Raw genomic sequence first — 56,923 nt, 5'->3', positions numbered from 1 at the left:
GACGGTGTATTCGGCGATACGGCCGTGGTAAATCAGTGGCTGAAGACCAACGGCGATTTAGCGCCGGTCGGCGAGCACGTCACCGATAAGGCTTACTTCGGCACCGGTCTGGGCATCGCGGTGCGTAAAGGCAACGACGCGCTGCGCGACAGGCTAAACGCCGCGCTGACGACGCTGAAGAGCAACGGTGTGCTTCAGGAGCTCAATCAGAAATGGTTCCCTGAGTAAGACGCGACTATGGGCTGGCGGACGGGCGTCCGATCGGTTCTGCATCGTTCCTGGCTCAGAGGCTCAGGACGCTGGCCCACCCTCTTCCGCGCGACGGCGCGTCAGCAGGCAGAGCACTTCAAAGTGCGCGGTATGCGGAAACATGTCGAACAGCTGCACGCGCGTCACGCGATAATCCGCCAGCCGCGCGATATCCTGCGCCATGCTCTCTGGATTGCAGCTTGAGTAGAGAATGTTATCCGGCGCCATGCGGCTGAGATAATCGCACAGCGCGGCGCCGATACCGCGCCGCGGCGGGTTGACCAGCACCAGATCGGGCACCGCGTCGCGCCCGGTGGCAAAGGCGGTCGAATCCAGCGCGGCAAAACTCACCTTTTTCAGCCCCAGCATCTCGGCCGACCGCTGCGCGCAGGCGATCGCCTCGGCGCTGATCTCAATACCTGTCAGCTGCATCTGCGGCGTGGCGCAGTGCAGGCCGAAGCCGCCGACGCCGCAGAAAAGGTCCCACATGCTGCTGATGCGCAGCTCGCCGACCCAGTCCCGTGCGGCGGCGTAGAGCGCGGCGGCGACCTGCGGGTTGGTCTGGAAAAAGCTTTGCGGACGGATCCAGAGCGGCACCTGATTGAAGTTTTCCGCCAGCGACTGCGACGGCGTTAGCGCAATCTCCTCCTCCCCTTCCAGAATCGCCATGTGCACCGGCTGTATATTCGCGGAGATGACCTTGAGCTGCGGCAGCTGCTGCTGCAGCCAGGGCAGCGCGGCGCGCAGCTGATCCAGCTTCTCGTGCGAGCGCAGCACAAAGCGCAGCATCATGCCACCCTGGGTGCTTTCGGTCAGCAGCAGGAACTTCAGCTCGCCGCGCCTGCGCGCCACGTTATAGGGGGTTAAGCCCGCGCGGGCGATAAAGGGCTTCAGCGCGGCGAAAACCGGCGCGAAGCTGTCTGGATAGAGCGGGCAGGCGCAGAGATCCACCGCGCTGCCGTCGCGCTGCACCATGCCCAGCACCGGGCGCTCTACGCTGCCGCTGACCACCATCTTCGCCTTATTGCGAAACGCCTGCTGCGCCGAAGTGACCGGCGGCAGCCACTGCGCTACCGGCTGCTGCGCCAGCAGCGACTTCAGCCGCGACGCTTTGTCGCTGAGCTGCTGCGAATAGGGTTTTTCCAGCCACTGGCATGAGCGGCAGCGGTGGGCGTCATAGAGCGCGCATTGCATGGGGTAAGGCCTGTGTTGATCATAGGAAGGTCGGGCGGAGTGCGATTGTATCACCGCCTGCGGAAAAATGCGCGGCTGCCGGCCGGGAAATGATCGACAAGGAATAACTTATTACCAACATATTAAAAACAACCGTTTCTAATACGCAATACTTATTTATCTGCAGAGCAATTTTCGCAATTACCCCGCGTGTTAAAATCCGTTTTTTATTAGCCTTCCTTCATCAGGAAGAGCAGCACAACTCAAACAGGATAACAAGGACGCCTTATGATCTTTGCGCAGGGGTTTAGAAGAGTAATTAATAAAATAAGAGCGCTAAACAGGCAAAGAAATTATTTCCTGAAAGGAATAAAAATTAAATTAAGGTTAGCACTAGCAAAAATCCTCTGGGACAGAAGAAAAAAAGCATCGTGGAATCCTGACAAAGTACAAAAAATACTCATCATCAGAAACGAAGGAACGATAGGTGATGTTATTGTCTATTCATCCTTTATTGAGGCACTGAGTAAGAGAGGTTATTGCATTGACATTCTTTTAACCGAAGCCAATAAGACGGTCATAGAATATAACCCTTACATCAGAAAGGCCTACGTTTGTGAAAACGCCACGACTGAAGTTTTTCTCAAGTCTTTTACACCTTTAATTAGTAGAGAGATTGTCTCAACGCTCCGGGAAAACCATTACGACCTGGTGATTGATCCTTGCCTTGAAACGCCTGTTCACAGAGTTAAGCTTTTGCATGATATTGACGCCAAAATGGCTATTGGCTTCAATAAATGGCACTGTATTAATCACTATAGTAAATCGCTCGATTTCGCCTCAAAGGATCAACACATCACGCAGTCTGTTGCTCAACTCGCCGCCGCGCTGAAAATTGAAAATATAAAAAGCATACCCTATAAACTACATATCCCAGAAAATGTTCAAAGTGACGTGGTGAACTTTCTGCATCATATGGGAAAGCAGCGTGTCGTATTGATCAATATTTTTGCAGGCAATAAGGAGAGATGTCTTTCACAGGAGCAACTGGCTAACATTATTAATAAACTGCTAAATAGCTATTGCAACGTGAAGATAATAATTCTTGACCACTTAAATAAAATTGATAAATACATGAGTGATTTTGCGGTGATTAATCCCTTTAAGACGTTACATCACGCTATGGCGTTGATTGCCTCCGCTGATTTGATCATCACTCCAGACACATCGATAGTCCATATTTCAGCCGCATGGGAAAAACCGCTCATTTCAATCTATAAGGACATCGACGATAACAATATGCTATGGGCGCCAGGCTACTCGAATGCCAGCCAGATTATATTTCATCGCCGACAATTATCCCAGGTGGCGAAAATTGAAGAGGCTATTGCAGTGGAAATCGACAAAAGGTCGTTATTAGAAAAAGCCTGAACGATACCTCACAAGCGGAGCGCAATAGTCTCACCGCTTGCGGAAAAATGCGCGGCTGCTGGCTGGAAGAAACAGCAGCCCCAGCACCAGCAGATCGGGCAGCTTTTGCATCAGCGTATGGTGAACGATCTGCGCGTTATTCGCACCGCTGATGCTGAAAATTTCCGGATAGATGCCGCCGGTGGAAGCCGTCAGCATGTAGAGCAGCACCACCAGCTGTGTTGCCGCAAAGCCCCAGCGGCTCTGATTGCTGCCGCGCAGCAGCATAAAGGCGCAGCGCAGCTCGTAGAAAAAGATCAGCTGGCTGGCGATAAAGATAAGGGTGGAGTCCCACGCTTGTGCGCTACGGTGAACAAAGTTGACCATCTCTTCGAAACCCAGCTCATTCGCCAGCATCAGCACGCTCAGGCAGCGTGTCGCAATAATCGCGATGCCCGCAACCGTCACCGGTACGGGCGCGAGAGAGATAAAATCACTTTTTTTCAGGATTTCCGACATGGCTGACTCCGTAACCGTACCTGTGCGAGGCGGAAAAAATCCGCCCGCATCTATAGTGGCAAAGGTTAAGGATTTCAGCCACGTCTCGCCTTCTGAATATCACGAATACGCTGCTTTTCTTCGTGCGCCATCCAGCGCCAGGCGATAAAGCCCACCAGTCCAACCACAAAGAGGATTAGCGACGCCAGCGCGTTAATCTCCGGGTTTACGCCGCGCCGCACCGTGGCAAAGATCGCCATCGGTAAGGTGGTCGCGCCCGGCCCGGTGACGAAGCTGGCGATCACCAGATCGTCCAGCGACAGCGTAAAGGCGAGCAGCCAGCCGGTGACGATCGCCGGGGCGATCATCGGCACGGTAATCACAAAAAACACCTTGAGCGGCGTCGCCCCCAGGTCCATCGCCGCCTCTTCAATCGAGCGATCCAGCTCGCGCAGGCGCGAGTTGATTACCACCGCCACATAGGCGGTACAGAAGGTGACGTGCGCCAGCCAGATGGTCAGCATGCCGCGGTCGCTCGGCCAGCCGAAGGCGTTGCCCATCGCGACAAACAGCAGCAGCAGCGACAGGCCGGTGATCACGTCGGGCATCACCAGCGGCGCGGTCAGCATAAAGGCGAAGCCGGTATGGCCGTGGAAGCGGCCAAAGCGCACCACCACCACCGCCGCCAGGGTGCCGAGCACCACCGCCATGGTCGCGCTCAGCGCGGCGATGGTCAGGCTGAGTCCAACCGCGTCCAGCATGGCGCTGTCCTGAAACAGCACGCGATACCAGTGAAACGAGAAACTCTCCCACACCGTCACCAGCTGCGAGCTGTTAAAGGAGTAGACCACCAGCAGCAGCATCGGCGCATAGAGAAACAGGAAGCCGCAGATCAGGATGGCGGTGCGCCACGGCGAGCGGATCGCAGGCAGCTGATTCATTCCTTCTCTCCCATTTCACGGTTTTGATGCTTGTGGAACCAGACGATCGGCAGGATCAAAATTAGCAGGATAATCACCGCCAGCGCCGAGGCGACCGGCCAGTCGCGGTTGTTAAAGAACTCCTGCCACAGGATGCGGCCAATCATAATGCTGTCCGGGCCGCCCAGCAGCTCCGGGATCACGTACTCGCCCACTGCCGGAATAAACACCAGCATTGAACCGGCGATAATGCCCCCTTTAGTCAGCGGCACGATAACGCTGAAAAAGGTCTTCAGCGGCTTCGCGCCAAGATCGAGCGAGGCCTCCACCAGCGAGTAGTCGATGCGCGTCAGCGCGGTATAGATCGGCAGCACCATAAAGGGCAGATAGCAGTAAACGATGCCGATATAGACCGCCGTATTGGTATAGAGGATCACCAGCGGATGATCGATCACCCCCAGCCACATCAGGAAACGGTTCAGGATACCGTTGTTGTTGAGCAGTCCCATCCAGGCGTAGACGCGCACCAGGAATGAGGTCCACGACGGCAGGATCACCAGCAGCAGCAGGATGGTACGCATCGAAGGTTTGCTGTGCGCCACCGCCCAGGCGAGCGGGTAGCCGACCAGCAGGCAGATCAGCGTCGAAATCGCCGCTACCTTCAGCGACTGCAGATAGGCGTCCACATAGAGGGGATCCTCGGTGAGCGTCAGGTAGTTACCAAAATTCAGCACCACGTTGAGCTGATCGTCGGCCCAGCTAATCAGCTCGGTATAGGGCGGGATCGCGCGCGCAATATCGGCGAAGCTGATCTTCAGCACGATTAAAAATGGCAGCAGGAAAAAGAGCACCAGCCAGATGTAGGGCAGCGCGATCGCCAGCTTGCGGCCGTGGCGCATTTTCATGCGCGTCGCCCAGCGCTGCAGCGGCGTACCGGCCAGCCTGGCGCGCGCCGGTTTGCTGGAGTGAAAAAGTTGGCTCATCGCATCTCCTCAGGCAGTCAGCACGACGCAGCTGTCAACATCCCAGCAGAGGCGCACTTCGTCGCCCCAGGTCGGCAATCCTTTGCGGAAGCGGTGGGCGTTCTGCAGCTGGGCGCTGATCATCTGCCCGCTTTTCAGGCGCACGTGAAAGATAGAGAGATCGCCGAGATAGGCGATGTGCACCACTTCCCCCACGGCAAAGTTGTAGCCGTCCGCCGGCACCTCGTCGCACAGCATCACTTTCTCCGGGCGGAGCGCGACGTGTACCGGCACGTTGTCCAGCACCGACACATCGGAGTCGACCTTCAGCGGATGCATCAGCCCAGGGCTGTCGATCACCAGACCATCCTCCTGACGTTCGCGCAGCAGTCCGCTGAAGACGTTCACCGAGCCGATAAACTCGGCGCTGTAAACGGTGGTGGGATGCTCATAAATCTCTTCCGGCTCGCCGATCTGCACAAACTTGCCGCGGTTCATAATGGCGATGCGCCCCGCCATGGTCATCGCCTCTTCCTGATCGTGCGTCACCATGACGCAGGTGGCGCCGACGCGCTCCAGGATATCCACCACTTCCAGCTGCATGCGGTCGCGCAGTTTTTTATCGAGCGCGCCCATCGGCTCGTCGAGCAGCAGCAGCTTGGGACGCTTCGCCAGGCTGCGCGCCAGCGCCACGCGCTGCCGCTGGCCGCCGGAGAGCTGATGCGGCTTGCGCTTCGCGTACTCCTGCATATGTACCAGCGCCAGCATCTCCTGCACCCGCGCCGTAATTTCACCCTTAGGCAGTTTGTCCTGCTTTAGGCCAAAGGCGATATTCTGCTCTACCGTCATGTGCGGAAAGAGCGCGTAGGACTGGAACATCATGTTTACCGGACGCTGGTAAGGCGGCACGTGAGAGAGATCCTGACCGTCCAGCACAATCTGGCCGCTGGTCGGCGGCTCGAAGCCCGCCAGCATGCGCAGCAGCGTCGATTTGCCACAGCCCGAGGCGCCAAGCAGCGCAAAAATTTCGCCTTTGTAAATGGTCAGGCTGACGTCGTCCACGGCGTGCTGTCCGTCGAACGATTTGGTCAGATTGCGGATCTCCAGCAAGGGCGTAAGCGCCTTTGCGGTTTTAGGTTGGGGACGAGGGATCGCGTCATTCACTAACAGTTTACTCCGGTCTACGCGGAACGGCTAAGCCAGCCGCTAAAAAAGAGAAAACAGAGGCCAGCGCAGCGCCTCTGTTCCAGGTTGTAAGTTGGCGAACAGGCAAAAAGCCGCTTATTTCCCGCTTTTCACGCGCGTCCATGCACGGGTGCGTGCGCGATCCAGCTTCGGATCCTGCACCTTCAGCACGAACAGCTTCGACATCGCCTCCGGCGTCGGGAAAATGCCCGGATTGTTGCGGATATCAGCGTTGATCAGCGGCAGCGACGCCTTGTTACCGTTAGCGTAGGACATTTTGTTGGAAACGTCGGCAATCACTTTCGGATCCATGATGTAGTTCAGCCATTGATAGGCCGCGTCGAGGTTCTTCGCGTCTTTCGGGATCGCCATCATGTCGAAGAAGGCGAGCGCCCCCTCTTTCGGCACGCTGTAGGCAAGGTGCACGCCGTTTTTCGCCTGTTCAGCGCGGTTTTTCGCCTGCAGAATATCGCCTGACCAGCCGATAGCGACGCAGGTGTTGCCGTTCGCCAGATCGTTGATGTACTGCGATGAGTGGAAGTAGCGAATGCTGGGGCGCAGCTTCAGCAGCAGATCGGTCGCCGCGCCAGAATAATCTTTCGCGTCTGAGCTGTTGGGATCTTTACCAAGGTAGTTCAGCACGGTGGCGAAGATCTCTTCCGGAGCGTCAAGGAAAGAGACGCCGCAGCTTTTCAGCTTCTCGAGGTTTTCCGGCTTCAGCACCAGATCCCAGCTGTTGACCGGCGCGTCAGCGCCCAGCGCCGCCTTCACCTTATCGACGTTATAGCCGATGCCGGTCGTGCCCCAGAGATAAGGAATGGCGTATTTGTTATCGGGATCGTGCTGCGCCACTTTCTTCATCAGCTCAGGATCGAGATTCTTGTAGTTCGGCAGTTTGCTCTTATCCAGCGGCTGGAATACGCCGGACTGCAGCTGGCGCGCCAGGAAGCTGGAGGATGGCACCACCACGTCGTAGCCGGTGCTGCCCGCCATCAGTTTGCCTTCCAGCACTTCGTTGGAGTCGAAGACGTCGTAGACCACCTTAATGCCGGAGGCTTTCTCAAAATTCGGCACCGTGTCCGCCGAGATATAATCTGACCAGTTATAAACGTGCAGCGTTTTATCTTCCGCCATCGATCCTGCAGAGGCGACCATCAGTACGCCGGTAACCGCAGCTGATAACCATTTTTTTTGATTAAACATCTTTTTATTTCCTCCTGAGCGGATCGTCACAGCCTGGCAAAGCCTGAGGCCAGTGCTGCGAGCTGTACGTCAATTCACAGACACAATGAATCAATATTCATTGAGAGTTTAATAGTAAAAACTGATACCTGCGCTGCGAATCCACGTCTCATGCAGCCCCGCAAGAATAGCCTCGCTCCCCTGCGGCTACCATACCCCAGCGTAAAAAACGCCTTTTAGCGACAGGTTATGCATGTTTGTGCTATGTGGTCTGGCAGGAACGGCACAAACCACGAGAAATATCTGGCAGTAAAGGGCAAAGTGCAGAATAAAAAATGGTGGGCTTGAAATGAAAACTGCCGCATTACGCGGCAGTAAAATCAGGGCGGAAAAAGGCGGGACTAATGCAGCAGCGAGTGGCTAAAGCTCACTGGCGCGCGCTCTTCTTCTTCGCCCATCATCAGCAGATTGTTGGCAAAGGCTTCCATAATGACCATGGACACCTGCTCTTCGCTCTGCTTCATAAAGCTGGCGAACTGGCCGAAGGTCAAACCGGCGCTGGTCGCCAGGGACTGGCAGACAATCAGCTTCGGCAGGTTGTCGTCCTGAATGTCGACAAAGGCTTTCACCGTCAGCGAGCTGGCGTTGATCTGTGACAGATCGCCGACCAGCGGGATCAGCGCCGTCGGCTTCACTTCCGCCAGCGCGGAGAAGAGAATGACGTTGTCGACCAGATCGATTTTGGCGTCGAACACCCCATCGAAATTTTGCATGTGCGGCAGATGAAGTGCCTGACAGGCATCACATTCGAACCAGGTGATATTTTGCTGATCCAGCCAGCGACGCAACAGGTCGATATCCGGAACGACAAGAGAATCCATCGTAGTGTCCCAAGGGGTGAATAAACAGGCGACTAAGCTTACGGAAAAAAAGCGCATGACGCTACGAAAACCGCTGAAAAGCGCGCGTCAGCCGCCGGTTTTAAGAGTGAAACCGGGCAGAGCGTTGCGCTCAGTCCAGCCGATCATCAGGCCGGCGATATCGATGCCGGTGCTGGTTTCGATCCCCTCCAGGCCAGGGGAAGCATTTACCTCCATTACCAGAGGCCCGCGATGCGCACGCAAAATATCGACGCCCGCGACGTCCAGCCCCAGCGTCGCGGCCGCTTTTATCGCGATGGCGCGCTCCTGCGGCGTAATCTCTACCGGATGCGCTTTGCCGCCGCGATGCAGGTTGGAGCGGAAATCGCCCTCTTTCGCCTCGCGTTCAATCGCCGCCACCACTTCGCCGCCAATCACCAGGCAGCGCACGTCACGTCCCTGCGCCTCCTGAATAAACTCCTGCACCAGAATATGGGCGTTAAGACCGCGAAAGGCGTCGATGACGCTCTCCGCCGCCTGCCGCGTCTCCGCCAGCACCACGCCGATGCCCTGCGTGCCCTCTACCAGCTTTACCACCAGCGGCGCGCCGCCGACCATGGCGATAAGATCCTGGGTATCGTCGGGCGACGAGGCGAAACCGGTCACCGGCATATCGATGCCCTGACGCGCCAGCAGCTGCAGCGAACGCAGCTTGTCGCGCGCGCGGGCGATCGCCAGCGACTCGTTAAGCGGATAGCTGCCGCACATCTCGAACTGGCGCAGCACCGCCGTACCGTAAAAGGTGGCGGCGGAGCCGATGCGCGGAATAACGGCGTCGAAATGGCCGAGCGGCTCGCCGCGATAGTGCACCGCTGGCGACGCCGGATTAATGTTCATATAGCAGGCGAGCGGATCGATGATTTGAATCTCATGCCCGCGCTGCTCGGCAACGTCGCGCAAGCGGCGGCTGGAGTAAAGTTGCCCGTCGCGCGACAGGATAGCGATTTTCATCATCGACCCTCTTCAGGATTAACGCGTCGCCCAGCCCTGCTGGTGCAGGTAGTCGAGCATAAAGGGGCGGGTCTCTTTGACGATCAGCCGCTGAATCAGCTCGCTCCAGGTTTCGCTGCGCTGATTGCTGTCGCGCTGCTCGTAGTAGATCGCCGTGCGGCTATCGTAGTCGGCCAGCACCTGCGGATCGACAGGCTGATAACGGTTTTCATGCACCAGCATCGCCTGCGGCATGCGCGGCTTCTGGTCTGGCACGGCGGAGGGATAACCGATACAGAAGCCGAACAGCGGCAGCACGAATTTCGGCAGGCCGAGCAGTTCGGTGACCTGCGCGATGTTATTGCGGATACCGCCGATAAAAACGCCGCCAAGGCCAAGGGATTCGGCAGCGACCATGGCGTTTTGCGCCATCAGCGCGGTATCGACGCAGCCGAGCAGCAGCTGCTCGGCGCGGCCCAGCTGCGCATCGGGACAAATCTGCAGGTGGCGGTTGAAGTCGGCGCAAAATACCCAAAACTCCGCCGCGTCCGCCACCCACTGCTGACCGCCGGTCAGGGTGACCAGCTGCTGGCGCAGCGCGCGATCGGTGATGCGAATAATGGAAGAGCACTGAAGAAAGCTGGAGGTGGACGCCGATTGCGCTGCGGCGATAATCGCCTCACGCTGTTCCGCGCCGATCGCCTGGTCGGTAAAGGCGCGAATGGAACGGTGGCTGCACAATAGATCGATGGTCGGTGTCATTAAGGTCTCCGGCGAGTCTCATTTTTAGTGTTGGTGCGGCCAAAAAGCTGCGGCGCCATCGCTTGCGCGGTGCGCCATATCATCAGCCAGGCGGCGGGCAGCATCAGCAGAATGCCAATAACCAGCAGCGCGGTCGCCAGCGTCTTGCCATCAGCCTGCGCGGGCAACGGCAGCCAGCGGTTGGCCAGCAGCAGGGCGCACAGCGTCAGCAGGCCGCCGAGCGCCTCCATGATCAGCAGAACTTTAGGTAAACGCGCCAGATTCGGCATAGCATTCTCCTGGGTCGCACCGGGTTCAGGCCGTCAATTATGGTCAAGGTTTACAGACTTGCATAGACGACGCGCATCAGACTAACAGGCATTTCCTGCTTTCTTTAAGCGGTTTGAGCGGGCATCATGTTGACCATCTACCTTGAGCTTGTGTGACATGGGTCACATTAAATAGCCTGAATTAAGGAGCTTTTCATGGTTACTGTCATTTTTGGTCGTCCTGGCTGCCCCTATTGCGTACGTGCGAAAGAGCTGGCCGACAAGCTCAGCGCCGAGCGCGACGACTTTAGCTACCAGTATGTGGATATCCAGGCGGAAGGCATTACCAAAGCGGATCTGGAGAAAAGCGCGGGCAAACCGGTCAGCACCGTTCCACAGATTTTCATCGACGAGCAGCATATCGGCGGCTACACCGATTTCGCCGCCTGGACCAAAGAAAACCTGAGCGCGTAAGCTTTTTCGCCAGCGCAACGGGCCATCGCGGCCCGTTTTTCGTTTCTGGCGTCAGCGCCAGACGATGCGCGCCAGGCGCACCAGCAGCGCGCCGCTGCCCGCCCAGAAGAGAGCGCTCAGGCTCCAGACCAGCAGAGTGAGCCAGGTGGTGTGTGCCAGCAACGTGCTGTTCAGCAGCACAATGCCAAGCAGCGTGCCCCAAAATGCCATCAACAGCGTGCTTTTTAGCGGGCTCTCTGCATGCAGCAGCGCCATAACCGCGCCCGGTAATAAAAAAAGCAACAGTTCAGGCTGCCCGCCCAGCGGCGCATTGCCCACTAGCCAGTAACGATGCGCATAAATAAACACCAGACCGTAGAGCGCAACGCCAAGCATCGCACTGGTCCAGCGTAGGGAACGCTGTGGCATATCACCCCACTTATTGAAAATCATCACAATGACAACAACCTGCCGCGATCTCTGGTGGAAATTAAATGAAACAGGCCGTTAGCGATATGAAAATTAAAGCTAATGGCTGAGGGTGATTTTTATGATTAGAATAGCTGCCGTTTAAGAGTGAGCGGTTTAAATCAACCAGCAGGCTCACTGCGCGGCTTGCACAAGATAGCGAAAAACAGGCCTTCCATCAACAGGTTACAAGTAAACAAGAAGTTAAACAGTGAACATAAACGTCGCAAATTTGTTAAGCGGAAATGACATTCTGTTATTATTTGTCGTTTTGGCACTGGGTCTTTGCCTGGGTAAATTGCGCCTGGGTTCAGTGCAGCTGGGAAATTCCATTGGCGTATTAGTTGTTTCTTTATTACTCGGCCAGCAACACTTTGCGATAAATACCGCCGCATTGAGTCTCGGCTTTATGCTGTTTATTTTTTGTGTCGGTGTGGAAGCGGGCCCCAACTTTTTTTCTATTTTCTTCCGCGACGGTAAAAACTATTTTCTGCTGGCCATCGTGATGGTGCTCAGCGCTCTGCTGCTGGCGCTCGGCTTTGGCAAACTTTTCGGCTGGGATATCGGCATGACAGCCGGGATGCTGGCGGGTTCAATGACCTCGACGCCGGTGCTGGTCGGCGCGGGCGATACGCTGCGGCAGAGCATCAGCGACGCCAGCCAGCTGGCACTGATGCAGGATCACCTCTCTCTTGGCTACGCCCTCACCTATCTGATAGGGCTGGTGAGCCTGATTTTCGGTGCCCGCTATCTGCCACGCCTGCAGCATCAGGATCTGCCCACCTGCGCTCAGCAAATCGCGCGCGAGCGCGGCCTGGATGCCGACAGCCAGCGTAAAGTCTTTCTGCCGGTGATCCGCGCCTACCGCGTTGGCCCAGAGCTGGTGGCGTGGAGCGGCGGCAAGAATCTGCGCGAGCTGGGTATCTATCGCCAGACCGGCTGCTATATCGAACGTATTCGCCGCAACGGCATTCTCGCCAGTCCGGACGGCGACGCGGTGCTTCAGCTCGGCGACGACATTTCGCTGGTAGGTTATCCAGACGCTCACGCGCGGCTCGACGCCAGCTTCCGCAACGGTAAAGAGGTATTTGACCGCGATCTGCTCGATATGCGCATCGTGACTGAGGAAATTGTGGTGAAGAACCACAATGCGGTGAATAAGCGTCTCAGCAAACTCAACCTCACGGATCACGGCTGCTTCCTGAACCGCGTCATCCGCAGTCAGATCGAAATGCCAATCGACGACAGCATTATGCTGCACAAAGGCGATATCCTGCAGGTCAGCGGCGAAGCAAAACGCGTCAAAAGCGTGGCGGATCGCATCGGCTTTATTGCGATTCACAGCCAGATGACCGATCTGCTGGCGTTCTGCGCCTTCTTTATCGTCGGGCTGATGATCGGGCTGATCACCTTTCAGTTCAGCAACTTCAGCTTCGGCATCGGCAACGCCGCCGGACTGCTGTTTGCTGGCATTATGCTCGGCTTTTTGCGCGCCAACCATCCCACCTTCGGCTATATCCCGCAGGGCGCCCTGACCATGGTGAAAGAGTTCGGGCTGATGGTGTTTATGGCGGGCGTCGGGCTGAGCGCTGGCAGCGGCATCAACCAGGGCCTCGGCAGCGAAGGCGCGTTGATGCTGCTGTGCGGTCTGCTGGTGAGCCTGCTGCCGGTCGTAATCTGCTATCTGTTCGGCGCCTACGTGCTGCGCATGAACCGCGCGCTGCTGTTCGGCGCGATTATGGGCGCGCGCACCTGCGCGCCGGCGATGGAAATTATCTGCGACACGGCGCGCAGCAATATTCCGGCGCTGGGCTATGCGGGCACCTACGCCATCGCCAACGTGCTGCTGACGCTGGCGGGCACGCTGATTGTGATTATCTGGCCGATTTTGCCCTTATAAAATTTTTTCGGCTCCGTCCAGAACTTTTTTATTCAGGGTGAGTCTGAATAAGTGCCACTGCTTTTCTTTGAAATCCCCAAATTGTGGAGCCCGCCAGCTTTTTGCTGACGGGTTTTTTTATGCCTGCGGTTTGCCCGACCGCCAAAGGCAGAGCGGACAAGGGGCGCGCACCTCGTCACTGAACTTAAACCGTTCTGAAACCTGCGCGTCATTTAGGAACCGGCGCTATATCTCCCGACGCACCGCATCGCCAGAATAGGTCGCTTCATTGACATTTTGTGCGCAACGGCGAACGGGCGCAGACCTACGACGAGGATTTCTTACCCTATGGAAGCGTTGAACCACTCTCTGTTTTTAGCTATTAACGCCACGCCCGATTCGCCCGGCTGGCTGCTGGCGCTGGCGACCTTTATCGCCAAAGATTTGATCGCCATCGTGCCGCTGCTGATTGTCGCGCTCTGGCTCTGGGGGCCGCGTGACCAGGTGAAATCGCAGCGCGTGCTGGTGCTCAAAACCGGTATGGCGCTGATCTACGCCCTTGCTATCTCCTGGTGCGTTGGCCAGCTTTTCCCCCATCCGCGGCCCTTTGCTATCGGGCTTGGCTATCAGTTTCTGCATCATGCGCCTGACGACTCCTACCCGAGCGACCACGGCACCACTATTTTCACCTTTGCGCTGGCGTTTATCTTCTGGCATCGCCTCTGGTCAGGTGTGATCCTGATGGCGCCTGGCACCGCCATCGCCTGGTCGCGCGTCTATCTCGGCGTGCACTGGCCGATGGATATGCTGGGCGGATTTCTGGTTGGGCTGCTCGGCTGTCTGGCGTCGCACCTCGCCTGGCAGGGATATGGCGTGCGCATGCTGGCGATCTTTAACGCCGCCTACCGCGCGCTGTTCGCCCTGCCGATACGCAAGGGCTGGATCCAGGATTAAGCAAGCTGGCAGCGCGCTGGCCTCTAAGCTGATGGCGCTGACAGGCAATCCCTTGGTCTGAAAGCGGATGGCATAGTGCTGTCGCGAGTAGCAGGGCCCGATCGCAAAGTCGCTCAAGGCATCCCTGCGCGCTCGGCCCGCGGCATCCCTGCCGCGGGCCGCTTTGCTCTTCGAGCCCTGCTACCCGCTCCCTACACTCGGCAGCCGTTTGCCTGAAAAGACTAACGGCCGGCATTACTTAACTAAACCATTTGCCGAATAGTGAGTGGAACTGCATCAGCACGAAATCGACGATGCGGCTGAAGAAATTGCCCTCCGGCACCTCCTCCATCACCACCAGCGGCCGCTGCTCAATGGTTTTGCCGTCAAGCTGGAAGTCGATGGTACCCACCACCTGATTTTTCTTTAAGGGCGCCTCAAGCTGCGGCGTGGTAAGGGTATAGCTCGCCTTCAGGTTCTTCATTTGCCCTTTCGGCAGCGTCAGCGCGGCATCCTTCTCGACGCCGAGGTTGACCTCTTTACGATCGCCGAACCAGACGCGCTGCTGGGCGAAGGGTTTATCCGCCTTAATCGGCGTCACGGTTTCATAAAAGCGGAATCCCCAGGTCAGCAGCTTCTCGCTCTCGCGGAAGCGCGCGGCGTCGGTGGCGGTGCCGAGCACCACGGAGATCAGCCGCATACCGTTCTCGGTGGCGGAGGCCACCAGGTTATTACCGGCGCCCGAGGTATGGCCGGTTTTGATACCGTCGACCTGCAGGTTGGTGCTCCAGAGCAGCCGGTTACGGTTCATCTGGCGAATACGGTTGAAGGTGAACTCTTTCTCTTTATTCAGCGCATACTCTTCCGGCACGTCGCGGATCAGCGCCTGGCCAATCAGCGCCATATCGCGCGCCGTACTGTACTGCCCTTCCGCATCCAGCCCGTGCACCGTCATAAAGTGAGTATTCTTCAGCCCAAACGCCTTAACGTAGTTGTTCATCAGCCCGATAAAGGCGTCCTGGCTGCCGGCGACATAGTCCGCCAGCGCGATGCAGGCGTCGTTGCCGGACTGAATGACGATGCCTTTATTCAGCTCCGACACCGGAATGCGGTCGCCGGGCTTGAGGAACATCAGCGACGAGCCTTTCAGTTTGGGATTGCCGGTGGCCCAGGCATCCTGCCCGATGGTCACCATATCGTCGCGCTTGATTTTGCCCGACTTCAGCGCCTGGCCGACCACATAGCTGGTCATCATCTTGGTCAGGCTGGCGGGATCGAGCCGGTCGTCCGCATTGCCTTCCGCCAGCACCTTGCCGCTGGCGTAATCCATTAATATCCAGGCTTTGGCTTCGACCTGAGGGGGCGCAGGGGCATCCACGGCAAAAGCAGCAGGGGCGATAAACAGCAGTAGCGAGGCGGCGGCGTGCCGCAGGCGGCATGAGGAACGAATAGTGGTCATGTGCGAGGAAATTCCATGTTAAATCGCGGTTTTAAGGCAAAAATCGACAGAGTAAAACGCTACTCTCTGCAGAGCATGAAAAAAACCGCTCAACCGTAAAGTTTTATAGAGTTTAGTAGAGTAACCCTGGCATCGGCCGGGCGCGCTGACCAGTGTCGCGCCCGGCGAGCGTCTGGAAAAGCCGGTGAAATTCCGATTTTTCGCAGAAGGGTTAAGAGTGTCACAAAATTCTGCCAGGCTGATGGGAGTCTATAGAGGAGACCCACCATGGACTTAGCCGTATTCGATCTCGACGAAACCGTTATCTGCGAAGACAGCACCGGCCTCTGGCTGCGCTGGCTGGTTTCGCAGGGCTTTGCCCGTGAAGCGCTGCTGGCTGAAGAGCAGGCGCTGATGGCGCACTACTACGCGGGCACGCTGGCGATGGAAGATTATATGGCGCTAACGCTCTCGCCGCTGGCCGGTCTGGCGGCGCCGACCGTCGCGGGCTGGGTACGCCGCTGGATACAGCGCGACATTCTGCCGCGCGTCTATCCTGAAGCGCGCGACCGCATCAGCTGGCACCAGCAGCGCGGTGACAAAGTGGTGATCTGCTCCGCCAGCGGCGAACATCTGGTGACGCCGATTGCCGAACGGCTGGGCGCGCACGGCGCGCTGGCGATTGGCGTCGAGGTCGTGGATGACCGCTACAGCGGACAAACCTACGGCACCATGACCTATAAAGAGGGAAAAGTTACGCGGCTGACCGACTGGCGCGCCCTGCAGCAGGAGCAGAACTTCGCCCACACCTGGGCCTATAGCGACTCGATGAACGACCTGCCGCTGCTGGCGCAGGCCGATCATGCGCTCGTGATTAACCCGGATGCGCTGCTGCATCAGGAGGCGCTGAACCGCGGCTGGCAAGTCTGCCGCTGGGCGCGCTGACTAGCCGCGTGACGCGCCGGCTGTCTCGACCAGCCCCACCTTCAGCAGCTTGCCGTTGTCGCTGTCGGTAAGCACGTAGAGATAGCCGTCCGGCCCCTGACGCACGTCGCGGATACGCTCGTCGCGATCCTTAAGCAGACGCTGCGTCTCGACGACCTTTTCGCCGTTGACGCTGAGCCGTATCAGGCTCTTATCCTTAAGCGCGCCGATAAACAGCGAATTCTTCCACTGCGGAAAGCGCGCGCTGTTATAAAAAGCCATGCCGCTCACCGCAGGCGACTGTTTCCAGTAGAATAGTGGCTGCTCAGTGCCCTCAGCGTACGATCCTTTCGATTCCGGCACCTTGCTGCCGTTGTAATCAATTCCCCAGGTGGCCAGCGGCCAGCCGTAATTTTTGCCTTTCTGCGGAATATTCACCTCATCCCCACCGCGCGGGCCGTGCTCGCTTTCCCATATCTGCTGCGTCCAGGGATTCAGCGCCAGCCCCTGCGGATTGCGCAGGCCGTAGGCCCAGATCTCGGGACGCGCGCCGCTGCGGCCGACGAAAGGATTATCTTTCGGCACGCTGCCGTCCTGGTTTAGCCGCAGCATTTTGCCGGTCAGCTTATCGAGATCCTGCGCGCTGCTGCTGTGAAAGTTATCGCCAAAAACGATGTAGAGATAGCCGTCACGATCGAAGGCCAGGCGCGTGCCGAGGTTATTGCCCGCCGAAAGCGCTGGCGTCTGACGGATCACCGGCCTGAAGCCGGTCAGCCGCCGGTTGTCTGCGCTGAGCTGGCCATAACCCACCACCGCGCCCAGTTCACCGCCGCTGCTGGCTTGGGTATAGCTGAGCCACACGCGGCGGCTCTGCGCAAAGTCCGGCGCCAGCACCACGTCAAGCAGCCCCGCCTGTCGGCGCACCGCCGCTTTCGGCACCCCCTCGATCGGCGGCGACAGGCCGCTGTCGGGCCGCCAGCTACGCAGCTCTCCGCTGCGTTCAGTCAGCAGCAGCGTCTGATTATCGGGCAGAAACGCCACCGACCAGGGATGATTCAGCTTGTCCTGCAAAACCTGAACCTGCACTTCCTCCGCCAGCGCGGGGAGAGTAAACAGCGCGCCGCCGAGTAGCAGCGCGGCAGTCAGTCGGGCCATAGTGTGCTCCAGTCGTCAGGGGATGAGCTTAAGCGTAGCCAGCACGACCAAATAATGTTCAGGCTTTACAAAAGATTAAAGAAGAGAGGTCGCTTTCAGCGAGGCGCGTAGTCGCTGCGGATACCGCTCAGCGCAGATAAAGGAAGTCGAAGGTGAATCGCACAGGCAGCCCGTCGGGAACCCGCCAGGGAGGAACAGAAAGGAAACGCCCGCTGCGCGTGCAGCGGGCGGGAAGCTTACTCGAAGCAGGTTTCCGGGTTATCGGAGAGGGAGATAAAGCCCTTGCCCCCTTCGGTCAGGGCGATAATTTTGCCTGACTCGATATCGTAGACCCAGCCGTGCAGGCGTACTTTGCCTTTACGCAGCGCCAGTGCCACGGACGGATGTGTCTTGATATTGTTCAACTGGGCGATGACGTTCTCTTTGACCATCTCGTTCAGCTTCGCTTCTGGCGTCTCATACTGACGCTCTTCTACCACGGTTTTCGCCGCATCCGCGTAGTGCAGCCAGTGATCGACTGCCGGCATATTATCCATGCACTGACAGGAGGCGATAGCGTTCATCGCGCCGCAGTTGGAGTGACCGCAAATAATAATTTCGCTAACGCCCAGCACCATGACGGCATATTCAATGGTGGCGGATACGCCGCCCGGCTCCGGCCCGAACGGCGGCACGATATTACCCGCGTTGCGGATCACGAAGAGCTGGCCCGGCTCCTGCTGGGTCACCAGCTCCGGTACTAAACGGCTGTCGGAACAGGAGATAAACAGCGCTTTCGGATTTTGGTTCGACGCCAGGCTTTTGAAAAGATCCTTCCTTTCAGGAAACACATTCTGTTGAAAACTCAGAAATCCGTTAACGATCTCTTTCATCATTGCGCTCTCACATTATCCACTTAGTCGACTGCGGCGACAGGTGTCCGCAGCTGCCTTGTTAACTGCTTATTGTTGAATTCACAGCAAATTTGAATTCAGGATTTAAGCACCAGGCCGCGCTAAACTCAACCCTGTTCTGATTATTGACAAAAAGTACGCCTTTAGCGGCCAGAAATTTTCGCTGAAATTCCCGTGGGTTAGCCTCTGACCCGCAGGCCGCCACGTTTGCACTTATTTACGTAATACAGGGGAGAAATCGCCGCCCTTTACCAGACAGAATCGTCGCTTATCTCACTGAAAAGACGCCATAATCTCCCTACAAAAAGCGCGGCAATGTCAGCGTGACATGGCGAAACCCGCGCAGGCGTCAGCGCGGCGAACAGGCCAGCGTCCGGTAAGATGGGGAGCGACGTGCAGGTTGCTTTAGCCGTACAGCTTCTGATGCGCCTGCTTGCGCGTCAGATAGTCTTCATCTTCGCGCAGGCGATCCCAGTAGGCCTTGAAAACGGCCGCCGCAGCGGCCTTCTCTTCGTCGACGCCGCGCGGCAGCTCGTTGCCGTCGGCGTCATACTTACGTCCGCCCTTATGATTGCTGTAGCGGCGCGCGCGGGTATAGCCCATCTGAATGAACTTGCGCGCCATATCCATACCGACAAAATCATCCTGCGCGCGGTAGGCTTCAAACAGCGCCATGATCTTCGCCGCTGACGCTTCGGCGATCGGCACGGTGCGGAAGCGCCAGTGCGGCAAGATCTCGCTTTTATAAGGCTCCACCATCAGCACGCCCTGCTCGCCGCGCCCGACCTGATAACGTTCAGGGTGTTTGCGGAAGTCGATAGTTTTAAAGTCCTGCTCGTAATCGAATTTTTTCATGTCTTGAGTTTAGGATCGAGCGCGTCACGTAGCCCGTCGCCAAGCAAATTAAATGCTAAAACCGTGAGAAAAATCGCGAGACTGGGAAAAATTGCCACGTGCGGCGCCAGTACCATATCGGCGCGCGCCTCGTTGAGCATCGCGCCCCACTCCGGCGTCGGCGGCTGCGCGCCCAGGCCAAGAAACGACAGGCTGGCAGCGGTAATAATCGAGGTGCCGATGCGCATAGTGAAGTAGACCACGATAGACGACACCGTGCCGGGCAGAATATGGCGCAGCAGAATGGTGGCGTCCGAGGCGCCGATGCTGCGCGCCGACTCAATATAGGTCTGATGCTTCAGCACCAGCGTATTGCCGCGCACCAGGCGGGCGAACGCCGGGATGCTGAAAATCGCCACCGCAATAATCACGTTGCTCATGCCGCTGCCCATAATCGCCACCACCGCAATCGCCAGCAGAATGCCGGGAAAGGCGAACAGCACGTCGCAAATGCGCATAGTAATGCGATCCCAGGCGCCCTCGTAGTAGCCCGCCAGCAGGCCGAAGAAGGTGCCGATGGCCGCGCCGATCGCCACCGAAAAGAAGCCAGCAATCAGCGAAATACGGGTGCCAACCAGCACGCGGCTGAAGATATCGCGCCCCAGCGCATCGACGCCGAACCAGTGCATCAGCGAAGGCCCCTCGTTGAGCCGGTCATAGTCGAAATAGTTCTCAGCGTCGAACGGCGCAATCAGCGGCGCGATAAACGCCAGCACGATCAGCAGCAGCACGAACAGCCCGGCGGTCATCGCCACCGGCTGGCGGCGAAAGCGTCGCCAGAACTCGCTCCAGGGCGTTCGAACCCGATTTTCCGTCGTCAGCGGCAGGCTTTTCAGCACCGCTTCGCGTCGCCAGTTTTTCATTGCGACTCCTTACCTGTAGCGAATAGCGGGATTGATTGCCGCATAGAGCAGGTCGACAATCAGGTTGATCAGGATGAACTCCAGCGAAAAGAGCAGCACTTCGGCCTGGATCACCGGGTAGTCGCGCATCTCCACCGAATCCACCAGCAGGCGACCGAGGCCAGGCCAGTTGAAGACCACCTCCACCACGATGGAGCCGCCAAGCAGAAAGCCGAACTGCAGGCCCATCATAGTGACCACCGGGATCATGGCGTTGCGCAGGCCATGTTTAACCACCACCAGCGACTCGCGCACCCCTTTGGCGCGCGCGGTGCGCATATAGTCTTCCTGCATCACCTCAACGAACGAGGCGCGGGTAAAGCGCGCCATCACTGCCGCCACGGCGGCGCCCAGCGTAATCGACGGCAGAATATAGTGCCGCCAGCTGTCAGCGCCGACGGTCGGCAGCCAGCCCAGCTCCACCGAAAAAACCTGCATCAGCAGCATGCCGAGCGCAAAGGCGGGAAAAGAGATGCCCGAAACCGCCAGCGTCATGCCGAGGCGATCGGGCCAGCGGTTGCGCCACACGGCGGAGACGATGCCGATCGTCATGCCGAAAATCACCGCCCAGATCATGCTGGCCAGCGTCAGCCACAGCGTCGGCATAAAGCGGGTGGCGATTTCCTCGGCGACCGGCCGCTTCGACACCAGCGAATGACCGAAGTCGCCCTGCAGCGCATTCAGCATAAAGTGCCAGAACTGCTGCGGCAGCGGCTGATCCAGCCCCAGCTCCTGGCGCACCAGCGCCACCACCGTGGCGTCGGCGTCCTGACCGGCGATCAGGCGCGCCGGATCGCCCGGCAGCAGGTGCACAAACAGGAACACCAGCACCGCGACAATCAGCAGCGTCGGGATGAGCCCGAGCAGACGTTTAATAAAATAGTTAAGCATGCGAAATCCTGCGCAGCGGCGGCCAGCCCGCGCGGGCTGGCCGGTCGGGTTACTTCAGGTCGGCCTCGTCAAAGCTGAATGAGGTATCGGGCATCACGTAGAACCCGGTCAGCGACGCGGTGTTGGCGGAAACCAGCTGCTCCACCACCAGCGGGATCCACGGATGGTCGTTCCAGATTTTATCCTGCGCGTCTTTATAGAGGCTGGCTTTGCGATCGCGATCGGTGGTCTTCAGCGCATCGGCCAGGTCTTTATCCACCTGCGGATTGCTGTAGAAGGCGGTGTTAAAGATGGCGGGCGGCCAGGAGGTGGTGGCGAACAGCGGCGTCAGCGCCCAGTCGGCTTCGCCGGTAGAGGCGGACCAGCCGGTGTAGAACATTCGGACGCCGCTCTCTTTCTGGCCTTTACTCTCCACCTCGGCGGCGCGCTGGCCAGCGTCCATCGCCGTGACTTTCACCTTCACGCCCACCTGCGCCAGCTGCTGCTGGGTAAACTGCAGCACTTTTTGCGCAGTGCTGTGGTTATGCGACGACCAGAGCGTGGTTTCAAAGCCGTTGGGGTAGCCCGCTTCCTTCAGCAGCTCGCGCGCTTTGGCCGGGTTATATTGAATCGCCGGGTAGCGCTGCGCAAAGTCGATTGACGGCGGGACGATGCCGGTCGCCGGCGTTGCATAACCGGCGAAGGCGACTTTGGTCAGCGCCTCGCGGTTGATGGCGTACTCAAGCGCCTCACGCACCTTCGGGTTGTCGAACGGCTTCTGGGTAACGTTCAGGCTGATATAGCGCTGCATGATCGACGGCGAGGTCACCACCTTCAGCTTCGCGTTCTTCTCCAGCAGTTTGGCCTGCTCGAAGGGGATCGGGAACGCGAAGTTCGCTTCGCCGGTCTGCAGCATCGCCGCGCGGGTGTTGTTATCCACCACCGGACGCCAGGTGATGCTGTCGAGTTTCGGATAGCCCTTCTTCCAGTAGCCGTCCCACTTTTTCACCTTCACATAGTCGGTCTGGTTCCAGGTCACCAGCTCATATGGGCCGGTGCCGACGGGGTGAAAGCCGATCTCTTTGCCATATTTTTTCAGCGCGGTGGGCGAAATCATCGCGGCGGCCGGGTGCGCCAGGTTGTTGATAAAGGCCGAAAACGGCTGCTTCAGGGTGATCTTGACCGTGGTGGGATCGACGGCCTCGGTGGTGGCGATATATTTAAACAGGTTATAGCGCTTGAGGTGGTTATCCGGATTGCTGGCGCGCTCCAGGTTGACCTTGACCGCTTCGGCGTTAAAGTCAGTGCCGTCCTGGAACTTGATTCCCGGACGCAGCTTAATGGTGTAGGTCAGGCCGTCCGGGCTTGCCTGATAGCTTTCCGCCAGCACGTTAGTCAGCTTCATCTCTTTATCAAAGCCGAACAGCCCCTGATAGAAGGATTTCGCCACCGCCTGCGACAGCGTGTCGTTGGCGTCGTAAGGATCGAGCGTGGTGAAGTTGGAGCCGACGGCGATAACCGCGTCTTTTGCCGCCCAGGCGGGCAGCGCCGCCATGGCGCTCATGACGCCCGCAGCCAGTAACCCTTTACGCATTGCGTTGTGCATCGTGTTCTCCTGTATCCCTGCTTAGTGTGATTGTGATGTCAGGTGCTGCTGATAGCGTGACGCGCGACGAAATGGCCCGGTGCCACCTCCATCAGCGGCGCGACTTCAGGCTCGTCGCCCAGCGCGCGCACGGCGCTGGGTATTTCATCCACCATCAATGCGCGTTCGCGTCGACGGTGCGCCGGATCCGCCACCGGCACGGCAGCCATCAGCTTGCGGGTGTAGGGGTGCCTCGGCTGCTCGAACACCGCCTGGCGCGGCCCCATTTCAACGATCTGTCCCAGATACATAACCGCCACGCGATGGCTGATGCGCTCGACAACGGCCATATCGTGCGAAATAAACAGGAAGGCGATACCGAATTCGCGCTGCAGATCGAGCATCAGATTGACGATCTGCGCCTGAATCGACACGTCGAGCGCCGACACCGACTCATCGGCGATAACCACTTTGGGATTGAGCGCCAGCGCGCGCGCGATGCAGATGCGCTGGCGCTGGCCGCCGGAAAACTCATGAGGATAGCGCTGCGCGTGCTCCGGCAGCAGCCCCACTTTTTCCAGCAGCCAGGCGACGCGCTGCTCCGCCTCGCGACGCGGCATCACCTTATGCACCAGCAGCGGCTCCATAATAGAGAAGCCCACCGTCAGGCGCGGATCGAGCGAGGCGTAGGGATCCTGAAAGATAAACTGGATATCGCGCCGCAGATGCGCCAGCGCCGCGCCGGCGAGCCTGTCGATGCGCTGGCCGTTGAAGGTAATGGTGCCGCCCTGGCTCGCCACCAGCCGCAGCAGCGACCGCCCGGTGGTCGATTTGCCGCAGCCCGATTCACCCACCAGCGCCAGCGTCTCACCGGCGTAGAGATCGAAACTCACCTTCTCTACCGCATGCACGCGACGCCTGACGCGGTTAAGCAGGCCGCCGCGAATATCGAAGCGCGTCACCAGATCGCGCACCTGCAAAATCGGGTCGAGATCGCGACGCGCGGTGTCCTGCGGCGTCTCCGGCTCCGCCTGACCGCCAGCGCGCAGCAGAGGAAAACGTGCGGGCAGCGGCTGACCGCTCATTGCGCCAAGCTTCGGCACCGCCGCCAGCAGCGCCTGAGTATAGGGCTGCTGCGGCGCGTCAAAGAGCTGCTGCACCGGCGCGCTCTCCACCACATCACCGCGATACATCACCTGTACGCGGTCCGCCATTTCGGCCACCACGCCCATATCGTGGGTGATAAAAATCACCCCCATCTGCATCTCTTTTTGCAGCACGCGGATCAGCTGCAGGATTTGCGCCTGAATGGTGACGTCGAGCGCCGTGGTCGGCTCATCGGCGATCAGCAGCGCGGGACGGCAGGAGAGCGCCATGGCGATCACCACGCGCTGGCGCATGCCGCCAGAGAGCTGATGCGGATAGCGCGCCAGCACGCTCTGCGCCTCGGGAATGCGCACCAGATCGAGCATGCGCCGCGCTTCCGCCAGCGCCTGCTGATGGCCTTTGCCCTGATGCAGCCGAATCGACTCGGCAATCTGCTCACCAACGGTAAAAACCGGGTTGAGCGAGGTCATCGGCTCCTGAAAAATCATCGCCATGTCGGCGCCGCGCACGCGACGCATTACGCCTGGCGCTGCGCGCATCACGTCCAGCAGTTCGCCGCTGCGGCGGCGCAGCAAAATATCGCCGCTGACCTCGCCGCCCGCCTGCTCGATCAGCCGCATCAGCGCCAGCGAGGTGACCGATTTACCGGAGCCGGACTCGCCGACGATTGCCAGGGTTTCGCCGCGCTGCACCTCGAGCGAGAGGTCGCGCACCGCGTGCGTCACGCGCCCTTCATGGCTGAAGCGTACGTTGAGATTGCGTACCGCCAGAACCTGATCCGGCGCCATTTGCTGCGTCATGCCTGCTCCTTAGCCTTCGCGATAGATGCCGACCTCAATCTCTTCGCCCACGCGCGCCACGCCGCGGTACATGCCTTCGCTGTTGAACGGCAGCGCCACGTTGCCGAAACGATCGATAGCGATCAGGCCGCCGCTGCCGCCCAGCTCGGGAACGGCGTCGTGGATAACGTTAACGCACGCCTGCTGCAGCGAATGACCGCCGTAGCGCATCTGCGCGGCGATATCGTAGGCCGCCAGGGTGCGAATAAAGACTTCGCCCGTCCCGGTGCAGGAGACCGCCACCGTGTCGTTGCTGGCGTAGCAGCCTGCTCCCGGCAGCGGCGAGTCGCCGACGCGGCCCGCCTGTTTGTTGGTCATGCCGCCGGTCGAGGTGGCGGCGGCGAGGTTGCCCTCCGCATCGATCGCCACCGCGCCCACGGTGCCGAATTTACGGTCGGGATCGAGCGGATCGTCAGCTTTCGCCGCGCCATCGTGATCCAGCACCATTTCATCGCTGGCCAGCGCGCGCTGCAGCTGCTCCCAGCGTTCCGGCGTCGAAAAGAAGTCGGGATCGACCTCCTCCAGTCCGTTATCCCGCGCAAATTGCTCCGCGCCTGCGCCGATAAAGAGCACGTGCGGGCTCACGTCCAGCACCTTGCGCGCCGCCAGCACCGGGTTGCGCAGGCGCGACACCCCTGCCACCGCGCCTGCCGCCAGCGTGCGGCCGTCCATCACGCAGGCGTCCAGCTCGTGCGTGCCCTGATGCGTGAAGACCGCGCCCTTGCCGGCGTTGAACAGTGGGCACTCCTCCAGCAGCCGCACCGCCTCGGTCACGGCGTCCAGCGCGCTGGCGCCCTGCGCCAGCATCTGCTGTCCCGCACTGAGGATATCGCTCAGCGCCTGACGATACGCCTGCTCTTTTTCTGCGCTCATTGCCGAGCGCGTAATGGCGCCTGCCCCACCGTGAATGGCGATGACTGCTTTAACCATAACGCTTGCCCTGTCCTTTTACCGGAGTGAAAACACTGATTTAAAATGGTTTTCAGCCAATTTAAATGATTTTTGACTATAGAAAGCCTCTCTGAGCTTGTAAAGGAGAAACTGGCGCGTCAGCCATAACCTTTTATTGTGGCTTATGCCGCGGCGGAAATGTGACTCTGCTGGCAATTAGCACCATAATAGTCCGCAACGTTCTTTACTCAGGTTGCTCATACGATGGAAAGCTTTACCGCAGGATTAATTTCTCTGGAGGAGGCGCAGGCAAAAATGCTGGCGCAGCTTCAGCCTCTGCGCGATCGCGTCAGCGTGCCGCTGGCGGATGCGGCTGGCCGCATTACCGCCTTGCCGGTCACCTCGCCGATTGACGTGCCGCCCTTTGATAACTCGGCGATGGACGGCTACGCCGTGCGACTGGCCGATATTCAATCGGACCAACCGCTGAAGATTGCCGGCAAAGCCTTTGCCGGCGCCCCTTTTGACGGCGACTGGCCAGCGGGCAGCGCGGTACGCATTATGACCGGCGCGCCGGTGCCGCCGGGGTGCGAAGCGGTGGTGATGCAGGAAGAGACGCACGAGGTTGACGATGGCATTGTGATTAACGCGCCGGTGCGGGCGGGACAAAATATCCGCCGGATCGGCGAAGATATCCGTCGCGACCAGCCGGTGCTGGCGGCAGGCGTACGGCTCGGCGCAGCGGAGCTGCCGCTGCTCGCCTCGCTCGGCCTTGCCGAAGTCAGCGTGCTGCGCAAGCTGCGCGTGGCGGTTTTCTCCACCGGCGACGAGCTGCAGCCTGTCGGCCAGCCGCTGGCGCCCGGTCAGATCTACGACACGAACCGTTTTGCCGTCTCGCTGATGCTGCGCAAGCTCGGCTGCGAAGTGATCGATTTGGGCATCATTAAAGATGATCCGCAGGCGCTGCGCCGCGCGTTCGCAGAAGCGGATCGGCAGGCCGACGTAGTGATCAGCACCGGCGGCGTATCAGTCGGCGAAGCGGATTTCACCAAAACCATGCTGGACGAGCTCGGCGTTATCACCTTCTGGAAGCTGGCTATCAAGCCAGGTAAGCCTTTCGCCTTCGGCCGCCTCGCCAGCAGCTGGTTCTGCGGGCTGCCGGGCAATCCGGTGTCGGCCGCCGTCACCTTCTATCAGCTGGTGCAGCCGCTGCTCGCCGCCCTGACCGGCCAGAGCGAGTCGCCGCTGCCGCCGCGCCTGCGCGCGCGTGCCGCCTCCCGCCTGAAAAAATCGCCTGGCCGCCTCGATTTCCAGCGCGGCATCATGCGTCGCGGCGAGGATGGCGAGCTGGAGGTGCACACTACCGGCCACCAGGGCTCGCACGTCTTTAGCTCTTTCGCCGCCGCCAACTGCTTTATCGTGCTGGAACGCGATCGCGGCGCGGTCGAGCCGGGCGAATGGGTCGAGGTTGAGCCATTCAATACGCTGCTGGAGGGGTAATGCTGCCTGAACTCAGCGATGAAGAGATGCTGCGCTATAACCGCCAGATTGTGCTGCGCGGCTTCGACTTCGACGGGCAGGAGAAGCTCAAGGCGAGCCGCGCGCTGATTGTCGGTCTTGGCGGGTTGGGCTGCGCGGCGTCGCCCTATCTGGCCGCCGCGGGCGTCGGCGCGCTGACCCTGCTCGACTTCGATACCGTCGCGCTGTCGAACCTGCAGCGTCAGATCCTGCATCACGACGCGGATATTGGCCGCGCCAAGGTCGACTCGGCAGCGCAGAGTCTCGCCGCCATCAATCCGCATGTGCATATCGATACCGTTAACGGCGTGCTGGAAGATGAGGCGCTTGAGGCGCTGATCGCCAGGCATCAGGTGGTGCTCGACTGTACCGACAACGTGCAGATCCGCGAACAGCTCAACCGCCTGTGTCGGTCGCGTGGCGTGCCGCTGGTTTCCGGCGCGGCGATTCGTATGGAAGGTCAGATTAGCGTCTTTACCTGGCAGCCGGGCACGCCCTGCTATCGCTGCATTAGCCGCCTGTTCGGCGAGCAGACGCTCAGCTGCGTCGAAGCGGGCGTGATGGCACCGCTGGTCGGGGTAGTTGGCGCCATGCAGGCGATGGAGGCGATTAAAGTGCTGACGGCCTTCGGCACGCCCGCCGCCTCGCGGCTGCTGATGTATGATGCGATGAGCGCGGAGTTTCGCAGCGTGAAGGTAGCGCAAGATGCGCACTGCGAAGTCTGTGGTTTGCCGACAGCCAGCTAATAAGCTTCAAAGCAGGTGGCATGGACCGAAAAGCAAAGCGTCCCGCGCCAGGGATGGCGCGGGCCGAGCGGCATGGATGCTTAAGCGACTTTGCGATCGGGCCATGCCACCTGCGTTCGCGCCCGAGCTAACCGCCATGGGGTAACTCTCGCTACCCCACATAGTCTGTTGAATCAGTAAATACCCTGACTGCGCAGATAGTCTTCGTAGGTGCCGGTAAAGTCCACCACGCGGTCCTCTTTGATCTCCAGCACGCGCGTCGCCAGCGAGCTGACGAATTCACGGTCGTGCGAAACGAAAATCAGGGTGCCTTCATACATCTCCAGCGCCATATTCAGCGACTCGATCGACTCCATATCCAGGTGGTTGGTCGGTTCGTCCATAATCAGGATATTGGGTTTCTGCATCATCAGCTTGCCGAACAGCATGCGTCCCTTTTCCCCGCCCGACAGTACCTTCGCCGGTTTTTTGATGTCGTCGTGGCTGAACAGCAGACGTCCCAGAATGCTGCGTACCGCCTGCTCGTCATCCCCTTCCTGCTTCCACTGGCTCATCCAGTCGAAGACGCTAAGGTCATCGGCGAAGTCGGCGGCGTGATCCTGGGCGTAATAACCAATACGCGCATTTTCCGACCATTTAACGCTGCCGCTGTCTGGCTCAAGTTCGCCGACCAGCGTTTTCAGCAGCGTGGATTTACCAATACCGTTGGCGCCGATAACCGCCAGCTTCTCACCGACTTCAAGCAGCAGGTTGAGATTTTTAAACAGCGGACCGTTATCAAAACCTTTAGTCAGCGCTTCAACTTCCAGCGCATTACGGAACAGTTTCTTATCTTGTTCAAAACGAATAAACGGGTTTTGGCGGCTGGACGCTTTAACTTCATCCAGCTTGATTTTATCAATTTGTTTCGCGCGCGATGTCGCCTGACGCGATTTAGAGGCGTTGGCGCTAAAGCGGCTAACAAAAGACTGCAGCTCGGCAATCTGCGCTTTTTTCTTCGCATTGTCTGCTAATAAACGTTCGCGCGACTGGGTAGCCGCCGTCATGTACTCGTCATAGTTACCTGGATAAACGCGTAATTCGCCGTAATCGAGATCCGCCATATGTGTACAAACCATATTCAGGAAGTGACGGTCGTGCGAGATGATGATCATGGTGCTTTCACGCTCGTTCAGCACCTGCTCCAGCCAGCGGATAGTATCAATATCCAGGTTGTTGGTTGGTTCATCCAGTAACAAAATATCAGGATTTGAAAATAACGCCTGCGCCAGCAGCACACGTAATTTCCAGCCCGGCGCAATTTCGCTCATCGGGCCATAATGCTGTTCAACCGGTATGCCAACGCCGAGTAATAACTCGCCAGCGCGCGATTCGGCGCTGTAGCCATCCATTTCGCCGTAAAGCGCTTCAAGGTCCGCGACTTTATAGCCTTCCTCTTCGCTCATCTCCGGCAAAGCATATATGCGGTCGCGCTCCTGCTTTACTTCCCACAATTCATGGTGACCCATGATGACGGTGTCCAGCACGCTATATTCTTCAAACGCGAACTGATCCTGTCTTAACTTACCGATGCGCTCGTTAGGATCGTATGAGACATTACCGCCGGTGGGCGCCAGATCGCCGCCGAGGATTTTCATAAAGGTGGATTTACCGCTGCCGTTTGCACCGATTAAACCGTAACGATTACCGCCGCCAAATTTTACGGAGATATTTTCGAACAGTGGCTTGCTGCCAAACTGCATGGTGATATTGCTGCTTACTAACACGGCATTGACCTTTATGGCTGAGTGAGGGGAAAAACGGCGGCCATTATGCCAGACATCGCCTTACGCATGCCAGCGCCAGGCGTGCGGCCTGAGGCAAGCCGCTGGCAGTGGGGGAAAAATAAAAAGCCGGTGGCTGTTCAGGCCACCGGCTCCCACTTGCAAGGATTGGGTAAATTTAGCCGATCAGGAAATCGTCAAGGCTTTTGCCCGAATCGAGCGCCTTTTTAATTGCCGCTGGGGTACGCCCCTGGCCGGTCCAGGATTTAACTTCGCCGTTCTCGTCAGTATAAGAATACTTGGCGGGGCGCGGCGCACGCTTGGCGCGTTTTTTACCGGTTTCCAGCGCGCCCAGTAATTCGTTCGGGTCAATACCGTCAGCCAGCAGCATTTCGCGATATTTAGAGAGCTTTTCTTCTTTTTCGCGGTTTTGCGCTTCTTCAGCTTCCACTTCTTCACGACGTTCTGTGACGACGACGGTTAATTTCTCCAGAATTTCTTCCAGATCGCTCAATGGCAGTTCACGCGCCTGAGCACGTAATGTGCGAATGTTGTTCAGAACTTTAAATGCGTCACTCATTATACTGTCCTTGACTAAGGGGTTTAATAAAACTGTAGCGCCAAGATTACCCAATTCAAATAAAAAAATAAATTAATTTTCGACTCCAGAAAATTCTGAAGCGCGCAGGCAAATTCCGTAGCTGAAACTTAAGTAAATTCTCACGGTGTTATTAACGATGAATTAACAGCCCAGGCCTGGATAAAAGCGGGAGGCTGAAATCGTTTTCATTGAAGGTTGAAGGGTTTAATAGCCTGCCGCCTGCGGGTGACAGGTGATATAAAGTGCTTTTTAGATGACTTTTTACAAATAGTATCTGAACAGATCACAGCATGGAGTTTAGGCAGAAGCGCGTGTCAAAAGGTTAATCTACGGCACGAATGGATAAAAAAAAGCCGGCGCGGGCGCCGGCTCAGACTCAAATTGATAACCTTTTATTATGAAGTTTTATTTGCTGGCTGTCTCAGGGGTTCGCGCACAAACTCATCGTCATTCGAGAGGGTTTCATGCAGATAGTGTTCAATCTGCTCCAGACTACGGTTACGCGTTTCCGGTACGCACTTGATGACAAATATCGCCCCCGCAATCCCCACCAGCGCAAAGATAAAGAAGGCGCCTGCCAGCCCCACGCTTGCCAGCAGCACCGGAAACATCAGCGAAATAAGGAAATTGGCGATCCACATAGCAAATACCGCCCCCCCCATAAAAATACCGCGCAGACGCGTTGGGAATATTTCCGAGAGCAGCAGCCAGGTGACTGGCGATAACGCGCCCTGCTGAAAACTTAAAAACAGCAGCATGCCGAACAGCACCATATAGCTGCGCCACATGTCAGGCTGACCATTAACGGTTTCCGGCATAAACAACGTCACCGCACCGATAAAAACCAGACAGGCGGTGCAGCCGAACTGACCAATCATGGTCAGCGTTCGCCGTCCCATTTTTCCCAGCAGCCAGATGCCGACAAAGGTCATTAATACTGAGATAACGCCGTTGGCGATGGTGGCGAACAGCGCTGCGCTGTCATCCATGCCGACCGCTTTTAGCATGGTCGGCGCGTAATACATAATGGTGTTAACGCCCGTTAGCTGCTGAATAACCGCAATGCCCATACCGATCAAAAAGAGCTTAAACAGCCAGGGTTTGCGCAGCTCGCTCAGTCGCGGGCGCTGCTGCTGCTCTTCCGACAGCGTCTCTTCTATTTCCGTCAATTCCCATTCGACGTCCTGGCGCGCGCGCGTCCGCTCCAGCACGCGGCGTGCATCGGCCAGGCGCCCTTTCATCGCGTACCAGCGCGGCGTGTCTGGCATAAACATCATGCCAAAGAAAAGCAGTACCGCCGGCAGCGTCGCCACTGCCAGCATCCAGCGCCAGGTGGTTTCACCCCCCCAGGCGGCGTTGAAACCGGCGTTGGAGATATAGGCCAGCATCTGGCCGGAGACGATCATCAGCTCCTGAAGCGTCACCAGCTGGCCGCGTCGGTTCGCTGGCGCGATTTCAGCGATATAGACCGGTACGGTCGCCGCAGCGCCACCCACGGCGACGCCCAGCACCAGACGGAAGAAAATCATCCAGCCCACATCTGGCGCCATCGAGGTGCCCAGGGCGCCGGTGGCGAAGATCACGGCCAAAATCAGAATAATTTTTTTCCGTCCGGCCGCTGCCGCGAAATGGCCGGAGAGCAGCGCGCCAAAAGCGGCGCCAAACAGCAGGCTGCTGGTCACCAGACCTGTGGTGAACGGCGTCAGATGGAGTTCCGGGCCCATAAACAGCAGCGCACCCGAGATCACGCCGGTGTCGTAGCCAAACAGCAGACCGCCAAGCGTAGCGACCACGGCGATGACTTTAACAAAAGGTTCGGTGCGGGCATTGCTGTTCGGCCCTGAGGCCTTATTCAGCGTAAGGTAAGATTCTCTGGACATGTCTTCTCCCGATGGTGTGCAGATGTCCAGTGAAAATAGATTATTTTTATCGCAAAGATAAAATATGAAATATTAGTTTTGAGCGGTGAATCATAGGCTCCGCTTATTTTTGCATGCTCGATCACATTTATTCGCTATAACCCTTTACCTGCCCCCCTTAATGGCGCCGCACATAAAACCCATCGAAGTGATAAAAGAGAATTTTTATTTCATTTATAGCGGCACGGCTGGCGTGCCTGTTGGGAGAAGCTGCGGCAGGTGCCGCAGCCGTAAGCAGAGAGAAAACGTTAGCTGGCGCTGGCGGCCGGGCCGAAAACGTCGAACTGCGGTAGCGTGACGTTCTGGTAAGTTTCCCAGCCGCCGCCCAGCGCTTTATAGAGCGCCACCAAATCGAGCGCGCTCTGCATGCGCGCCTGGGTCGCCTGCTCCTGCGCCTGCGCCAGCTGACGCTGCGCGTCCAGCACATCGATAAAGGTCGAGATGCCCTGACGATAGCTGTCGCTGGCCAGATCGAAGGCGCGCTGCAGCGACCCGGTGGTTTCATCCAGCGCCGTAACCCGCGCCTGATCGGCGCGATAGCTCACCAGCGCGTTTTCCACATCCTGCAGCGCAGTGAGCACCGTCTGACGATAGTCGAGCGCAGCACTCGCCTGCTGCGCGCGCGCCAGCTTCACGCTGGAGACCAGCCGACCGCCCTGAAAAATGGGAATCGACAGCGAGGGACCGACGGAATAGAAGTGGCTGCTCCAGTTGTCGAGATAGCTGACGTCGGTATTACGCACCCCAAGCTGGCCGGTAAGCGACAGGCTGGGAAAGAGCTGCGCCACCGACACGCCGATGTTCGCCGTCTGCGCGTGCAGCGTCGCCTCCGCCTGACGAATATCGGGACGGCGGCGCGCCAGCGTGGCGGGAATGCCGACCGGTACAATCTGCGGCAAAACAGGCATCGCTTTCGGCGCAAAGAGTTCATTATCCAGCGCGCCGGGGGTTTTGCCCAGCAGCACCGCCAGCCCGTTCATCGCCTGGCGCGCCTGCGACTGATACTGCGGCAGCTGCGCCTGCAGCGAACTGAGCTGCGCGCGCGCATTTTCCACATCGGTCAGCGGTGCCAGACCGTTGCGCTGCTGGCTCTGCGTGAGCTCCCAGCTCTGCTGCGCCACCGCAATCTGCTGCTCCAGCGTGGCGACCGTCGCCTGCGCGCCGCGCAGCTGCAAATAGGCGCGCGCCACTTCAGCCTCCAGCGAGACCAGCGCGTCGTTGCGCTGCTCAATAGCTGCCTGAGTTTGTGCATCGGCCAGCTCAACCTGGCGGCGAACTTTGCCCCAGAGATCCAACTCCCAGCTGGCGTCGAAGCTGCCCTGATAGAGCGTCACCGGCTGCTCCAGGCTGCTGAGCTGGCTGGCGGTGTCGCTGTCCAGCTGGTCAGTGGCACCGTTCGCTTTCAGCAGGCCTTCCAGCCCCAGCTGCTGGCGCGTGACCTTCGCGCTGCCGTTCAGGCTGGGAAAGAGGCCGCCGCGCGCCTGTGCCAGCTCCTGCCGCGCGCCCGCGATGCGCAGCACCGCCTGCTGTAGCGTCAGGTTGCCCTCAATGGCGCGGTCGATAAGGCTATTGAGCTGCGGATCGTTAAAGGTTTGCCACCAGCGCGTGTTAACGGCGCCGGACGCCGTTTTCGACGCCTGCTGCGCATCCATCAGGTGATATGCGCCGGGAAGCTGCGGCTTCGGCGCCTCGTAATCGGGACCCACGGCGCAGCCCGCCAGCCAGAGCGCCAGCGTCAGCAGACTGAGCGGTCTTGCCAGCGCGCATGTAGAGATAACCTTCATGTCAGTGTGCTCCTGCGCTGCCTTCGCTCTTAATGGGCGACAGCAGCCAACAAAATGGAATCAAGATCAGAGCAACGATGCTCAGGCCCGTAAAGACGTCGATGTAGGCCAGAATGCGCGACTGCGCCACCATCTCCTGATAGAGCTGCCCGGCCGCCAGCGTAGCCGGATCGCCCACCGCCGCGGTAAAGTCGCGGATCGCCTGCGCCCAGTGCTGCACGGTAATATTGAATTGCTCGTTCAGCGGCGTCATGTTGTGCACCATATGCGCTGAACGCACCTGCTCGCGCTCGGTGATGGCCGCGGTCGAGAGCGAGATGCCAATAGAACCCGCCACGTTGCGGAACATGGTAAACAGCGCCGAGGCGTCGGCGTTAAGGCGCTGCGGGATGGTAATAAAGGCGATGGTGGTCAGCGGAACAAACAGGAAACCCAGTCCGATGGACTGCGCGCTGCGCATCAGCACCAGCGTTTTAAAGTCGACGTCGGGCGTCAGGGTCGCGGAGTACATAAACGCCAGCGTCAGGCAGGTAAAGCCGAAGGCGATGATGTAGCGCGTCTGCACGCGCGGCATCAGGGCGAGCACCAGCGGAATAGTAAGCACAATCAGCACCGCACCCGGCGACAGCACCAGTCCCGACCAGGTCGCGGTATAGCCAAGATCCTGCTGCGCCAGCTGCGGCAGCACCACAGAGCTGCCGTAGAGGATCATCGCCATGCCTGCCATTAGCAGGCCGGAGACCCAGAAGTTGCGGTCTTTCATCACCAGGATATCCACCACCGGCTTACGGGCATACATCAGCCAGTAAACGGCCCCGACAATGCCAACCAGCGCCAGGGTGGCGAACAGCACGATGAAGTGGGAAGCGAACCAGTCTTCATCTTCGCCGCGGTCAAGAAAGACCTGCAGGCAGCCGAGCCCCAGCGTGATGAGGCCGATGCCGATATAGTCGATTTTCAGCCGCCCTTTCGCCCACTTGCGCTCCCAGGGCGGATCTTCCAGCAGCTGGTAGATCGCCAATACCGTCAGGATGCCCACCGGAATATTAATAAAGAACACCCAACGCCAGCTGTAGTTGTCGGTGATCCAGCCGCCCAGCGTCGGCCCGATAACGGGCGCAACGATGATGGCGATAGAAGAGAGGCCAAACGCCTTGCCGCGATCTTCCGCCTTAAAGTAGTCGAGCAACACCGACTGCTGCACCGGCTGCAGGCCGCCGCCGAAAAAGCCCTGCAGTACGCGGAACAGGATGATTTGCCATAGCTCGGTGGCGATACCGCACAGGAACGAACAGACGGTAAACATCACGATGCAGATCAGGAAGAACTGTTTGCGGCCAAAGAGTCGGCTGAAGAAGGCGGAAATCGGCAGTACGATGCCGTTGGCCACCAGATAGGAGGTCAGCACCCAGGTCGATTCGTCATAGCTGGATGAGAGCGAACCGGCAATGTGCGGCAGCGCCACGTTAACGATGGTGGTGTCGAGAATCTCCATGAACACCGCCAGCGTAACGGTCACCGCCACCAGCCAGGGATTGCTGGAGGGTTGCCAGCTCTGCGCCTGACTCATTCTACGGTAACCTTAGGCTCTACTGACAGGCCGAGCGGCAGCGGATGGTTTGGATCCAGCCCTTTGTCGATAACGATTTTCACCGGTACGCGCTGGACGATCTTCACGTAGTTGCCAGTCGCGTTCTCCGCCGGGAAGGTTGAAAAGCGCGAGCCTGAACCCATCTGAATGCTGTCGACATGCCCTTCCAGCTTCATATCGGGCCAGGCATCCACGCTAATTGCCACTTTGTCGCCTGGGTTCATACGCGTCAGCTGCGACTCTTTAAAGTTGGCGGTGACCCAGATATCAGGCGATACCAGTGAAAACAGCGAGCTGCCTGCCTGCACCAGGGTGCCAAGCTGTACGTTGCGTTTGGTGACGAAGCCGTCATACGGTGCGCGCACCTGGGTATAGGAGAGATTCAGCTCGGCAGTGTTCAGCTGTGCCTGCGCCTGTGCGACCTGCTGCTGGCGCGCTTCGACGTTGGTTTCCTGCTGGCGAATTTGCAGCGCGACCTGCGAGGCAACTTCCACCTGCGCTTTGGCGCTCTGCAGTTGCGCCTGGGCCGAACGCAGCTGCGCGGCGGCGGTATCGATATTGCGCTGGCTGGTAGCGCGTGGATCGACGCCGCGCTGACGGCGATAGTCCGCCTCGGCGTTGAGCAGGTTCGCCTGCGCTTTCGCCTGATCGGCCAGCGCCTGGTCGCGCTGTGCCGGATACTGTACCTTCGACAGCGCCAGCTGCGCCTGCGCCTGGTGCAGCTGCGCCTGAGCCAGGCCGAGCTGTGCTTTGGCCTGATCGCGCTGCGCCAGGGTATCGCGCGGGTCGATCTCCACCAGCAGATCGCCTTTTTTCACACGCTGGTTATCTTTAACCAGCAGCTTGACCACGTAGCCGGACGCTTTAGGCGCGATGGTGACCGCGTCACCTTCGGTAAAGGCGTCATCGGTGGTCTCTTCGTTACGCGTGCTAAACCAGAACCAGAAGCCCACAATCAGCATGATCACCACCACGACGGCGAGAATGATCAGCGGTTTTTTGCCGGGTCTTTTACGTTCGGGCTCATCGTTATTCTGGTCAGATTGCTCACTGGATGTATCCTGCTTTTTCTCTGCATCATCCTGATGAGATTTCTCTTTTTCATTCTCGCTCATAGTCAGTTCCGCATGGCTAACGCCCTAATTCCAGGGCATAAATGGTCAGTTAAACAGTAGATGGTAAACTGACATTTTCCAGCGTTTCTTGACCTTTCCCGACAAAAGAGGCACAAGCTGCAACATTTTTTTAAACGCAGCGGAAGTCAGTGCAGCAGGCGCAGCAGCAGCCAGCCGCTCAGCATCGACCAGGCGAGCATCGGTACAGAAAAGAGATGAAACTGCCACCAGACGGCGCGATCTTTCGCCATGCGTAGCGCGATAAGGTTGGCGAGGGAGCCGGGCAGCAGGCCGAAACCGCCGATATTCACCGCCCACGCAACGACGTCGGAAGGCGGTATCTTCTGCAGCAGCAGAATGGTGGCGGGCACGTTGCTGATAACCTGCGACAGGCCGATAGCCAGCAGATAAATTGCGCCGTCGCTAAAGTGCGACACGGCGTCGAAGTGACGCTGCACTACGGGCAGATGGGTAAGCAGGTAGACGTCGATAAACATGGCGATAAACACCGCCAGCAGACTCCAGTCGATAGCGAGCAGCACCTTGCGCGCCATGATCAGATAGCAGCCCATAATCAGCAGCAGCGCCCAGCCGGTCATCTGCCACTCCAGCGCGGCGACAAACAGCAGATAGAGCAGCACGCTAACGGCAAACAGCGGCTTTTGCCAGGCGCGGGGCGCGTCACTGCCCTGCTTTTGGATAGCACGCGGCTTGAAACTGAACCACGTCAGCGCCAGCAGCGTCACCAGCAGCCAGACCGCCAGCGGCGTCATTTGCCCGATGAACCCGGCTACGCTGAGCTTGCCGTGACTCCACAGCAGGATATTTTGCGGATTGCCCACCGGCGTCAGCAGCGAGCCGGCATTTACCGCCAGCGCTTCAAAGATGATCAGTCGGGACAGCGGCAGGCGTGAATATTTACGTAGCGTCAGGGTCAGCGGCACCAGAATAAACAGCGCCACGTCGTTGGTCAGAAAGGTAGAGAGCAGCGCGGCGGCCAGCACCATAAACAGCGCCAGCGCGCGTTCATGGTGGAAGCGGCCAATCAGGCGCGCGCCCAGCACGTCGAAGTAGCCGCTGCTCTCCAGCCCTTTGGTTAACAGCAGCAGCCCTGTTAGCGTGACGATAGTGTGCCAGTCGACCGCGCCAGGGAGATCCGCCCAGCGGAAATTCGCCAGCAGCAGCAACACCGCGCCGAGCGCTAACAGCAAATGCAGAATACGATCATGCAAAAACGGGCGCAGCACGGTGAGCATGGTAGCGAGTCCGGTAGTTAGTGACGGCTTTCGTAAAACTTCTGGAAGACGGCAAGCGTCTCATCGCTGACGTGATGCTCAATGCCTTCGGAATCGCGACGCGCGGTTTCCGGGCTGATGCCCAGCGCAAGCAGGAAGGTTTCGACGATATGATGGCGGGCGCGGCTCTCCGCCGCCAGCTTTTCGCCCTCGCGGGTCAGAAAGACGCCGCGATAGGGAACCTGTTCCACCAGCCCGGCGCTGCTGAGACGTTTCAACATTTTAGCGACGGTAGGCTGCGAGACCCCCAGGCGTGCCGCCATATCGACCTGACGCGCCTCGCCGAATTCACCGATTAAATCTGAGATCAACTCAACGTAGTCATCGATCAGTTCGCGACGATGCGCTTCGCGAACCTGTCGGAATCCTTCGACATGCTCTTCAATATCTTTCAGGGGTCCAGGCGACGCGGACGCCCCACTTTTGGCACGACGACTCATTCATCTTCCTCTTTATTATTCTCCGTACCCGCACAGCGAGACGGATTTGCTGCGCTCATTGTAAACCAGGCACAAAGAAGCTCAAATTTTTCGTAAATAGCATTGGCTACAGGGTATAGCCAGTGCTATATTTGTCGATATTGTAGGCAAACGCGCAGACAATCAGGAGACGATCGTGCAGGATCCTTATCTGTTATTACTGCTTTTTCTCCTGTTTATCGCCGGCCTTTGCCTGCTGTTACGACGTTACTGATTGGGAGGTCGATATGAGCACCCTGAAATGCTGTCTTGACTGCGGCAAATGCTTCCAGACTGAAAAACCGGCTTCATCCGCAACGCTGAAATCCTGGCTTTGCCTGCTAAGCCGCTCCCCGTTTTCGCTTCGTTTGATGCTGGTTGAAAAACTGCTGGGTGAAAAACGCAGCAGTCGCAACTGCCCAAATCTTATCTGGCGCGGCTAACGCACAATCTTCCTTATGCAGCCTCTGCTGTTCGCCTAGGCTGCTTTGCTGTTCGCCCCTTCTCACGCCTTTTAGCGCCGCTTCCCTTCTTGAGCAAAGCGATCGCGTCGCTCCGACAATAAGAGGCGTTAAAAAAGAGATAAAAAAAACGGCCGCGAAGGGCCGTTTTTTTCTGCAACTGGTCTAAGCAAAACTTAGAAGCTGTAACCTACGCCAGCAATCCAGGTGCCTACGTCGACATTACGGATACGGCTCTGCTCGTAACCCACGTCGATAGCGAACTGCTGGTACGGGTTGAACTGCAGACCGGCACCGTAGGAGAAGCCTACGTCGCTCGAATCAGAGTTAGAACGGAAAGTGGTGTCGTTCTGCTGGAATTTACCGTAGCCGATACCTACCACGCCGTAGATGCTCGCCCAGTCGTTCAGACGGTAAGCAGGACCTGCGGTGAAACCGTAGTACTGGCCTTTGTTGTACACGCCAGATTCAGTGCGATCTTTTTCGGTGTAGGTGAAAGAACCGATCCAACCCAGCGGGTTAGAGCCGTCTTCATAACGGTATTTCAGGTTGAAACCGTTCGCTTTGTTAGCCACGCCCTGATAGTCGGACTGAGCGTAACCGCCGGTGACTGTGCTCTGCGCCATTGCGGAACCCGCAGAAACTGCCAGAACACAAGCCAGTGCTGAAAGACATGCAATTTTTTTCATAACCACCTCAAATGTGATAATACTTCTCTCCTGACAACGCTGAAAATATAACAAAACTTAGCAAGAAACTCTGCCCGCAAATTATTGTCTAACAGAATGTTTGGTGTAACAGAAAGTTAATGAAGCATCCTATGCTATTCATTTTACTTATAATTTCCGTCATTAAACTGCAATGAATTTCTCGCGATAAAAATTGTCCTTTAAGTTAAATCCTAAAAAAACCTGACATTTCTTTACGCTACTGGCCCTGAAATTGTCTGAATTTCGTTCAGTCGCCTTCGCCTCTTTCTGATTGTCATCTCTGTTTTTACTGCTGGTTCGATTAGACTGAGCCTCTTATTGCCTCTCTGCTGACTATCAGGACGCGTTTACAGGATGTCACTTTCTCTTTCAGGTAAAACCCCTGCTCCGGCCGTCTCGGTCGCCGTGCTGCTGATAGCGATGCTGTCGCTGCAGGGCGGCGCCTCTCTGGCTAAATCACTCTTCCCTACAGTCGGTGCCACTGGCATTACCGCACTGCGTCTCGGATTGGGCACGCTGATGCTATGCGTAATCTTTAAACCCTGGCGGCTGCGCTTTACCCGCGAACAGCGCTTGCCGCTGCTGCTGTACGGACTGGCGCTGGGCTGTATGAACTTTCTGTTTTACCTGTCGCTGCGCACCGTGCCGCTCGGCGTCGCGGTGGCGCTGGAGTTTACCGGTCCGCTAACGCTGGCGCTGCTGGGCACGCGACGCCTGCTCGACTTCATCTGGGTGGTGCTGGCGGTGAGCGGGCTCTGGTTCCTGCTGCCGTTTGGCGACAGCATGAAAACGATCGATCCGCTGGGTGCGGCACTGGCGGTAGGCGCGGGTGCCTGCTGGGCACTCTATATTCTGGCGGGCCAGCGTGCCGGCGCGCAGCACGGCCCGGCGACCGTAGCGATGGGCTCGTTAATCGCTTCCGCTATTTTCGTGCCGCTGGGGCTGACGTTTGCCGAGCCTGGTATCTGGCACTGGAGCGTCATTCCTGTCGCGCTGCTGGTCGCCTTACTCTCTAGCGCCATCCCTTACGCGCTGGAAATGGTGGCGCTGACGCGTCTCCCGGCGCGTATTTTCGGCACGCTGATGAGCCTGGAGCCGGCGGTCGCCGCGCTGTCGGGCATTTTGTTCCTGGGTGAAACGCTGTCGCTGACGCAGAGCCTGGGCTTACTGGCGATCATACTGGCGTCAGCTGGCGCGACGCTGACGCTCAGGCCCAGAAATAAGGCGCTTAAAGAAGTTGAAATAACCTCACCACCGCCGCAATAACCTATTCCGCCTGCGTATAACACAGGCGGATATTATTTCGTCGCAGCGGGCGGATTTATTTTAACCAATGGTAAACATAATTATTATCATTCTGAAACACACCCAATGATCAAAGCTCGGGCTAATATCTAAGTAACAGATATTTAATCTTTTTTTCTCACTCACTGCGACGATATCCCTGTTCGCCGTTATTGCCCCTTACGATTTATCCGTAAATGCTATCTATTTCAGCCATTGATAAGCTCAATCCTGCAACCCAATAAATCGCTGCTATACTTATTCCCGTGCTTGATTAGGACAACCCATCAAAGAGAGGATTCATACGATGAGTACCGCAAAACTGGTTAAAACGAACGCTTCCGATCTGCTTTACACCCGTAACGATGTGGCTGACGACGAGAAAAAAGCCACTATTGAGGTGCTCAACCGTCTGGTAGTGGAATTTATCGATCTGTCGCTGATCACCAAGCAGGCGCACTGGAACATGCGCGGCGCTAACTTTATCGGCGTACATGAAATGCTGGACGGTTTCCGTACCACCATTACCGATCATCAGGACACCATCGCTGAACGCGTTGTGCAGTTAGGCGGCGTGGCGCTGGGTACGACTCAGGTCGTTAACGACAGAACGCCGCTGCAAAGCTACCCGCTGAATATCCACAGCGTGCAGGATCATCTGAAAGCGCTGGCCGACCGCTACGCCATCGTGGCGAACGATACCCGTAAAGCGATCACTGAAGTGAAAGATGAAGACACTGCAGATATTTTCACTGCAGCATCGCGCGACCTGGATAAATTCCTGTGGTTTATCGAGTCCAACATTGAATAAGCATAAACATATGCATCAGGCGGGGAAACCCGCCTTTTTTATGTTCGCTTAACAGCAAAATTACTATTTTTTGACCTTCATAACATTTCTGAACGCCTCTTCTTCCCACGTCGAATGCCGCATGCAAAGGTGCATTGCACCAGAATAATCCTATGCACCATTTTGGTGATCTCTTTTGGTGCAAAAGTTTTTACCTGTGCAAAATCGTGTCAGCTTTAAGGTTTAACCCATTGATTATGGTGAAAATGAAAAGTTGGCATAATTTTTTCATATGGTAAGCCGTAAACACCGCCTTCAGGTCGGGTAGCAATAAGGAAAAATGATGAAGTCACTGTTTAAAGTCTCTGTGGCCGCGCTGGCGCTGGCCTTCTCACTCTCTTCCACCGCAGCAGAAAAAAAACTGATCGTTGCCACCGATACCGCGTTTGTTCCCTTTGAATTCAAACAGGGTGATAAGTATGTCGGCTTCGATATCGATCTGTGGGACGCCATCGCTAAAGAGCTGAAGCTGGACTATACCCTGAAGCCAATGGACTTCAGCGGCATTATCCCTGCCCTGCAAACGCGCAATATCGACCTGGCGCTGGCGGGCATTACCATTACCGACGAGCGTAAAAAAGCGATCGAATTTTCTGACGGCTACTACAAAAGTGGTCTGCTGGTGATGGTTCGCAACAATGAAAATGACATTAAAGGCATCAACGACCTGAACGGCAAAGTGGTCGCAGTGAAGAGCGGCACCGGTTCAGTGGATTACGCAAAAGCGCATATCAAAACCAAAGATCTGCGCCAGTTCCCGAACATCGATAATGCCTATATGGAACTGGGCACCAACCGCGCCGACGCGGTACTGCATGATACGCCGAATATCCTTTACTTTATCAACACCGCAGGCAAAGGCCGCTTTAAAGCGGTAGGCGACTCTATCGAAGCGCAGCAGTACGGCGTCGCATTCCCGAAAGGCAGCGACGAGCTGCGTGAGAAAGTCAACGGCGCGCTGAAGACCCTGAAAGAGAACGGCACCTACAACCAGATCTACAAAAAATGGTTCGGCAGCGAACCTAAATAATAAATTTTTGCTTCTTTTTGAGCAGGGACGCGTGCCCTGCTTTTTCCACCGCAACACAACTGGAGTCACACCATGGAGTTTGACTGGAGCGCCATCTGGCCCGCGATGCCAGCGCTGATTGAAGGCGCAAAAATGACCCTGCTGATCTCGGTGCTCGGCCTGGTCGGCGGACTGATCATTGGCCTGGTCGCCGGCTTTGCCCGCGCCTACGGCGGCTGGATCGCCAACAATCTCGCGCTGGTTTTTATTGAGATTATCCGCGGCACCCCCATCGTCGTGCAGGTGATGTTTATCTACTTCGCGCTGCCGATGGCCTTCCCCGATCTACGCATCGATCCCTTCACCGCAGCGGTGGTGACCATTATGATCAATTCCGGCGCCTATATCGCCGAGATCACGCGCGGCGCGGTGCTGTCGATCAATAAAGGCTTCCGCGAAGCGGGCCTGGCGCTGGGACTGTCGCGTCGCGAAACCCTGCGCTACGTTATTATGCCGCTGGCGCTGCGCCGTATGCTGCCGCCGCTCGGCAACCAGTGGATCGTCAGCATCAAAGATACCTCACTGTTTATCGTTATCGGCGTGGCGGAACTGACGCGTCAGGGCCAGGAGATCATCGCCGGCAACTTCCGCGCGCTGGAGATCTGGAGCGCCGTGGCGATTATCTACCTTGTGATTACGCTGGTGCTGAGCTTTGTGCTGCGCCGCATCGAAAAAAGGATGAAAATCCTGTGATTGAATTTAAAAACGTCTCAAAGAGCTTCGGCACCACCCATGTGCTGCACGATATCAACCTGAAAATTAACCAGGGCGAAGTGGTGGTGATTATCGGGCCGTCCGGCTCCGGCAAATCGACGCTGCTGCGCTGCATCAATAAGCTGGAAGAGATCTCCAGCGGCGATCTCATTGTTGATGGCCTGAAGGTTAACGATCCCAACGTGGACGAGCGCCTGATCCGTCAGGAAGCGGGCATGGTGTTTCAGCAGTTTCATCTGTTCCCCCAGATGAGCGCGCTGGACAACGTGGCGTTCGGCCCGATTCGCGTGCGCGGCACAAAGAAAGAGGATGCGCATAAGCTGGCGCGCGAGTTGCTGGCGAAGGTCGGCCTGGCCGAGCGCGCAAATCATTTCCCTTCTGAACTCTCCGGTGGGCAGCAGCAGCGCGTTGCTATCGCCCGCGCGCTGGCGGTAAAGCCGAAGCTGATGCTGTTCGACGAGCCGACCTCCGCGCTCGATCCTGAACTGCGCCACGAGGTACTGAAGGTCATGCAGGATCTGGCCGAGGAAGGCATGACCATGGTGATCGTCACCCATGAAGTCGGCTTTGCGCAAAAAGTCGCATCGCGCCTCATCTTTATTGATAAAGGCACCATCGCGGAAGATGGCGATCCCGACGCGCTGATCACCCAGCCGCCGAGCGATCGCCTGCGCGAGTTCCTGCAGCACGTCTCCTGAGTTTCCGGGCCGGCATCTGTCGGCCCGTCGCTTTATTCCCCCTTGAGCGACTTTGCGATCGGACCCTGCCCCCGCCTTTCCTGAACCGTACGATTAATGCCTTTCAACCCTTTCACGCCCGACGCCTGACTATACTTCTCCACCTGTGAGCCAGAGGTTGCTAAGGAGAAAGCCATGTCGTCAGCCCACAATTATTGTCGCCGGGTGCGGCAAGGGATCGCCCTGCTGCTGCTTTGCTGTTTTACGCTGCTGCCCGCCGCACAGGCGGTCACGCTGCCGCAGGCGGCGGTGGCGGCACAGCAGTCGTCCGGCGGCGCCAGCAGCGCGCAAAATGCGCCGACGCTCGACGAAAAAAAAGCCGCTTACGCCGCGCTGGCGAATATTCTGGAAGACGATCGGTCACGCGCAGAGCTGATTAACCAGCTGCGCGGCGCCTCCAGCGCAGCGGCGAAAGACAACGCGCCTGTGCTGACGCCGCCGACCGAAGAAGAGGATAAAACCGTGCTGCAGGGCGTGACGGACGTCACCCGCGCGTTCGGCGGCAGCGTGGTGCAAAAGTTCGCCCGCCTGCATGACAGTATCGTCGCCGCGCCGCACAAGGCGTTCAACCCGGACACCTTCTTTAACGCGCTGCACCATTTTGTGGCGCTGGCAGCAGCCCTGTTCGCCTTATACTGGCTGCTGCGCCGCGCGGTGTCGCCGCTCTATCGCCGTATGGGACGCTGGGGGCGCGCAAAGAATCACGAGCAGCATAACTGGCTGCAGCTGCCGGCGGCGATTATCGGCGCCTTCGTTATCGACCTGATAATGCTGGCGCTGACGCTGTTTATCGGTCAGATACTTAGCGACAACTATCACGGCGACAGCCGCACTATCGCCAGGCAGCAGGGGTTGTTCCTCAACGCCTTCGCGCTGATTGAGTTTTTTAAAGCGGTGTTGCGCCTGATTTTTTGTCCCGGCTTCGCCGACCTGCGCTTTTTTCATCTCAGCGACGGGCGCGCCCGCTACTGGAGTACGCGCTTAAGCTGGCTCTCCGGCCTGATTGGCTACGGGCTGCTGGTGATCGTGCCGATTGTGTCCAGTCAGGTTAACGTGCAAATCGCGGCCCTGGCCAACGTGGTGATTATGGGGATCATGACCGGCTGGGCGCTGTTTCTTATCTTTACCAATCGCCGCGCGATCCACGCCGCACTGCAGGCGCTGTCGGATCGCAGCCTGGCCTTTTTCGCCTTTTTTATCCGCGCCTTCGCGCTGGTGTGGCACTGGCTGGCGAGCGCCTACTTTATCGCGCTGTTCCTGCTCTCTATTTTCAATCCCGGCGATAGCCTGAAATTTATGATGGCGGCCACGGTGCGCACGCTGGCGATTATCGGCATCGCCGCCCTCGTCTCCGGCCTCCTGACGCGCTGGATAGGCAAAACCATTACGCTGTCGGCCGACCTGCGCCGCAACTATCCGGCGCTGCAAAAGCGCGTCAACGACTGGGTAAAGGCGCTGCTGATGCTGGCGCGCGTTGTCACGGTGTTCGCCACGCTGCTGCTGCTGCTTAACGCCTGGAACCTGTTCGATCTCTGGCACTGGCTCACGGCGGGCGCCGGAGAGAAGATGGTGGATGTGCTGATCCGTATCGTGATGATCCTGCTGCTCTCAGCAATAGGCTGGACGCTGCTGGCGAGCCTGATTGAGAGCCGGCTCGCCTCCGACTCGCACGGCCGCCCGATGCCGAGCGCCCGTACCCGCACGCTGCTGACGCTGTTCCGCAACGCGCTGGCGGTGGTGATCAGCACCATTACCATCATGATTCTGCTCTCAGAAATCGGCGTCAATATCGCGCCGCTGCTGGCGGGCGCCGGCGCCCTTGGCCTGGCGGTCTCATTCGGTTCGCAAACCCTGGTGAAGGATATTATCACCGGCATCTTTATCCAGTTCGAGAACGGCATGAATACCGGCGATCTGGTGACTATCGGCGCCATCACCGGCACGGTAGAGCGGATGTCGATTCGCTCAGTCGGCGTGCGTCAGGATACCGGCGCCTATCACATTATTCCCTGGTCTTCGATCACCACCTTTGCCAACTTCGTGCGCGGCATCGGCTCTTTTGTGGCGAACTATGACGTCGAGCGCGGCGAGGAGAGCGAGCGGGTGAACCGCGTGCTGCAGGAGGCAGTGGATGAGCTACTGAAGAACGCGGATATTCGCGGCATGGTGATTGGCGAACCGAACTTCGCCGGTCTGGTGGGCTTAACCAACCAGGCCTTTACCGTGCGCGTCTCCTTTACCACCCAGCCGCTGAAGCAGTGGACGGTGCGCTTCGCGCTGGACAGCATGGTGAAGAAACATTTCGATGCGGCCGGGATTAAGGCGCCGCGCCAGACGGTCGAGGTGGTGCAGACCGGCAGCAGCGTGGCGAGCGCGGCTGCCCTGCCCGCGCTGCCCGCCCCGGAGTAAGGCTATTTCGCCAGCCGCTGCGCGCGCGTTGCGGCTGGCATAAAGCTCCAGGCGAGAAAACGGCTCTGCTTCTGCCCCTGCGCCATATTCACCACCCGCACCTCTGCCGCGTCGAGCGCCTGCAGCTGTTTTTCCAGCGCGGGCAGGTTCTCGCGGCGCGACACCAGCGAGGTGAACCAGACGCACTGGCGCGCCAGCGCCGCGCTCTCGGCGATCATCTTGCCGACAAAGGCTTTTTCGCCGCCTTCGCACCACAGCTCGTTATGCTGCCCGCCGAAGTTGAGCGGCGTCGTGCTCTCCAGCTTCAGATTGCGCGTTTTACGCTGCGAGGCGCCCGCCGCTTCCGCCGCCGAGGCGTGGAACGGTGGGTTGCAGATCGCGGCATGAAAAAATTCATTTTTATTCACTACGCCCGCCAGCACCGCCTGCGGATCTTTTTGCCGACGCAGGCGAATCGCACGCTGCAAACCGGGATTGGCCGACACGATACGATTTGCCGCTTTCAGCGCCGCCTCGTCGATATCAGTGCCGGTAAAGCGCCAGCCATACTCCGCCTGGCCAATCAGCGGGTAGATGCAGTTCGCGCCGCAGCCGATATCCAGAATATCCGCCTGCGGGATGACGCCGCGATTGTCCAGCGCCAGCAGATCGGCCAGATAGTGCAGGTAGTCAGCGCGCCCCGGCACCGGCGGGCAGAGCGCGCCGGGCGCCAGCTGCCACTCGATGCCGTAAAAAAGCTTCAGCAGCGCCTGGTTGAGCAGCATGACCGCCTCCGCATCGGCAAAATCGATCGACTGCGTGCCGTAGCCGTTGGGCCGTACTTTGGCCGCCAGCGGCGGATGCGCGGCGGTCAGGGCGGCAAAGTCATATGCGCCCTGATGGCGGTTGCGGGCGTGGAATAAATTACTGGCTGGCTTGTTCATGGCGTCTCCCGTTTTGCAGGCGCGTACAATACGCCGCAGCGCCGGGAAAAGAAAGCCGCACAATCCGCTTACACATTTCTTTCCAGTGCGGCCGATGCTGTCACGCTAAGATAGTGTTAACACTTCGCTACGGGATAAAAGATGACGCATAAACGCTACTCCTACCAGCCGCGCGCTGGCCACGGCCTGCCGCACGACCCGCTGAACGCCATCATCGGGCCGCGCCCAATCGGCTGGATCAGCTCGGTTTCCGCGGCGGGCCAGCGCAATCTGGCGCCTTACAGCTTCTTCAACTGCTTTAACTATCATCCGCCCATCATCGGCTTCGCCAGCAGCGGCTGGAAAGACAGCGTACGCAATATCAGTGAAAGCAAAGAGTTCGTCTGGAACCTGGCGACGCGCCCGCTGGCGGAAGCGATGAACGAGAGTTCGGCGTCGGTGCCGCCGGAGCAGGATGAGTTCGCGCTGGCGGGCGTCACGCCGCTGGCCGCTTCGCAGGTGAAGGCGAGCCTGGTGGCGGAAAGCCCGGTGAACTTCGAATGTCGCCTGACGCAGCTGATCCAGCTGCAGGATGCCGAGGGCAACCCGCTTGACAGCTGGCTGGTACTGGGCGAAGCGATCGCCATTCATATCGACGAGTCGCTGCTGGATGAGGGAATTTACCAGACGGCGCGCGCGCAGCCTGTTCTGCGCGCCGGCGGGCCGAGCGCCTATTATGGCATCAGCGAAAACGAGCGCTTCAACCTGACGCGTCCGGACGCGCGCCGCTAGCGGGTTTTGCCGCCCGCGATAAAACACTGCACAAGCGGCTTCAGCACCTTCTGCAGCGCTGAAGCCCGCTCCTGCCGCCAGGCAAACGGCGATCTCTCCTCCATATAGTTGCGCTGCGCCAGCTCCAGCTGCACCGCCTCGACCCGCTCTTCCGGCTGACCATAGGCGCGGGTAATGTAGCCGCCCTTAAAGCGCCCGTTCACCACCCAGCTGTAGTCGCTCTGCGCCGCGCAGACCGCCTCCAGCCCCTGCGCCACCTCAGGGCGACAGCTTTTGCCGTCGTTGGTGCCGATATTGAGATCCGGCAGACGCCCTTCAAAGAGGCGCGGGATGACGCTGGCGATGGAGTGAGCGTCAAACAGCAGCGCGTAGCCGTGTTCCGCCTTCAGGCGCGCCAGCTCCTGCTGGATCTGCTGATGATAGGGCTGCCAGATATCGTGGAGATAGCCTTCGCGCTGCGCCGCAGAGGGCGTTTTGCCCGGCGCGAAGGTCGGCGAGCCGTCGAACAGGGTTTCCGGAAAGAGGCCGGTGGTGGCCGTGGCGTAGAGCGGCTGATTGTCCGGTGGACGATTCAGGTCGATAACGAAACGCGAATAGCGGCCGATCAGCACGCTGGCGCCGAGATCGCGCACAAAATCGAACAGCAGCGGAATATGCCAGTCGGTGTCGGGCAGGCCGCGCGCCGCCTCGCTCAGCCCCGCCTCCACCTCCGGCGTCAGCTGCGTGCCGGCGTGAGGGATGCTTACCAGCAGCGGCAGGCTGCCTGGCGTAAAGTCGAAAGGTGTCATTGCGCTTCTCCGCGATAGATAACGGTACAGGGCAGCTCGCCGCCCAGCCAGTAAACCAGCTCCGCCGGACGCGCCAGCGGCCAGTGGACGAAGTTCGCCACTTTGCCCGCCTCCAGCGAGCCGTGCGTCTGCTGCAGCCCCAGCGCTTTCGCCCCCCAGAGCGTGACGCCCGCCAGCGCCTCTTCCGGCGTCATGCCAAACAGCGTGCAGCCCATATTGAGCATCAGGCGCAGCGACAGCGCAGGTGAGGTGCCGGGATTGGCGTCGCTGGCCAGCGCCATGGGCACGCCGTGCTGGCGAAACAGCGCCACCGGCGGCCGCTGGGTTTCGCGCAGCAGATAGAAGGCGCCGGGCAGCAGCACCGCCACCGTGCCCCGCTCGCCCATCGCCCGCGCATCCTCTTCGGTGGCGTATTCCAGATGATCGGCGGAGAGCGCGCCGTAGCCCGCCGCCAGCCGCGCGCCGCCCAGCGAAGAGAGCTGCTCGGCGTGGAGCTTCACCGGCAGGCCAAGCTCCACGGCCTTATCAAACACGCGCGCCACCTGCGCTGGCGAAAAGGCCAGATGCTCGCAGAAGGCGTCCACTGCGTCCGCCAGCCCGTTGGCTTTCACCTGCGGCAGAATGCGCTGGCAAATCAGATCGACCCAGCCATCGGGATCCTGTTTAAACTCCGGCGGAAAAGCGTGCGCCGCCAGGCAGGTCGCCAGCACGTCGACGGGTGCGCTCTCGCCTAACTGGCGGATGGCGCTCAGCATGCGCAGCTCGCTCGCCTCATCCAGCCCGTAGCCCGATTTGATCTCTACCGTGGTGACCCCTTCCGCCCGCAATCGGTCGAGCCGCCAGCGCGCCGACGCCACCAGCGACGCCTCGCTCGCCTCGCGCGTGGCGCGCACCGTCGAGAGAATGCCGCCGCCCTGCGCGGCGATCTCCGCGTAGCTGACGCCGTTGAGGCGCTGCTCGAACTCCGCGCTGCGGTCGCCGCCGAATACCAGATGGGTATGGCAGTCAATCAGGCCCGGCGTCAGGATACCGCCGTCGAAGCGGTGCTGGCGACGCGGCGTAAAATCGGGCATCTCCGCGCGCGGTCCCACCCACACCAGCCGGTCGCCCGCCACCGCCAGCGCGCCATCCTCGATGAGGTGATATTTGCCTTCGCGCATCGTGACCAGATCGGCCCCCAGCCACAGGCTGTCGATCGCTTTACTTTCCGCCATTGCGCTCTCTCCCGTTGCGGACGATTTACTCCGCCTTTTAAAGTATGTATATGTATATACAACTACCGCCGGTGAGGATCAACTATGGCAACCTTTTTTGCTCCACGCGCGCTGCTGGCCGACGGCTGGCGACATCAGGTGCGCATTACCGTTAACGACGCTGGCGTGATTGAGCGCGTCACGCCCGACAGCGACGCGCACGACGCTATCCGCCTGCCCGGCGCCACTATTCCCTCTGTCGCCAACCTGCACTCGCACGCCTTTCAACGCGCTATGGCCGGGCTGGCGGAGGTCGCGGGCGATCCCCAGGACAGCTTCTGGACCTGGCGCGACCTGATGTATCGCATGGTGCAGCGCCTGACGCCGGAGCAGGTCGGCGCTATCGCCGCCTGTCTCTATATCGACATGCTGAAAGGGGGCTATACCCAGGTGGCGGAGTTTCACTATCTCCATCACGATCCCAGCGGCGCGCCCTACGCGCAGGACGCGATGCTGCAGCAGCTGATGCAGGCCGCCGAGATCGCCGGCATCGGCCAGACGCTGCTGCCGGTGCTCTACAGCCACAGCGGCTTTGGCGCGCAGCCGCCGCTGCCGGGACAAAAACGCTTTATTCAGCAGACCGACGCCTGGCTGCGGCAGCAGGAATGGCTGGCGGCGAGCGTGCGCGATAAGCCGCTGCTTAATCGCGGCCTCTGTTTTCACTCGCTGCGCGCGGTGAGCGAAGCGCAGATGCGCGAGGCGCTGGCCGCGAGCGATACCGCCCTGCCGGTGCATATCCACATCGCCGAGCAGGAGAAAGAGGTTAACGACTGCCTGGCCTGGAGCGGTGAGCGGCCGGTGGAGTGGCTGCTTAACCGCTTTGAGGTCGATGCGCGCTGGTGCCTGATCCACGCCACGCATCTCGACGCGCGCGAAATCGCGCAGCTCGCCGCCAGCCGCGCGGTGGCCGGTCTCTGCCCGACCACCGAAGCCAATCTTGGCGACGGCATCTTCCCGGCGGCGGATTTTATCGCCCAGGGCGGACGCTGGGGCATCGGCTCCGACAGCCATGTTTCCCTCAGCGCGCTGGAGGAGCTGCGCTGGCTCGAATATGGCCAGCGGCTGCGCGATCGCCGCCGCAACCGCATCACCACGGCGGAACAGCCCTCGGTAGGCGATCTGCTGTGGCGCGGTGCGGCACTCGGCGGCGCGCAGGCGTGCGGCGTCGCGCTCGGCGAACTGTCGCCCGGTAAACGCGCCGACTGGCTGGTGCTGGCGGAGGATGAATGGCTCGACAGCGTGGGCGACGAGGCGCTGCTCAACCGCTGGCTCTTTGCCGGACGGCGTGAACAGATCCGCGAGGTGTGGGTCGCGGGCCGTGCGGTAATCGAGGGGGGACGTCACGCCGCGGAAGCGCGCTGCGCGGCCGCGTTTCGCCAGGCGATGGCGGCGCTGCGATGAGAACGCATTTCTGCTACGCCGATCTGCCGGTCAGCCGCTGGCGCAACGGCGGCGGCGAGACGCGCGAAATCGTCAGCTATCCGCCCGGCGAGGCGGATTTTGCCTGGCGCGCCAGTATCGCCACCCTCGCCCACGACGGCGATTTCTCGCGCTTTCCCGGCATCGATCGGGTGATAACCCTGCTGCGCGGCGATGAGGTGCAGCTCAGCGCGCCCGCCGCCACGCACCGGCTGACGCCGCTTCAGCCCTGGCGCTTTCCCGGCGAATGGGCGATCCACGCCGCGCTGCAGGGGGAAAGCAGAGACTTTAACATCATGACGCGGCGCGACAGCTGGACGGCGGAGGTCGCGGTGACCGCACAGCCGGAGGCCAGCCTGCACGGCGTCGCCTGGGCGATCGCCGGCGAATGGCGGCTGGATGACGGTAAACGGCTAGGCGCCGCGCAGGGCGTCTGGTGGCTGGATGAGGAGACGCGCCTGACGCCAGTCACGCCGGACGCGCAGCTGCTGCTGACGCGCCTTAGCCGTGTCCCTTAAAGCGGCCGAGCAGCTTATAGCGCGATCCCGGATAGAGCAGCCGTGCATAGGTGACGATTTTGGTGTCGCTCCAGGTCTGGCGTCGAATCAGCAGGCAGGGCTCGTGCTCATCCAGCGACAGATATTTACGCTGGCGCGCGTCCGGCAGCACCGCCTCGACGATATGCTCGCCTGCGGTCAGCGGCGCTACCTGCATCAGATAGGTATAGGGCGTAAGCCGATGGTAATCCTGACTCAGGTAATCGGGCGCCACCAGCGGATTGACCAGGCGATCCTCCAGCTGTACCGGCAAATCGTTCTCGTAGTGCACGATCAGCGAATGAAAGAGGGTCTGACCGGTGCTTAAGCCGAGCACCGCCGCCTGCTCGGGATCGGCTTTATTCTGGCCGATGGCGAGGATCTGGCAGCGGTGCTGGTGGCCGCGCTGGGCGATCTCGTCCGCGATGTTATGCACTTCGAGCATTGCCGTGTAGCCTTTCATCTCCGCGACAAAGGTGCCGACGCCCTGCATACGCACCAGAAAACCTTCGCTGGTCAGCTCGCGCAGCGCGCGGTTAATGGTCATGCGGCTGACGCCCAGCTCGTTGACCAGCTCGCTTTCGGACGGCACGCGCTGGTTCGCCTTCCAGCTGCCCGCGCGGATCTGGCTGACGATCGCCTGCTTGACGCGCTGGTAGATTGGGGCGGGCTCATCGCTCATCGCCGCCGCCAGCTGTGCTATTGCCGAATGCTCGACCATATTCATTTCCTTATCACAATAATGCCTGAAGTTTACTGGCTCGCGGCCTGAATGTATATACATCCTCAGCCCCCTCGCCCTGCTCCTGCACACCGCCTGAGCGCGCTAATTTGTGATCGCACTGGCATAGCAAATGCTTATAGCTTGCCAGTTGTATAGACAAGAATAGACACTTGTGTTTCACTCGATTTCATTCGCTGCGCAGAGTGAAAACGGTTTGGCTTTTCGCATAACGCGCTTACTTGTATAGACAGGAGTAGACTATGTCAGGTTTGGCTCAGGCGGTGCGCCTGGTTCCCGGTGAAGTGGATCTTGCCGCGCTGCGCAGGATTTATCAGGGCGGCGTAACGCTCATGCTCGATGAGCAGGCGCAGGAGGCGATCCTGCGCGCGCAGCAGACCGTGGAGGAGATCGTCGCCTCCGGCAAGGTGGTATACGGCATTAATACCGGCTTCGGCAAGCTGGCGCAGACGCAAATTCCCGCCGCCCGCCTTGCGGATCTGCAGCGTAACCTGGTGCTGTCGCACAGCGTCGGTCTGGGCGATCTGCTGCCCGACAACGTCACGCGCCTGGTGATGGCGACCAAAATTATCAGCCTGGCGCGCGGCCATTCCGGCGTGCGTATCGCGCTGATCGAGGCGCTGCTGACGCTGTTTAACGCGGGCGTGATGCCCTGCATTCCGGAAAAAGGCTCGGTTGGTGCCTCCGGCGATCTGGCGCCGCTCGCGCATCTCTCGCTGATGCTGCTGGGCGAAGGCCAGGCGCGCGTCGAGGGCGTGCTGATCCCCGCGCGCGACGCCCTTGCCTCCGTTGGGCTGGAACCCTTCGTGCTCGGCCCGAAAGAGGGTCTGGCGCTGCTCAACGGCACCCAGGTGTCGACCGCGCTGGCGCTGCGCGGCCTGTTTGAGGCGGAAAACCTGATGGCCGCCGGGCTGGTAGCGGGCGCGCTGTCGCTGGAGGCGATTAAAGGCTCGCTGAAACCTTACGACGCGCGCATTCATCAGGCGCGCGGCCAGCGCGGGCAGATCGCGGTGGCCGCCGCCGTCGAGACGCTGGTCACCGGCAGCGAAATTCTCGGCTCACACACTAACTGCGGCCGGGTGCAGGACCCCTACTCGGTGCGCTGCGTGCCGCAGGTGATGGGCGCCTGCCTCGACAATCTCACCCACGCCGCGCGCGTGCTGCAAATTGAAGCCAACGCTGCCTCGGATAACCCGCTGGTGTTCAGCGACAGCGGCGACGTCATCTCCGGCGGCAATTTCCACGCCGAACCGGTGGCCTTCGCCGCCGATATTATCGCGCTGGCGGTAGCGGAGATCGGTGCCATTTCCGAACGCCGCATGGCGCTGCTGCTCGACACCGGCCTTTCTGGCCTGCCGCCTTTTCTGGTGCGCGACGGCGGCGTCAACTCCGGGTTTATGATTGCGCAGGTCACCGCCGCCGCGCTGGCCTCAGAGAATAAATCGCTGGCGCATCCGGGCAGCGTCGACAGCCTGCCGACCTCCGCCAATCAGGAAGATCACGTCTCAATGGCAACCTATGCGGCGCGGCGCCTCGGCAGCATGTGCTTTAACACCGCTGCGGTCGTCGGCATCGAAGCGATGGCGGCGGCGCAGGGCATCGAGTTTCACCGTCCGCTGCAAAGCTCCGCGCTGCTCGAGCGTGAGATTAGCCATATTCGTCAGCAGGTCGCCTTCCTTGAGGAAGACCGTCTGCTGGCGCCCGATATCGACGCCATGCGTCTGTGGGCCAGCCGTAGCGACTGGCCCGATTTTCTCACGGCACTGCTGCCCAGCCAGCAGACCGTCTCTTCTGGTGAATAAGGAATCTGCTATGAGCGAAACTCTCTCCCAGGCCGTGGCGCGCGAAGTGCGTGCGCCGCACGGCACTACGCTGCACTGCGCCAACTGGCTGATCGAAGCCGCCTGGCGCATGATCCAGAATAACCTCGATCCCGACGTGGCCGAGCGGCCTGAGGATCTGGTGGTTTACGGCGGCATCGGCAAAGCGGCGCGCAACTGGGAATGCTTTGAACAGATCCTGCGCTCGCTGGAGCTGCTGCAGCCTGATGAAACCCTGCTAATCCAGTCGGGCAAGCCCGTGGGCGTCTTCCGCACCCATGCCGACGCACCGCGCGTGCTGCTGGCGAACTCCAACCTGGTGCCGCACTGGGCCAACTGGGATCATTTTCACGAGCTGGATAAGGCCGGGCTGATGATGTACGGCCAGATGACCGCCGGCTCGTGGATCTATATCGGCGCGCAGGGCATCGTGCAGGGCACCTATGAAACCTTCGTCGAAGCGGGCCGCCAGCACTATAACGGCGATCTGACCGGACGCTGGATCCTGACCGCCGGTCTGGGCGGCATGGGCGGCGCGCAGCCGCTGGCGGGCGTGCTGGCGGGCGCCTGCGTGCTGGCCATCGAATGTCAGGAGTCGCGCATCGATTTTCGTCTGCGCACCCGCTATGTCGATCACAAAGCCTACACGCTGGACGAGGCGCTGAGGCTGATTGAAGAGGCGACGCAGGCGAAACAGGCGATCTCCGTCGGCCTGCTGGGCAACGCCGCCGAGATCCTGCCGGAGATGGTAAAACGCGCCCGCGCGGGCGGCCTCAGGCCCGATATCGTGACCGATCAGACCTCCGCGCACGACCCGGTAAACGGCTATCTGCCGATCGGCTGGGACGTGGCGCGCTGGCAGTCCGAACGCGCCAGCGCGCCGAAGGCGGTGGAAAAAGCGGCGCGCGCCTCGATGGCAGTGCACGTGCAGGCGATGCTCGACTTCTGCCATATGGGCATCCCCACGGTGGACTACGGCAACAATATTCGTCAGGTGGCGCTGGATGAGGGCGTCGCGAACGCCTTTGATTTCCCGGGCTTCGTGCCGGCCTATATTCGCCCACTCTTCTGCGAGGGCAAAGGGCCGTTCCGCTGGGTGGCGCTGTCGGGCGATCCGGAAGATATCTACAAAACAGACGCGAAGCTCAAGGAGCTGTTTCCGCAGCATAAAAGCCTGCATCGCTGGCTCGATATGGCGCAGGCGCGCATCGCCTTTCAGGGGCTGCCGGCGCGCATCTGCTGGCTGGGGCTGGGCGAGCGTCACCTGGCCGGGCTGGCGTTCAACGAGATGGTGCGCAACGGCGAGCTGAAAGCGCCGGTTGTCATTGGCCGCGATCATCTTGACTGCGGTTCCGTCGCCTCGCCGAACCGCGAAACCGAATCAATGAAGGATGGCTCCGACGCGGTGTCTGACTGGCCGCTGCTTAACGCCCTGCTGAATACCGCGGGCGGCGCGACCTGGGTGAGCCTGCATCACGGCGGCGGCGTCGGCATGGGCTTTTCGCAGCATGCGGGCGTGGTGATTGTCTGCGACGGCAGCGAACAGGCTGACCAGCGTCTGGGGCGCGTGCTGTGGAACGATCCCGCTACGGGCGTGATGCGTCATGCGGATGCCGGGTATGAGCGCGCGCAGGCCTGCGCGGCCGAGCACGGGCTTAATCTGCCGATGGTGAGGTGAGGGGCGCCAGGCCGGGCGCGGGCGGCGGCGGGTTCCGTCCCGCCGGGCGGGGTGGCCTGTTGCGCAGGCGGGGCTGAGCGGGTTGCGCCCGCCAGACGGGTTAGCCTGCTGCGCGAACTTGCTCTGAGCGGGTTCCGCCCGCCAGACGGGTTGGCCTGCTGCGCAGGCAGAGCGCTGAGCGGGTTCCGCCCGCCAGACGGGTTAGCCTGCTGCGCAGGCAGGGCGCTGAGCGGGTTCCGCCCGCCAGACGGGTTAGCCTGCTGCGCAGGCAGGGCGCTGAGCGGGTTCCGCCCGCCAGA

Annotated in this window: 54 protein-coding genes (1 of these 54 cut by a window edge); 20 read left to right on the top strand and 34 right to left on the bottom strand. The window is 59.3% G+C overall.

The annotated features are described in order from the left end of the window. Positions 1-228, top strand: partial view of an arginine ABC transporter substrate-binding protein gene (locus tag ACR6A7_RS08750; RefSeq protein ID WP_434124492.1) — the final stretch only. It extends 504 nt beyond the left edge of the window; 228 of the gene's 732 nt are visible here — the last part of the coding sequence; the start codon falls outside the window, past its left edge; it ends in the stop codon at positions 226-228. A gap of 63 nt (positions 229-291) precedes the next feature. Here ACR6A7_RS08750 and rlmC read toward each other — a convergent pair whose 3' ends face one another. Next, the gene (rlmC, locus tag ACR6A7_RS08745) at positions 292-1,494 is read right to left on the bottom strand and encodes a 23S rRNA (uracil(747)-C(5))-methyltransferase RlmC (protein ID WP_434124681.1); all 1,203 of its coding nucleotides are present in this window, start codon (positions 1,492-1,494) and stop codon (positions 292-294) included. 216 nt (positions 1,495-1,710) lie between these two features. On the opposite strand from rlmC, the gene ACR6A7_RS08740 reads away from it, so the two are divergent. After that, positions 1,711-2,853, top strand: coding sequence for a glycosyltransferase family 9 protein (locus tag ACR6A7_RS08740; protein ID WP_434124491.1), 1,143 nt, complete (start codon positions 1,711-1,713; stop codon positions 2,851-2,853). A 30-nt stretch (positions 2,854-2,883) separates the two neighbouring features. Here ACR6A7_RS08740 and ACR6A7_RS08735 read toward each other — a convergent pair whose 3' ends face one another. The 9 genes from ACR6A7_RS08735 to ACR6A7_RS08695 all read right to left on the bottom strand — a co-directional run bounded on the left by ACR6A7_RS08735 (position 2,884) and on the right by ACR6A7_RS08695 (position 10,460). After that, positions 2,884-3,351, bottom strand: coding sequence for a YbjO family protein (locus ACR6A7_RS08735; RefSeq protein WP_434124490.1), 468 nt, complete (start codon positions 3,349-3,351; stop codon positions 2,884-2,886). A gap of 74 nt (positions 3,352-3,425) precedes the next feature. Then, the gene (potI, locus tag ACR6A7_RS08730; protein ID WP_434124489.1) at positions 3,426-4,271 is read right to left on the bottom strand and encodes a putrescine ABC transporter permease PotI; all 846 of its coding nucleotides are present in this window, start codon (positions 4,269-4,271) and stop codon (positions 3,426-3,428) included. Then, entirely contained in the window at positions 4,268-5,233 is a 966-nt protein-coding gene (gene potH, locus ACR6A7_RS08725; RefSeq protein WP_434124488.1) for a putrescine ABC transporter permease PotH, read from the bottom strand. Before potH ends, potI begins: the two co-directional genes overlap by 4 nt. Before the next feature lie 9 nt (positions 5,234-5,242). Next, positions 5,243-6,376, bottom strand: a complete 1,134-nt coding sequence (gene potG / locus ACR6A7_RS08720) for a putrescine ABC transporter ATP-binding subunit PotG (RefSeq protein ID WP_434124487.1) — start codon at positions 6,374-6,376, stop codon at positions 5,243-5,245. Positions 6,377-6,493: 117 nt separating this feature from the next. Continuing rightward, positions 6,494-7,600, bottom strand: coding sequence for a spermidine/putrescine ABC transporter substrate-binding protein PotF (gene potF, locus ACR6A7_RS08715; protein ID WP_033789231.1), 1,107 nt, complete (start codon positions 7,598-7,600; stop codon positions 6,494-6,496). A 380-nt stretch (positions 7,601-7,980) separates the two neighbouring features. Beyond that, complete coding sequence (locus ACR6A7_RS08710) at positions 7,981-8,460, bottom strand: YbjN domain-containing protein (protein WP_033789230.1); 480 nt, start codon at positions 8,458-8,460, stop codon at positions 7,981-7,983. Positions 8,461-8,547: 87 nt separating this feature from the next. Next, entirely contained in the window at positions 8,548-9,450 is a 903-nt protein-coding gene (gene rimK, locus ACR6A7_RS08705; RefSeq protein ID WP_434124680.1) for a 30S ribosomal protein S6--L-glutamate ligase, read from the bottom strand. Between the two features lie 18 nt (positions 9,451-9,468). Beyond that, complete coding sequence (nfsA, locus tag ACR6A7_RS08700) at positions 9,469-10,191, bottom strand: oxygen-insensitive NADPH nitroreductase (protein WP_434124486.1); 723 nt, start codon at positions 10,189-10,191, stop codon at positions 9,469-9,471. Further along, on the bottom strand, positions 10,191-10,460 hold the full coding sequence (locus ACR6A7_RS08695; protein WP_434124485.1) for a DUF1418 family protein: 270 nt from the start codon (positions 10,458-10,460) through the stop codon (positions 10,191-10,193). The genes nfsA and ACR6A7_RS08695 overlap by 1 nt, the downstream gene beginning before the upstream one ends. Positions 10,461-10,655: 195 nt before the next feature. On the opposite strand from ACR6A7_RS08695, the gene ACR6A7_RS08690 reads away from it, so the two are divergent. Further along, a complete protein-coding gene (locus ACR6A7_RS08690; RefSeq protein ID WP_434124484.1) occupies positions 10,656-10,913 on the top strand; it encodes a GrxA family glutaredoxin in 258 nt (85 codons plus the stop codon). Positions 10,914-10,964: 51 nt separating this feature from the next. Here ACR6A7_RS08690 and ybjM read toward each other — a convergent pair whose 3' ends face one another. Then, positions 10,965-11,321 carry an inner membrane protein YbjM gene (gene ybjM / locus ACR6A7_RS08685; protein ID WP_434124483.1) on the bottom strand — a complete coding sequence of 119 codons (357 nt, stop codon included), beginning with the start codon at positions 11,319-11,321 and terminating at the stop codon, positions 10,965-10,967. A gap of 250 nt (positions 11,322-11,571) precedes the next feature. Here ybjM and ACR6A7_RS08680 point away from each other — a divergent pair, with 250 nt between their 5' ends. Continuing rightward, positions 11,572-13,260: an aspartate:alanine antiporter gene (locus tag ACR6A7_RS08680; RefSeq protein ID WP_434124482.1), complete on the top strand. Its 1,689-nt coding sequence runs from the start codon at positions 11,572-11,574 to the stop codon at positions 13,258-13,260. A 327-nt stretch (positions 13,261-13,587) separates the two neighbouring features. Next, positions 13,588-14,193 (top strand): undecaprenyl-diphosphate phosphatase, encoded by a 606-nt coding sequence (gene ybjG / locus ACR6A7_RS08675; protein WP_434124481.1) that lies wholly within the window; start codon positions 13,588-13,590, stop codon positions 14,191-14,193. Between the two features lie 238 nt (positions 14,194-14,431). Here ybjG and ACR6A7_RS08670 read toward each other — a convergent pair whose 3' ends face one another. After that, positions 14,432-15,631 carry a serine hydrolase gene (locus ACR6A7_RS08670; protein WP_434124480.1) on the bottom strand — a complete coding sequence of 400 codons (1,200 nt, stop codon included), beginning with the start codon at positions 15,629-15,631 and terminating at the stop codon, positions 14,432-14,434. A gap of 267 nt (positions 15,632-15,898) precedes the next feature. Here ACR6A7_RS08670 and ACR6A7_RS08665 point away from each other — a divergent pair, with 267 nt between their 5' ends. After that, on the top strand, positions 15,899-16,555 hold the full coding sequence (locus tag ACR6A7_RS08665) for an HAD family hydrolase (protein WP_434124479.1): 657 nt from the start codon (positions 15,899-15,901) through the stop codon (positions 16,553-16,555). Here ACR6A7_RS08665 and ACR6A7_RS08660 read toward each other — a convergent pair whose 3' ends face one another. From ACR6A7_RS08660 to ACR6A7_RS08625, 8 genes are all read right to left on the bottom strand, one after another. Beyond that, positions 16,556-17,689 carry a PQQ-dependent sugar dehydrogenase gene (locus ACR6A7_RS08660; RefSeq protein WP_434124478.1) on the bottom strand — a complete coding sequence of 378 codons (1,134 nt, stop codon included), beginning with the start codon at positions 17,687-17,689 and terminating at the stop codon, positions 16,556-16,558. It lies immediately after the preceding gene. Positions 17,690-17,925: 236 nt separating this feature from the next. Further along, positions 17,926-18,561, bottom strand: a complete 636-nt coding sequence (locus ACR6A7_RS08655; protein ID WP_434124679.1) for a carbonic anhydrase — start codon at positions 18,559-18,561, stop codon at positions 17,926-17,928. Positions 18,562-18,987: 426 nt separating this feature from the next. Further along, positions 18,988-19,437, bottom strand: a complete 450-nt coding sequence (locus ACR6A7_RS08650) for a DUF4385 domain-containing protein (RefSeq protein ID WP_434124476.1) — start codon at positions 19,435-19,437, stop codon at positions 18,988-18,990. Then, positions 19,434-20,339: a glutathione ABC transporter permease GsiD gene (gene gsiD, locus ACR6A7_RS08645; protein ID WP_434124475.1), complete on the bottom strand. Its 906-nt coding sequence runs from the start codon at positions 20,337-20,339 to the stop codon at positions 19,434-19,436. Before gsiD ends, ACR6A7_RS08650 begins: the two co-directional genes overlap by 4 nt. Positions 20,340-20,348: 9 nt before the next feature. After that, entirely contained in the window at positions 20,349-21,269 is a 921-nt protein-coding gene (gene gsiC / locus ACR6A7_RS08640; RefSeq protein WP_434124474.1) for a glutathione ABC transporter permease GsiC, read from the bottom strand. A 49-nt stretch (positions 21,270-21,318) separates the two neighbouring features. Next, positions 21,319-22,854: a glutathione ABC transporter substrate-binding protein GsiB gene (gene gsiB, locus ACR6A7_RS08635; RefSeq protein WP_434124472.1), complete on the bottom strand. Its 1,536-nt coding sequence runs from the start codon at positions 22,852-22,854 to the stop codon at positions 21,319-21,321. Between the two features lie 38 nt (positions 22,855-22,892). Further along, positions 22,893-24,740 (bottom strand): glutathione ABC transporter ATP-binding protein GsiA, encoded by a 1,848-nt coding sequence (gene gsiA, locus ACR6A7_RS08630; RefSeq protein WP_434124470.1) that lies wholly within the window; start codon positions 24,738-24,740, stop codon positions 22,893-22,895. Between the two features lie 9 nt (positions 24,741-24,749). Next, a complete protein-coding gene (locus ACR6A7_RS08625; RefSeq protein ID WP_434124469.1) occupies positions 24,750-25,709 on the bottom strand; it encodes an isoaspartyl peptidase/L-asparaginase family protein in 960 nt (319 codons plus the stop codon). A gap of 225 nt (positions 25,710-25,934) precedes the next feature. Between ACR6A7_RS08625 and moeA the strand changes: the two genes are divergently transcribed. Together moeA and moeB are read left to right on the top strand one after the other, a co-directional pair. Next, positions 25,935-27,170: a molybdopterin molybdotransferase MoeA gene (moeA, locus tag ACR6A7_RS08620; protein ID WP_434124467.1), complete on the top strand. Its 1,236-nt coding sequence runs from the start codon at positions 25,935-25,937 to the stop codon at positions 27,168-27,170. Continuing rightward, entirely contained in the window at positions 27,170-27,934 is a 765-nt protein-coding gene (moeB, locus tag ACR6A7_RS08615) for a molybdopterin-synthase adenylyltransferase MoeB (protein WP_434124465.1), read from the top strand. The genes moeA and moeB overlap by 1 nt, the downstream gene beginning before the upstream one ends. A gap of 173 nt (positions 27,935-28,107) precedes the next feature. Here the strand turns inward: moeB and ACR6A7_RS08610 are convergent, their stop codons facing one another. The 8 genes from ACR6A7_RS08610 to mntR form a co-directional block, all read right to left on the bottom strand. Continuing rightward, positions 28,108-29,700: an ABC-F family ATPase gene (locus ACR6A7_RS08610; protein WP_434124464.1), complete on the bottom strand. Its 1,593-nt coding sequence runs from the start codon at positions 29,698-29,700 to the stop codon at positions 28,108-28,110. Positions 29,701-29,875: 175 nt separating this feature from the next. Beyond that, entirely contained in the window at positions 29,876-30,277 is a 402-nt protein-coding gene (locus ACR6A7_RS08605) for an H-NS family histone-like protein (protein WP_033751426.1), read from the bottom strand. Between the two features lie 416 nt (positions 30,278-30,693). Then, the gene (locus ACR6A7_RS08600; RefSeq protein ID WP_434124461.1) at positions 30,694-32,178 is read right to left on the bottom strand and encodes a sugar porter family MFS transporter; all 1,485 of its coding nucleotides are present in this window, start codon (positions 32,176-32,178) and stop codon (positions 30,694-30,696) included. Positions 32,179-32,465: 287 nt separating this feature from the next. Then, entirely contained in the window at positions 32,466-34,001 is a 1,536-nt protein-coding gene (locus tag ACR6A7_RS08595) for an efflux transporter outer membrane subunit (RefSeq protein WP_434124459.1), read from the bottom strand. 1 nt (position 34,002) lies between these two features. Continuing rightward, positions 34,003-35,571: a DHA2 family efflux MFS transporter permease subunit gene (locus ACR6A7_RS08590; RefSeq protein WP_434124457.1), complete on the bottom strand. Its 1,569-nt coding sequence runs from the start codon at positions 35,569-35,571 to the stop codon at positions 34,003-34,005. Continuing rightward, entirely contained in the window at positions 35,568-36,707 is a 1,140-nt protein-coding gene (locus ACR6A7_RS08585; protein ID WP_434124456.1) for an HlyD family secretion protein, read from the bottom strand. Before ACR6A7_RS08585 ends, ACR6A7_RS08590 begins: the two co-directional genes overlap by 4 nt. Positions 36,708-36,853: 146 nt before the next feature. Continuing rightward, on the bottom strand, positions 36,854-37,963 hold the full coding sequence (locus ACR6A7_RS08580; protein WP_434124455.1) for an SLC13 family permease: 1,110 nt from the start codon (positions 37,961-37,963) through the stop codon (positions 36,854-36,856). Between the two features lie 17 nt (positions 37,964-37,980). Further along, entirely contained in the window at positions 37,981-38,442 is a 462-nt protein-coding gene (gene mntR / locus ACR6A7_RS08575; RefSeq protein ID WP_434124453.1) for a manganese-binding transcriptional regulator MntR, read from the bottom strand. Positions 38,443-38,708: 266 nt separating this feature from the next. On the opposite strand from mntR, the gene ACR6A7_RS08570 reads away from it, so the two are divergent. Next, the gene (locus ACR6A7_RS08570) at positions 38,709-38,903 is read left to right on the top strand and encodes a hypothetical protein (protein ID WP_033751444.1); all 195 of its coding nucleotides are present in this window, start codon (positions 38,709-38,711) and stop codon (positions 38,901-38,903) included. A 194-nt stretch (positions 38,904-39,097) separates the two neighbouring features. Here ACR6A7_RS08570 and ompX read toward each other — a convergent pair whose 3' ends face one another. Continuing rightward, positions 39,098-39,610 carry an outer membrane protein OmpX gene (gene ompX / locus ACR6A7_RS08565; protein ID WP_434124451.1) on the bottom strand — a complete coding sequence of 171 codons (513 nt, stop codon included), beginning with the start codon at positions 39,608-39,610 and terminating at the stop codon, positions 39,098-39,100. 375 nt (positions 39,611-39,985) lie between these two features. Between ompX and rhtA the strand changes: the two genes are divergently transcribed. From rhtA to ybiO, 6 genes are all read left to right on the top strand, one after another. Then, positions 39,986-40,897 (top strand): threonine/homoserine exporter RhtA, encoded by a 912-nt coding sequence (rhtA, locus tag ACR6A7_RS08560; protein WP_434124449.1) that lies wholly within the window; start codon positions 39,986-39,988, stop codon positions 40,895-40,897. A gap of 325 nt (positions 40,898-41,222) precedes the next feature. Further along, positions 41,223-41,726 carry a DNA starvation/stationary phase protection protein Dps gene (gene dps, locus ACR6A7_RS08555; RefSeq protein WP_434124447.1) on the top strand — a complete coding sequence of 168 codons (504 nt, stop codon included), beginning with the start codon at positions 41,223-41,225 and terminating at the stop codon, positions 41,724-41,726. A 322-nt stretch (positions 41,727-42,048) separates the two neighbouring features. Continuing rightward, positions 42,049-42,795, top strand: a complete 747-nt coding sequence (gene glnH / locus ACR6A7_RS08550) for a glutamine ABC transporter substrate-binding protein GlnH (protein ID WP_434124446.1) — start codon at positions 42,049-42,051, stop codon at positions 42,793-42,795. A gap of 72 nt (positions 42,796-42,867) precedes the next feature. After that, complete coding sequence (gene glnP, locus ACR6A7_RS08545) at positions 42,868-43,527, top strand: glutamine ABC transporter permease GlnP (RefSeq protein WP_434124445.1); 660 nt, start codon at positions 42,868-42,870, stop codon at positions 43,525-43,527. Then, the gene (glnQ, locus tag ACR6A7_RS08540) at positions 43,524-44,246 is read left to right on the top strand and encodes a glutamine ABC transporter ATP-binding protein GlnQ (RefSeq protein ID WP_434124444.1); all 723 of its coding nucleotides are present in this window, start codon (positions 43,524-43,526) and stop codon (positions 44,244-44,246) included. The genes glnP and glnQ overlap by 4 nt, the downstream gene beginning before the upstream one ends. A gap of 174 nt (positions 44,247-44,420) precedes the next feature. Further along, complete coding sequence (gene ybiO, locus ACR6A7_RS08535; RefSeq protein WP_434124442.1) at positions 44,421-46,694, top strand: mechanosensitive channel protein; 2,274 nt, start codon at positions 44,421-44,423, stop codon at positions 46,692-46,694. Positions 46,695-46,696: 2 nt separating this feature from the next. Here ybiO and rlmF read toward each other — a convergent pair whose 3' ends face one another. Continuing rightward, the gene (gene rlmF, locus ACR6A7_RS08530) at positions 46,697-47,617 is read right to left on the bottom strand and encodes a 23S rRNA (adenine(1618)-N(6))-methyltransferase RlmF (RefSeq protein ID WP_434124441.1); all 921 of its coding nucleotides are present in this window, start codon (positions 47,615-47,617) and stop codon (positions 46,697-46,699) included. A gap of 141 nt (positions 47,618-47,758) precedes the next feature. On the opposite strand from rlmF, the gene ACR6A7_RS08525 reads away from it, so the two are divergent. After that, the gene (locus ACR6A7_RS08525) at positions 47,759-48,388 is read left to right on the top strand and encodes a flavin reductase family protein (RefSeq protein WP_434124440.1); all 630 of its coding nucleotides are present in this window, start codon (positions 47,759-47,761) and stop codon (positions 48,386-48,388) included. Here the strand turns inward: ACR6A7_RS08525 and hutG are convergent. Together hutG and hutI are read right to left on the bottom strand one after the other, a co-directional pair. Further along, the gene (hutG, locus tag ACR6A7_RS08520; RefSeq protein ID WP_434124439.1) at positions 48,385-49,176 is read right to left on the bottom strand and encodes an N-formylglutamate deformylase; all 792 of its coding nucleotides are present in this window, start codon (positions 49,174-49,176) and stop codon (positions 48,385-48,387) included. The two genes, ACR6A7_RS08525 and hutG, sit on opposite strands and share 4 nt — an antisense overlap. Continuing rightward, entirely contained in the window at positions 49,173-50,390 is a 1,218-nt protein-coding gene (gene hutI / locus ACR6A7_RS08515) for an imidazolonepropionase (protein WP_434124437.1), read from the bottom strand. Before hutI ends, hutG begins: the two co-directional genes overlap by 4 nt. Positions 50,391-50,474: 84 nt before the next feature. Between hutI and ACR6A7_RS08510 the strand changes: the two genes are divergently transcribed. Beyond that, entirely contained in the window at positions 50,475-51,830 is a 1,356-nt protein-coding gene (locus ACR6A7_RS08510; protein ID WP_434124435.1) for a formimidoylglutamate deiminase, read from the top strand. After that, on the top strand, positions 51,827-52,366 hold the full coding sequence (locus tag ACR6A7_RS08505) for a HutD/Ves family protein (RefSeq protein ID WP_434124433.1): 540 nt from the start codon (positions 51,827-51,829) through the stop codon (positions 52,364-52,366). Before ACR6A7_RS08510 ends, ACR6A7_RS08505 begins: the two co-directional genes overlap by 4 nt. On the opposite strand, the gene hutC is transcribed toward ACR6A7_RS08505, so the two are convergent. After that, the gene (hutC, locus tag ACR6A7_RS08500; RefSeq protein WP_434124431.1) at positions 52,350-53,105 is read right to left on the bottom strand and encodes a histidine utilization transcriptional repressor HutC; all 756 of its coding nucleotides are present in this window, start codon (positions 53,103-53,105) and stop codon (positions 52,350-52,352) included. The two genes, ACR6A7_RS08505 and hutC, sit on opposite strands and share 17 nt — an antisense overlap. Before the next feature lie 263 nt (positions 53,106-53,368). Here hutC and hutH point away from each other — a divergent pair, with 263 nt between their 5' ends. Together hutH and hutU are read left to right on the top strand one after the other, a co-directional pair. Further along, a complete protein-coding gene (gene hutH, locus ACR6A7_RS08495) occupies positions 53,369-54,928 on the top strand; it encodes a histidine ammonia-lyase (RefSeq protein ID WP_434124429.1) in 1,560 nt (519 codons plus the stop codon). A 10-nt stretch (positions 54,929-54,938) separates the two neighbouring features. Further along, the gene (gene hutU, locus ACR6A7_RS08490) at positions 54,939-56,624 is read left to right on the top strand and encodes a urocanate hydratase (RefSeq protein ID WP_434124427.1); all 1,686 of its coding nucleotides are present in this window, start codon (positions 54,939-54,941) and stop codon (positions 56,622-56,624) included. Positions 56,625-56,724: 100 nt separating this feature from the next. Here hutU and ACR6A7_RS08485 read toward each other — a convergent pair. Continuing rightward, positions 56,725-56,923 (bottom strand): hypothetical protein (locus ACR6A7_RS08485; protein ID WP_434124426.1); only part of this gene is annotated, 199 nt, incomplete at its 5' end.

The sequence above is a fragment of the Pantoea phyllosphaerae genome (genome assembly GCF_051025595.1).
Lineage (GTDB): Bacteria > Pseudomonadota > Gammaproteobacteria > Enterobacterales > Enterobacteriaceae > Pantoea.
This window is presented reverse-complemented; position numbering and strand designations above follow the sequence as displayed.

Coding starts and splice junctions, on each gene's coding strand:
- ACR6A7_RS08740 (WP_434124491.1), top strand. CDS start 1,711: ATGATCTTTGCGCAGGGGTTTAGAAGAGTAATTAATAAAATAAGAGCG.
- ACR6A7_RS08735 (WP_434124490.1), bottom strand. CDS start 3,351: ATGTCGGAAATCCTGAAAAAAAGTGATTTTATCTCTCTCGCGCCCGTA.
- potI (WP_434124489.1), bottom strand. CDS start 4,271: ATGAATCAGCTGCCTGCGATCCGCTCGCCGTGGCGCACCGCCATCCTG.
- potH (WP_434124488.1), bottom strand. CDS start 5,233: ATGAGCCAACTTTTTCACTCCAGCAAACCGGCGCGCGCCAGGCTGGCC.
- potF (WP_033789231.1), bottom strand. CDS start 7,600: ATGTTTAATCAAAAAAAATGGTTATCAGCTGCGGTTACCGGCGTACTG.
- ACR6A7_RS08710 (WP_033789230.1), bottom strand. CDS start 8,460: ATGGATTCTCTTGTCGTTCCGGATATCGACCTGTTGCGTCGCTGGCTG.
- rimK (WP_434124680.1), bottom strand. CDS start 9,450: ATGAAAATCGCTATCCTGTCGCGCGACGGGCAACTTTACTCCAGCCGC.
- nfsA (WP_434124486.1), bottom strand. CDS start 10,191: ATGACACCGACCATCGATCTATTGTGCAGCCACCGTTCCATTCGCGCC.
- ACR6A7_RS08695 (WP_434124485.1), bottom strand. CDS start 10,460: ATGCCGAATCTGGCGCGTTTACCTAAAGTTCTGCTGATCATGGAGGCG.
- ACR6A7_RS08690 (WP_434124484.1), top strand. CDS start 10,656: ATGGTTACTGTCATTTTTGGTCGTCCTGGCTGCCCCTATTGCGTACGT.
- ybjM (WP_434124483.1), bottom strand. CDS start 11,321: ATGCCACAGCGTTCCCTACGCTGGACCAGTGCGATGCTTGGCGTTGCG.
- ybjG (WP_434124481.1), top strand. CDS start 13,588: ATGGAAGCGTTGAACCACTCTCTGTTTTTAGCTATTAACGCCACGCCC.
- ACR6A7_RS08670 (WP_434124480.1), bottom strand. CDS start 15,631: ATGACCACTATTCGTTCCTCATGCCGCCTGCGGCACGCCGCCGCCTCG.
- ACR6A7_RS08665 (WP_434124479.1), top strand. CDS start 15,899: ATGGACTTAGCCGTATTCGATCTCGACGAAACCGTTATCTGCGAAGAC.
- ACR6A7_RS08660 (WP_434124478.1), bottom strand. CDS start 17,689: ATGGCCCGACTGACTGCCGCGCTGCTACTCGGCGGCGCGCTGTTTACT.
- ACR6A7_RS08655 (WP_434124679.1), bottom strand. CDS start 18,561: ATGAAAGAGATCGTTAACGGATTTCTGAGTTTTCAACAGAATGTGTTT.
- ACR6A7_RS08650 (WP_434124476.1), bottom strand. CDS start 19,437: ATGAAAAAATTCGATTACGAGCAGGACTTTAAAACTATCGACTTCCGC.
- gsiD (WP_434124475.1), bottom strand. CDS start 20,339: ATGAAAAACTGGCGACGCGAAGCGGTGCTGAAAAGCCTGCCGCTGACG.
- gsiC (WP_434124474.1), bottom strand. CDS start 21,269: ATGCTTAACTATTTTATTAAACGTCTGCTCGGGCTCATCCCGACGCTG.
- gsiB (WP_434124472.1), bottom strand. CDS start 22,854: ATGCACAACGCAATGCGTAAAGGGTTACTGGCTGCGGGCGTCATGAGC.
- gsiA (WP_434124470.1), bottom strand. CDS start 24,740: ATGACGCAGCAAATGGCGCCGGATCAGGTTCTGGCGGTACGCAATCTC.
- ACR6A7_RS08625 (WP_434124469.1), bottom strand. CDS start 25,709: ATGGTTAAAGCAGTCATCGCCATTCACGGTGGGGCAGGCGCCATTACG.
- moeA (WP_434124467.1), top strand. CDS start 25,935: ATGGAAAGCTTTACCGCAGGATTAATTTCTCTGGAGGAGGCGCAGGCA.
- moeB (WP_434124465.1), top strand. CDS start 27,170: ATGCTGCCTGAACTCAGCGATGAAGAGATGCTGCGCTATAACCGCCAG.
- ACR6A7_RS08605 (WP_033751426.1), bottom strand. CDS start 30,277: ATGAGTGACGCATTTAAAGTTCTGAACAACATTCGCACATTACGTGCT.
- ACR6A7_RS08600 (WP_434124461.1), bottom strand. CDS start 32,178: ATGTCCAGAGAATCTTACCTTACGCTGAATAAGGCCTCAGGGCCGAAC.
- ACR6A7_RS08595 (WP_434124459.1), bottom strand. CDS start 34,001: ATGAAGGTTATCTCTACATGCGCGCTGGCAAGACCGCTCAGTCTGCTG.
- ACR6A7_RS08590 (WP_434124457.1), bottom strand. CDS start 35,571: ATGAGTCAGGCGCAGAGCTGGCAACCCTCCAGCAATCCCTGGCTGGTG.
- ACR6A7_RS08585 (WP_434124456.1), bottom strand. CDS start 36,707: ATGAGCGAGAATGAAAAAGAGAAATCTCATCAGGATGATGCAGAGAAA.
- ACR6A7_RS08580 (WP_434124455.1), bottom strand. CDS start 37,963: ATGCTCACCGTGCTGCGCCCGTTTTTGCATGATCGTATTCTGCATTTG.
- mntR (WP_434124453.1), bottom strand. CDS start 38,442: ATGAGTCGTCGTGCCAAAAGTGGGGCGTCCGCGTCGCCTGGACCCCTG.
- ACR6A7_RS08570 (WP_033751444.1), top strand. CDS start 38,709: ATGAGCACCCTGAAATGCTGTCTTGACTGCGGCAAATGCTTCCAGACT.
- ompX (WP_434124451.1), bottom strand. CDS start 39,610: ATGAAAAAAATTGCATGTCTTTCAGCACTGGCTTGTGTTCTGGCAGTT.
- rhtA (WP_434124449.1), top strand. CDS start 39,986: ATGTCACTTTCTCTTTCAGGTAAAACCCCTGCTCCGGCCGTCTCGGTC.
- dps (WP_434124447.1), top strand. CDS start 41,223: ATGAGTACCGCAAAACTGGTTAAAACGAACGCTTCCGATCTGCTTTAC.
- glnH (WP_434124446.1), top strand. CDS start 42,049: ATGAAGTCACTGTTTAAAGTCTCTGTGGCCGCGCTGGCGCTGGCCTTC.
- glnP (WP_434124445.1), top strand. CDS start 42,868: ATGGAGTTTGACTGGAGCGCCATCTGGCCCGCGATGCCAGCGCTGATT.
- ybiO (WP_434124442.1), top strand. CDS start 44,421: ATGTCGTCAGCCCACAATTATTGTCGCCGGGTGCGGCAAGGGATCGCC.
- rlmF (WP_434124441.1), bottom strand. CDS start 47,617: ATGAACAAGCCAGCCAGTAATTTATTCCACGCCCGCAACCGCCATCAG.
- ACR6A7_RS08525 (WP_434124440.1), top strand. CDS start 47,759: ATGACGCATAAACGCTACTCCTACCAGCCGCGCGCTGGCCACGGCCTG.
- hutG (WP_434124439.1), bottom strand. CDS start 49,176: ATGACACCTTTCGACTTTACGCCAGGCAGCCTGCCGCTGCTGGTAAGC.
- hutI (WP_434124437.1), bottom strand. CDS start 50,390: ATGGCGGAAAGTAAAGCGATCGACAGCCTGTGGCTGGGGGCCGATCTG.
- ACR6A7_RS08510 (WP_434124435.1), top strand. CDS start 50,475: ATGGCAACCTTTTTTGCTCCACGCGCGCTGCTGGCCGACGGCTGGCGA.
- ACR6A7_RS08505 (WP_434124433.1), top strand. CDS start 51,827: ATGAGAACGCATTTCTGCTACGCCGATCTGCCGGTCAGCCGCTGGCGC.
- hutC (WP_434124431.1), bottom strand. CDS start 53,105: ATGGTCGAGCATTCGGCAATAGCACAGCTGGCGGCGGCGATGAGCGAT.
- hutH (WP_434124429.1), top strand. CDS start 53,369: ATGTCAGGTTTGGCTCAGGCGGTGCGCCTGGTTCCCGGTGAAGTGGAT.
- hutU (WP_434124427.1), top strand. CDS start 54,939: ATGAGCGAAACTCTCTCCCAGGCCGTGGCGCGCGAAGTGCGTGCGCCG.